The following is a 57,671-nucleotide window of genomic DNA, read 5'->3' as shown; positions in this document are numbered from 1 at the left end:
CACCGCCCGCTGAACGGCGCGGTACGAAGGCACTCACGCGCCGGGCCGGGCTCCGTACGGGAGCCCGGCCCGCGGCGTGTGCGCGGCGTGACCGGGACGGTCCGGCGCGGAGTTCGGAAGGTGCGCGGCGTGACCGGGACGGTCCGGCGCGGAGTTCGGAGGGTGCGCGGCGTGACCGGGACGGTCCGGCGCGGAGTTCAGAAGGTGTGCAGCGTGACCAGGACGGCCCGGCGGGCCTCGCCCTCGCCCTCCGTCTCGATCCGCACCCGCTGACCCGGCCGCAGCAGCCTGAGTCCGCCCGCGTCGAACGCCGGTGCGTCGAAGGGCACCGGGGTCCCGTCGTCGAGCAGCACCTGCCCGCTGCGGGTCGCGGGGTCGTACGTGTACGCGGTCGCCTGCATGGCGGCAGCCTACTGCCCCGGAATCAGCAGCCGCGCGGCCGCGGCGGCCGTCCGCGGCCCCACGCCGAGCGCCAGCGCGGCCCGCAGATCCTCGCCGGTGTCCACGTCCTGGCGCACCGAGTCCACCGCCGACAGGGGCAGCTCCACCGCGCCGCCCGCCCGGTGCGCCGCGCGTGAGCCGGCGCCGAACTCCGGCGCCAATTCCCGTCCCGCGGCCGCCGTGAGCAGAGTCGTGCCGATACCGGCGGCATCCGCGAGAAAAGCGCGCGGGAATTCCGCGGCGGCATCCAGCACCCGGGCCAATTCCCCGGGCCGCAGCGCCGGCAGATCGGCATTGAGGGCGGCCACCGGGCCATCGGGCCGCGTCGCGCGCACGACGCCCGCCGCATGCGCGAGGGCGGCGTTCAGGCCGCTCGCCGGGGTGTCCGGCACGATCCGCGCGCCGAGCGCCGCGAGTTCCCGCCCGGCCAGCACGTCGTCCGTGACGACCGCCACATCCCGCACCGCCGCGCAGGCCAGCACGGCCGCCACCGTGTCCTGCGCGAACGCCAGCGCGAGACCCGGCCGAAGCCCGTCGCCGGCGGTGTCCGCCAGCCTGCTCTTGGCCCGCGCCAGGGGCTTCAGGGGGATGACCAAGGTCCACTGCACCGGCGTACCGTCCCTTACTCGTCGCGGACATTGTCACCCGGCCGATCTGGCGCTTCGCGAGCCGGGGCGTACGGTGTTCTCGACAGACCGGCGGCCTGGGGCGACACTTGTGCGGCCCCCCGGCCCAGGTGACAGCCCTAGAGGAAGGTGTCCGCGTGCCCCGCCGCAGAATCGGCTTCTGGTACCGCTTCGCCGCGACGCTCTGCAAACCGCCGCTGGTGATTCTGATCAAGCGGGACTGGCGCGGAATGGAGAACATTCCGGCCCAGGGCGGATTTATCACCGCGGTGAACCACAATTCCCACGTGGACCCCTTCGCGTACGCGCACTATCAGTACAACACCGGAAGGGTTCCGCGATTCCTCGCGAAGAGCGGCCTTTTCAAGAAGGGATTCGTCGGCGCCGCGATGCGCGGCACCGGGCAGATCCCGGTCTATCGCGAGAGCACGGACGCGCTGAGCGCGTTCCGCGCCGCGATCGACGCGGTGGAGCGCGGGGAATGCGTCGCCTTCTATCCCGAGGGCACCCTCACCCGCGACCCGGACGGCTGGCCCATGACCGCCAAGACCGGCGCCGCGCGCGTGGCCCTCCAGACCAAGTGCCCGGTCGTGCCGATCGCGCAGTGGGGCTGCAACGAACTCCTGCCGCCCTACGCCAAGAAGCCCGACCTGTGGCCGCGCAAGACCCACCGCGTGCTCGCCGGACCTCCCGTGGACCTCTCGCGGTTCTACGACCAGGAGATGACCGCCGACCTCCTCAAGGAGGCCACCGAGGTCATCATGGCCGCCGTCACCGGGCTGCTGGAGGAGATCCGCGGCGAGAAGGCACCCGACACCGTCTACGACCCGCGCCGTGAGCGGATCGAGCAGCGGCGCCGTACCCAGGCACAGGCCGGACAGGCACAGACCGGACAGGCACAGGCCGGACAGGCCGAGGAAGGGGCGAGCGGCACGTGAGCAAGCCTGTCAAGGCGGCGGTCCTCACCGCCGGTTCGTGGGGCACCGCGTTCGGGATGGTGCTCGCCGACGCCGGCTGCGAGGTCGTCCTGTGGGGGCGCCGGGCCGAGGTCACCGACGCGATCAACTCCACCCGCACCAACCCCGACTACCTGCCCGGCGTCGAACTCCCGGAGAACCTGCGGGCCACCACCGACCCCGCCGAGGCCATGGCCGACGCGGACTTCACGGTCCTGTCGATGCCTTCCCAGACGCTGCGCGAGAACCTGGCCGCCTGGGTGCCGCTCCTCGCCCCGGACACCGTGCTGGTGTCGCTGATGAAGGGCGTCGAACTCGGCACCACCATGCGGATGAGCGAGGTGATCGAGGACGTCGCCAAGGTCGGCCAGGACCGCATCGCCGTGGTCACCGGCCCCAACCTGGCCCGCGAGGTCGCCGCGCGGATGCCCGCCGCGGCCGTCGTGGCGTGCACCGACGAGGCCGTCGCGCAGCGACTCCAGGCGAACTGCCACACCCCCTACTTCCGGCCGTACACCAACACCGACGTGGTGGGCTGCGAACTGGGCGGCGCGGTGAAGAACGTCATCGGGCTCGCCGTGGGCATCGCCGACGGCATGGGGCTCGGCGACAACGCCAAGGGCTCGCTCATCACGCGCGGGCTCGCCGAGACCACCCGGCTCGGGCTCGCGCTCGGCGCCGACCCGCTGACCTTCTCCGGGCTCGCCGGCCTCGGCGACCTGGTGGCGACCTGCTCCTCGCCGCTCTCGCGCAACCACACCTTCGGCACCAACCTCGGCCGGGGCATGACCCTCCAGGAGACCGTCGCGGTCACCAAGCAGACCGCGGAGGGCGTCAAGTCCTGCGAGTCCGTGCTGGATCTGGCGCGCAGCCACGGCGTCGACATGCCGCTCACCGAGACAGTCGTCGCCATCGTGCACGAGGGCAAGTCGCCCGTGGCCGCGGTCAAGGAACTCATGTCGCGCAGCGCGAAGCCCGAACGACGCTGAGCGACCCCCCGAGTCGACGCTGTCTCGGGGCTCTACCACCGGGTACGCTCATCGCGATATGAGCACCGAGAACCTCCCCCAGAGCCCTGAGCAGCCGTCCCGCAAGCCGCGCGTGGCCGTCGTGTTCGGCGGTCGCAGCTCCGAACACGGGATCTCCGTGGTCACCGCGGGCGCCGTCCTGAAGGCCATCGACCGGACCAAATACGACGTCCTGCCGATCGGCATCACCCAGGACGGGCGTTGGGCGCTCACGGCCGACGAGCCGGAGCGGATGGCGATCACCGAGCGCCGCACGCCGACCGTGGACCAGCTCGCCGAGTCGAGCGAGGGCGGTGTGGTGCTCCCCGTCGACCCGGCCAACCGCGAGGTCGTCTACACCGAGCCCGGTTCGGTCCCCAAGGCGCTCGGCGAGGTCGACGTCGTCTTCCCCGTCCTGCACGGCCCCTACGGCGAGGACGGCACCCTCCAGGGCCTGCTGGAGCTGTCCGGTGTGCCGTACGTGGGCGCGGGCGTGCTCGCCTCGGCCGTCGGCCAGGACAAGGAGTACATGAAGCGGGTGTTCACCTCGTTCGGCCTCAAGGTCGGCCCGTACGTGGTGATCCGGCCGCGCGAGTGGCAGCAGGACCAGGCCGCCGCCCGCAAGAAGATCATCGACTTCGCGGGCGAGCACGGCTGGCCGCTGTTCGTGAAGCCCGCGCGCGCGGGCTCCTCGATCGGCATCACCAAGGTCGACGGCCTGGAGGGGCTCGACGAGGCGATCGCCGAGGCGCAGCACCACGACCCGAAGATCCTCGTCGAGGCGGCCGTGCACGGCCGCGAGATCGAGTGCGGCGTGCTGGAGTTCGAGGACGGGCCGCGCGCGTCGGTCCCCGCGGAGATCCCGCCGCCCTCGGAGCACGCGTACTACGACTTCGAGGCGAAGTACATCGACTCGACCCCCGGCATCGTCCCCGCCCCGCTGACGCCCGAGGAGACGGCCGAGGTGCGGCGGCTCGCGGTGGACGCCTTCGACGCGGCCTCCTGCGAGGGCCTGGTCCGGGCGGACTTCTTCCTCACCGAGGACGGCGAGTTCGTCATCAACGAGATCAACACGATGCCCGGCTTCACGCCGATCTCGATGTACCCGCAGATGTGGCAGGCGACCGGCATCGGCTACGCGGAACTGGTCGACCGCCTCGTCCAGGCGGCGCTGCGCCGCTCCACCGGGCTGCGCTGAACCCCGGCGGCCCTCCGCACCCCTTCGCGCGACCGGTTCGCGCTCAGTCGGCGATCCCCTCGGGGATCGCCTTCTTGATGGAGGCGGCCAGGTCGACGAGGACCGAGGAACTCTCGTCGGCGCGCGCCTTCTCCAGCGTCACCTGTACGTAGGCCCGCCGGTTGGCCGTGGTGAACCGGTAGGAGCCGTCCTTCTGCTTCTCCATCAGCCAGTCCACCCCGTTCACCCCGCCCGCGATCGCGTCGGCGTCGCCGCCCTCGGCGACCTTCGGGTCGACCATCTTGGGCGGCCGCTCCACACCGCAGCGCAGTATGATCGCCGGGCCTCCCCAGCCCGCCGTGAGGGCGGACCGGGGCTCGGGGTCGTCACGGCCGAGGCCGTCCACCTTCCGCGGCAGGGCCTGGTCCAGGTCCTGGCACAGCGCGGTGGCCGCCTTGCCGGGACGCGGAACCGCCACCGACGCGGTGTCGTCCGTCGAGAAGGAGCAGCCCGCGGCGGCGACCGTCAGGGCGAGCACGGGCAGGCCGACAAGCCGGTGGCGGAAGAAGTTCACCGGCCAAGGGTAGACGGGGGCTACAGGTGCACGACCGGGCAGGTCAGGGTCCGCGTGATGCCGTCCACCTGCTGGACTCTCGCGACGACGAGACGACCCAGGTCGTCGACGGTGTCGGCCTGGGCGCGGACGATGACGTCGTAGGGTCCCGTGACGTCCTCGGCCTGGATCACGCCAGGGATCTTGCTGATCGTCTCGGCGACGGTCGACGCTTTGCCGACCTCCGTCTGGATCAGGATGTACGCCTGTACCACGGAACCTCCAGGGCGGCCACGAGGATCATGTGGGGAAAAGGAACGCCACGGTATCGCGTCGCCGCTCGCCGCGGGGAGACCTGCGGGGGCCGGGCCTTGCGCGCCGGGGTGCAGGCAGGACGGAAGTTGACGGTCACCATGACCGTACCGACGCGGCGGACGCGACGCGACCGGGCGGTAGGAGCAGTACGAGAAGAGGACGAACGATGAAGGGCACCGTCGGTGAACTGGGGGAGTTCGGGCTCATCAGGGAGCTCACATCCCGGCTCACCACCACGTCGGTGGTGCGCATCGGCCCCGGCGACGACGCCGCCGTGGTCGCCGCACCCGACCGCCGGGTCGTGGCCAGCACCGACATCCTGCTGGAGGGCCGGCACTTCAGGCGCGACTGGTCCACGGCGTACGACGTCGGCCGCAAGGCCGCCGCGCAGAACCTCGCGGACATCGCGGCCATGGGCGCCGTGCCGACCGCGCTGCTGCTCGGCCTGGTGGTGCCCGCCGAACTCCCGGTCACCTGGCCCACGGAGCTGATGGACGGCCTGCGCGACGAGTGCCAGGTCGCGGGCGCGGCGGTGGTCGGCGGGGACGTCGTACGCGGCGACACGATCACGGTGTCGATCACCGCGCTCGGCGATCTGCGCGGCCAGGAGCCGGTCACGCGGGGCGGCGCGCAGCCCGGCGACCTCGTCGCGGTCACCGGCTGGCTCGGCTGGTCCGCCGCCGGCTACGCGGTGCTCTCCCGCGGCTTCCGCTCGCCGCGCGCCTTCGTGGAGGCGCACCGGCGCCCCGAACCGCCGTACCACGCGGGCCCCGCGGCCGCCGCCCTCGGCGCGACCGCGATGTGCGACGTGAGCGACGGACTGATCGCCGACCTCGGGCACATCGCGGAGGCCAGCAAGGTCCGTATCGACGTCCGCTCCGGCGCGATCGACATCCCCTCGCAGATGAACGACATCGGACAGGCCGTGGGTGTCGACCCGCTCCAGTGGGTGCTGACCGGGGGAGAGGACCACGCGATCGTGGCGACGTTCCCGCCGGACGTGAAGCTGCCCGCCCGCTGGAAGGTCATCGGCGAGGTGCTCAACCCCTCGGCGCTGCCCCAGGTGACGGTCGACGGCGCGCCCTGGACCGTCAAGGGCGGCTGGGACCACTTCGGGGACATCGAGTCGTGATCCCGCCGCGCGTGCTGACCGTCGCGGGTTCCGACTCCGGCGGCGGGGCCGGGATCCAGGCCGACCTGAAGACGATGCTGGCGCTCGGGGTGCACGGGATGAGCGTGATCACCGCGGTGACCGCGCAGAACTCCCGTGGCGTGCAGGGCGCCTGGGAACTGCCGGTGGAGGCGGTACGGGCGCAGTACCGCAGTGTCGTCGACGACATCGGCGTGCAGGCGGTGAAGACCGGGATGCTGGCGTCGGCGGAACTGGTCGAGGCGGTCGCCGAATTGATCTCCGCCACGGACGCGCCGGCCGTGGTGGACCCGGTGGGCGTCTCCAAGCACGGCGACCCGCTGCTGGCGGCCGGCGCGCTCGCCTCGGTGCGCGCGAGGCTGCTGCCGGTGGCGACGGTGGCCACCCCGAACCTCGACGAGGTGGCGCAGCTCACGGGGGTCCGCGTCGCGTCCGAGGACGATCTGCGCCGGGCCGCGGCCGCGGTGCTGGCGTACGGCCCGCGCTGGGTGCTGATCAAGGGCGGCCATCTGCCCGGGGACGCGGTGGATCTGCTCACCGACGGCTCGGCCGAGCACTGGCTGCGGGCCCCGCGCCACGACAACCGGCACACCCACGGCACGGGCTGCACGCTGGCGTCCGCGATCGCGGCGGGCCTCGCGCGGGGGCTGGCCGTGCCGGAGGCGGTCACGGCGGCCAAGGATTACGTCACCGGGGCGATCGCGGCCGGGTTCGCGCTGGGCGCGGGGATCGGGCCGGTGGACCACGGGTGGCGGTTCAGGGAGTGAGGCCGGGCCGTGTGCCGGAGAGGCCCTCGGGGACAGCAAAAAGCCGGTCCACCCTCAGGTGAACCGGCTTAGTGCAGTGGACCGGACAGGTGCCACGCGCGGTGTCAGCGCGAGACCTTGCCGGCCTTGATGCACGAGGTGCAAGCGTTGACGCGCTTCGGCGTCCCGCCGACCACGGTACGAACGCGCTGGATGTTGGGGTTCCAGCGGCGAGACGTACGGCGGTGCGAGTGCGAGATGTTGTTGCCGAAGCCCGGCCCCTTGCCGCAGACGTCGCAGTTGGCAGCCACGGGTCACTCCAAAGACTTCAGATGCACTTACGGTTGGTCCCGGCATGCCGGGAATCGAGATCGTAAGGATCAGAGACCTGAATGGCGGTGCCAGGGGGAGAATGCCCGATCTGCATCGGGCAACCGGAGCAGCATACAACGACTGCGTCCGTAGAACGAAACTACCATGGCAGCTCAGGAGCCCGCGCACGGCCCTGTTCCGGGGAACGGCCGTCCGGGGTCTACGCTGCCTCCCACGTCCGGCCGGCTCAAGGAGGCGCAGGTGGTGGCGCAGGTGCCGCAGACATTCCTCGATGCTCTCGCGGTGCGCAGCTGGTGCGGCCTCGCGCTGCGGGCGCTGGGGCAGGTCCGCGGGGAGATCGACGCGATCAACGTGTACCCGGTCGCGGACGGGGATACCGGCACCAACCTCTATCTGACGCTGGAGTCCGCGGCGACCGCCGTCGAGGCGGTCTTCGCCGGCCACGAGGCCGGCCGGGACGCGGGCCGTGCGGCGGCCCCCGGCCGGACCGCGGGGCCCTCGCTCGCGGACGCGGTGCACGCGATGGCGCACGGCGCGCTGATCGGCGCGCGGGGCAACTCGGGCACGATCCTGGCGCAGCTGCTGCGCGGCATGGCCCAGGTGTTCGCCGACGGCGGTGAGACACCTCACACGGACGGCCCGGGGCTGCGGCTCGCGCTGCGGCACGCGGCCGACTCGGCACGGCAGGCCGTGGCCCACCCGGTGGAGGGCACCGTCCTGTCGGTCGCCTCGGCCGCCGCCGACGCCGCCGCCGGGACCGAGGGCGACTGCGGCACGGTCGCGCTGGCCGCCTACGAAGGAGCGCGCGCGGCGCTGGCCGCCACGCCGGGGCAGCTGGCGGTGCTCGCCCGCGCGGGCGTCGTGGACGCGGGCGGGCGGGGACTGGTCGCCGTGCTCGCGGCGCTGGTGGAGACCTTCACGGGGGAGCCGCCCGCGGTGGAACCGGTGGCCGTGTCCGCCGCGCCCGCGGCCGGGGCGGACACGGGCGGGGAGACCGCGCCTGAGGCGGTGCACGCCGTCGTCTGCGCCGACGGACCCGAGACCCCGGAGGACGGCGGTCCCGCCTTCGAGGTGACGTATCTGCTGGAGGCGGCGGACGCGCCGGTCGCGCGGCTGCGGGAACGGCTGGACACGCTCGGCGACTCGCTCGTCGTGGTCGGCGGCGACGGACTGTGGAACGTGCACGTCCACGTGGACGACGCGGGGGCCGCCGTCGAGGCGGGGGTCGAGGCGGGGCGGCCGTACCGGATCAGGATCACCCACTTCGGCGCGGGCGACGTGCACACCACCGGGGCCGAACGGCCGGCCCGCGAACGCGTCCAGCGCGCCGTCGTGGCGGCCGTGCCGGGGGCGGGGCTGGCCGGCCTGTACACCGAGGCGGGCGCGACGACGGTGCTCGCCCGCCCGGAGGAGCCGCTCGCGAGCGGGGAACTGGTGGAGGCCGTACGGCGGGCCCACGCGCGCGAGGTCGTCCTGCTGCCCAACGACGCCGATTTGCGGCTGACCGCGGCCGCGGCGGCCGACCAGGCCCGCGCCGAGGGCATCCGGGTGGCCCTCATCCCGACCCGGTCGCCGGTCCAGGGCATCGCCGCGCTCGCCGTCCACGAGCCGGAGCGGCGCTTCGACGAGGACGTCGTCCAGATGACGTCGGCGGCGGGCGCCACCCGCTACGCGGAGGTGGCCGTCGCCGAACGCCAGTCCTGGACGATGGCCGGCATCTGCCAGGCGGGCGACGTGCTCGGCCTGATAGACGGCGACGTCGCGGTCATCGGCGCGGACGTCACGGCGACGGCCGAAGCGGTCCTGGACCGCATGCTCGCGGCCGGGGGAGAACTGGTCACCCTGGTCCTGGGCGACGACGCGCCCACGGGGATCGCTGCCCATCTGGAATCGCGTGTCCGGGAGTCGTACCTGGCGGTCGACACGATCACCTACCACGGCGGCCAGGACGCGGTCCTCCTGATCGGCGTGGAGTAGCCCCCACCCCGACTCCACCCCGCCCCCGACTCCGCCCCGGACCCGTGCGGCACCGCCGTGGCCGCTCGCGCAGTTCCCCGCGCCCCTGTCGGCAACCGTGCGGGTTCGTCGTGGCTGGTCGCGCAGTTCCCCGCGCCCCTTCAGGGCGCCGGATCCGGACGCGCCCCGAAAGGGGCGCGGGGAACTGCGCGAGCGACCACGACGGCGCCGCACATGCCCCAACAGGGGCGCGGGGAACTGCGCAATCAGGGGACGGGGCCCGCGGCCGGGGAGCCCCTACTCCTCCGGTAGGTCCAGCAGTTGGTGGGCCTCCGTGCGGCGGGCCGCAACCGTCTCCTCGTCGGGAGCCCCCGTACCGCCGGACTCGTACGCCGCCAGAACGACCCGCGCCCGCGCCGCCGCCGCCGACGGCCGCCCCAGGTCCGCCTCCAGCCACCCCGCGGCCAGTTCCGCCCCGGTACGGCTGTGCAGCGCGTCCGGCCCCAGCGAGGCGAACACCGTGATCGCCTCCGCCAGATGGGACAACGCCTCCTCGAACGCCGCGCGGATCGACGCGTCCTCCGCCTCCTCCGCCACCGACCGGGCCAGCAGGTCCCCGAACTGCCGGTGGGTGTTGCCCAGTTCGGCACGGAGGTCGGCACGCCCGGCCTCGTCGTCGGGAGCGTCCGCCAACGCCGTACGGCACTCCTCCAGCGCCGCCGTCATCAGCGCCCGCGCCTCGTCGAGCCCCGCGTCCTCGTCCGCCCGCAGCGCCAGCCACGCGCGGGCGCGCAGGGCGCGCACCAGCCGGGGCACGTTGCCGAGCTCGCGCCACAGATCGCCCGCCCGCGCGTACGCCCGGTCCGCCTCCGCCGGCAGCTCCGCGCGGCTCAGCGACTCCCCGGCCAGATGCGCGAGCGTCGCGTGGTCCTGCTGCTCGGGCCAGAGCCGGGCGATCTCCGCGGCCTCGAGCCGCCGCTCCGCCGCCGCGCGATGCTCCCCGAGCGCGCTCAGGCAGTCGCCCAGCCACCACTGCGTCTGCACCACCGCACCGTCGCCGTGGATCTCCGCCGTCAGCTCCGGCAGCGCCGACTCCAGTACCTCCGCCGCCTCGGCGAAACGTCCCTGCCGAAGGAGGAAGCCGCCGAGCTGATGCCGCGCCCAGGCGCCCAGCGTCGGCCCCTGCCCGGCCTCGTCGGCCCAGTGCGCGGCCTGCAGCGCGTGCTCCGCGCCCTCCACCGCCTCCCCGCGGCCCCCCACCAGCTCCGCCAGCTGAAGGTGCAGCTGGGCCCGGCCCACCGGCTCCAGATACGGCCCCCCGTGCTCCAGCGCGGCCCGCACCGCCCGCTCCGCCTCCGCCATGTCGTCGAGCTGGTGGGCGAGCGCGGCCACCCGCACCTCGTACTCCACCGCGAACCACGGCAGCCCCCGCACCACGAAGTCGTGCGCGGCCCGCCGGAACAGATCCGCCGCCCGCTCGGTGTCCCCGGCGTGCTCCGCCAGCTCCGCGAGCATCGCCCGCGCCTCCGCCGCCCGCGCCGCCAGCCGCACGTCGTCCCCGATGTGCCCGCCGACGAACGCCAGCACCTCTCGCACCGCCCGCTCCGCGTCCGCCCCCGCCGCACTCGCCGCATCGCCCTCGTGCACCCGGCGCATCAGGACCCGCGCCCGGCTCATCAGCACCGACGCGGTCTGCGGCACCTCGGTGCCCTCCTCGGCGTACAGCGCGAGCACCTGGTCGTACGGCTCCGCGACCGCATCGACCGCCTCCGCCACCTCACCCGACAGGGCCCGCACGTACGCGCCACGCGCGCGTGCCGCCAGCGCCTCCCCGGGGTCGCCCGCCTCCGCGTACAGCTCCGCCGCCCGCTCGAACAGAGCGACCCCCTCCGGGCCGCGGCCCATCGCCTCGTGATCGGCGATCTCCGCGCGGGCCCGCGCGTCCAGCTCGGCGCCCTCCGCCGCCCGCGCGACCGCCTCCCACGCCTGGAGCGCGTGCGGCCGCAGCGTGTCCGACTGCCGCCGCGCCTCGGCGAGCAGCTCCGCCACGTCCGGCGCGCCGGCGCCGCTCTCCGCGGCGGCCGCCACCGGCCCCGCGGCCGCCGCGGCGGGCCGGGCCGCCGCCCGCACCCCGAGCGGCAGCCGCTCCACCAGCGGAACCTGAGCCATCCGCTCCCGCGTGCGCTCACCGACGTACGGCGTCCCGTTGCGCGCGTCGAACCGCGCGGCCAGCTCCAGCGCCTCCGCGCGCGCGTGCGCCGCCAGGTCGCCCGCCGTCCACGACCGCCCCGCGGGCCCCGGCACCCGCTGCCCGCCCAGCCCCGCCCCGGCCAGCCGGTCCATCAGCAGCGCCACCACCGCCAGGAAGTCCAGCCGGCTCCTCGGCTGCCCGCCGTCCGTGAAGTACGCCGGCCGCTCCGCGAGCAGTTCCAGCCCCCGCGCCTCGTTGCCGCTGAGCGCGCAGAACTCCACATGGTCGGCGTACGCGGCCCGCATGCTCTCCATCGGCCGCACCAGCCGCAGCCCGCGCAGATGGTGCGCGCGGGCCTCGTCCGCCCGGCCCAGCCGCAACAGCGGCACCAGCGAGGACGCGAGCACCGCGTGCGGCTCGTGCGCGCAGCTGAACTCCCCGTCGAGGACCGGCCGCCACAACTCGACCGCCTCCGCGTCCCGGCCCCGCCGCGCCTGCCACTCGCCCTGCCCGTGCAGCTCGCACGCGTGGCAGTCGGCCATGCTGTCCCGGTCCGCCGCGAGCCACGCCGCGTACGCCCGCTCCGCGCGCGGCAGATCGCCCAGATGCGCGGCCACACTGAACTCCGCGCTGCGCACGGCCCGTTCGGAGTGCCCGGCCAGCCGGTACCGGTGCTCCATCTCGCCGAGCCACTTCTCGATCGAGGCGAGCGGCACATGCGGCTGGTCCAGCATCCCCGCCGACATCCACTTGAAGACCCAGTGCAACGAGTGCGTCTCGTACGCGTCGAAGTCCTCGGGCCGCTCGTCCCACAGGCGCAGCAGCCGCGCGAACGGGACGAACATCTTGTCCTTCTCGGAGCTGTAGTTGTAGACCTTCAACTGGTGCCCGAGCGCCTCGATCACGGCGAGCGGGATGTTCAGCCGCTCCGCCTCCGTGAGCAGCCGCTCCGCCCGCGCGTTGCGGGCCGGACCCTCCGGCCGCTCGGAGTTCTCCGCCATCGCCCGGCGCAGCCCGTCGAAGTCGGTGATCTGGTCCATCAGTGACCGTCCTCCGCGTGTGTGGCCCACTCCAGGAGGCCGATGAACGCCCGGTTCAGCAGCGCCGAGTCGGCCGGCCGCAGCGGGCGCTGCGCCATCAGCAGCGCCTGCCCGTACAGGGACTCCGCGGCGGTGCCGATCAGTTCCGGGTCCTTGAGCGAGCTGATCCTGCGGATCAGCGGATTGAGATGGTTGAGCACCAGCCGCGCCCGCGGCGCGCTGCCGCGCATCGAACCGAGGATGCCCGCCCACAGGTCGTCCGCCTGCTCCTCGGCCTCCGCGCGGGCCTGCTCGTGCCGGGCCGACCGGTCGTCCAGGTGCAGCGCGGGCACCAGCAGCGGATGGAAGGCGCGCAGCACCACGTCACAGCCCAGCGGGTCCAGCTTCGCCCGCGCCGCCGCCAGGAAGTCCGCCAGCGCCAGCTCCTGGGCCGGGTCGACCGCGTCCAGATGCGCGGTCACCGTGTCCGCGTCCAGCTCCGCGACCACCGTCCCCGGCCGCACCGACGGCAGCGCCTCGACCAGCTCGCTGTCGTACGTGTAACCGCCGTTGATCACCCCGACGCCCTGCGCGGACGCGATCGGGGCGACCTGCCGGTACTCCTCCACCGTCCGCGAGAAGTGCACCACCGGGTGGCGCCGCGCGAACTCCTCCAGCGACAGCCGCCCGTCGGTCGTCTCGAACGGCAGCCACGGCAGCATCGTGCGCAGCATCTCCGCGTCGTGCCGGGCCAGCGACTTCACGCCCAGGTGGTGCACCGCGAGGAACGCCGCGAGCCGCTCCGGATCGCCCGCCGCGAGCCCCGTCAGCCACGACCGGATCCGCTCGCCCAGCGCCTCCCGCACGGCCGCCAGCGTCTCGTCCTCGTACAGCGACTCGCGCGACGCGGTCGGCCGCAGACTGTCCGTGTCCAGCACGCAGCGCACGAAGAACGCCCACTCGGGCAGCAGCTGTTCGGCCCGCTCGGTGAGCAGCATCCCCTTCAGATGCACCCGGTGGGTCGCCCGCTGCGCCGGACTGACCGCCGAGGGCAGCACGTACGCCACCCCGCGGATCCCGGCGAGCGGCACGTCCAGCGCGATGGAGTCGAGCGGCGCGAAGCCGAACAGCTCATGGCAGTGCCGGGCCAGCGCCACCCGCCGGTTCGCCGGGGAGGGGTACGAGCGGGCCCAGGGCGCCGGCAGATCGGTGACGGCCTCCTCGCCCACCCGCACGTCGTACGGCAGCAGCGAACCGAAGTCCCGCGCCAGCGCGAGCACCCGCTCCCCGGACAGCCACTCGGCCGCCCCGGCGCGGGCCGTCAGATGCACGGTCGTGCCCGGCTCGGGACGGGCCTCGTCGGGCAGCGTGCGCACGGTGTACGAGCCGTCGTCGCACGCCGTCCACTCCACCGGCGGCGCGCCGGGGGTACGGGCGCTGCGGCTGACCACCCGGATCCGTTCGGCGACCACGAAACAGGCCAGCAGCCCGATGCCGAACTGCCCGAGGAAGTCGGCACGGGCCTCCTGGAGCCCCTCCGCGCGCTTGGAGCTGCGCCCGATGGTCGCCAGCAGGCTGTGCACGTCGGACTCGGTGAGCCCGACGCCGGTGTCCTCCACGCGCAGCGCGCCGTTCTCGGCGTGCAGCCGCACCCGGGCCGGGGCATCGGGGTCCTCGGCCAGCCGCGCGGTGATCGCGTCCACCGCGTTCTGCAACAGCTCGCGCAGATAGACCCGGGGGCTGGAGTACAGGTGATGGGAGAGCAGGTCCACCAGACCGCGCAGGTCGACCTGGAACGTGTGAGGTGACGGGGGTACCTGGGATGACTGTGAGGTCTGGGAGTCCATCGTCGCAGCGCCGGTGGGGGGAGAGACGTCGGCGCGGGGTCGGGCGGTCCCGTGTGAGGCGGCGACCGCGGGGGGATGGCCGGAGCGCGTCATCCTAAAGCCGGAACGAGCCGCCTGACCAGGGGTTTCCCGGGATTGACCGGTGTTGTCGGTGGTGTGGTGTGCAATGGATCTCGTGCCTGCACTGCGAGAACCCCTGCGACAACCACTGAAGTCGGTGCTCGGCCCCGCCACCGCGAAGGTGATGGCCGAGCACCTCGGCCTGCACACGGTCGGCGACCTCCTGCACCACTACCCCCGCAGGTACGAGGAGCGCGGGCAGCTCACCCACCTCGCCGACCTCCCCCTGGACGAGCACGTCACGGTGGTCGCGATGGTCGCCGACGCGCGCCTGCACTCCTTCGCCTCCGCCAAGGCGCCCCGCGGCAAGGGTCAACGCCTGGAGGTCACGATCACCGACGGCAACGGCCGCCTCCAGCTGGTCTTCTTCGGCAGCGGGGTCCACAAGCCGCACAAGGAACTCCTGCCGGGCACCCGCGCGATGTTCTCCGGCAAGGTCTCCGTCTTCAACCGCCGCCTGCAACTGGCGCATCCGGCGTACGAGTTGCTGCGCGGCTCCGGCGACGAGGCCGAGGAGTCGGTGGAGAGCTGGGCCGGCGCCCTCATCCCGCTCTACCCCGCCACCGCCAAGCTGGAGTCCTGGAAGATCGCCAAGGCGGTGCAGACCGTGCTGCCCACCGCCCAGGAGGCGCTCGACCCGCTGCCCGAGGCCCTGCGCGAGGGCCGCGGCCTGGTCTCCCTGCCCGAGGCCCTGCTGAAGATCCACCGCCCGCACACCAAGGCCGACATCGCGGACGCCCGCGACCGCCTCAAGTGGGACGAGGCGTTCGTCCTCCAGGTCGCCCTCGCCCGCCGCCGCCACGCCGACGGCCAGCTCCCGGCCGTCCCCCGCAGCCCCCGCCCCGACGGCCTGCTCACCGCCTTCGACGACCGCCTCCCCTTCACCCTCACCGACGGCCAGCGGGGCGTCTCCGAGGAGATCTTCACCGACCTCGCCACCGAACACCCCATGCACCGCCTGCTCCAAGGGGAGGTGGGCAGCGGTAAGACCATGGTCGCCCTGCGCGCCATGCTCGCCGTGGTCGACGCGGGCGGGCAGGCCGCGATGCTCGCGCCCACCGAGGTGCTCGCCCAGCAGCACCACCGGTCGGTCACCGAGATGATGGGCGAGCTGGCCGAGGGCGGGATGCTGGGCGGGGCCGAGCACGCCACCAAGGTCGTGCTGCTCACCGGCTCCATGGGGGCGGCCGCCCGGCGGCAGGCGCTGCTCGACCTCGTCACCGGCGAGGCGGGTCTCGTGATCGGCACGCACGCGCTGATCGAGGACAAGGTCCAGTTCCACGACCTCGGCCTGGTCGTCGTGGACGAGCAGCACCGCTTCGGCGTCGAGCAGCGCGACGCCCTGCGCGGCAAGGGCAAGCAGCCGCCGCACCTGCTGGTCATGACGGCCACGCCGATCCCGCGCACGGTCGCGATGACCGTCTTCGGCGACCTGGAGACCTCCGTGCTCGACCAGCTCCCGGTCGGCCGCTCGCCGATCGCCAGCCATGTCGTCCCGGCCGCCGACAAGCCCCACTTCCTCGCCCGCGCGTGGGAGCGGGTGCGCGAGGAGGTCGCGGCCGGGCACCAGGCGTACGTCGTCTGCCCGCGCATCGGCGACGAGGAGGACGAGCCGAAGAAGAGCGCCGCGAAGCAGGCGGCCGCCGACGACGCCGAGAAGCGGCCGCCGCTCGCCGTCCTCGACATCGCCGCGCAGCTCGCCGCGGGCCCGCTGAAGGGCCTGCGCGTGGAGGTGCTGCACGGCAGGATGCACCCCGACGACAAGGACGCGGTCATGCGCCGGTTCGCCGCGGGCGACACCGACGTCCTGGTCGCCACCACCGTCATCGAGGTCGGCGTGAACGTGCCCAACGCCACCGCGATGGTGATCATGGACGCGGACCGCTTCGGCGTCTCCCAGCTGCACCAGCTGCGCGGCCGCGTGGGCCGCGGCTCCGCGCCCGGACTCTGCCTGCTGGTCAGCGAGATGCCCGAGGCCAGCCCGGCCCGCCAGCGGCTCACCGCGGTCGCCTCCACCCTGGACGGCTTCGAGCTCTCCCGCATCGACCTCGAACAGCGCCGCGAGGGCGACGTCCTCGGCCAGGCCCAGTCCGGCGCCCGCTCCAGCCTGCGGGTGCTGGCCGTCATCGAGGACGAGGAGGTCATCGCCGAGGCGCGCCAGGAGGCGACGGCCCTGGTGGCGGCCGACCCCGAACTCACCGGCCTGCCCGGCCTGCGCACCGCCCTGGACGCCCTGCTGGACGAGGAACGGGAGCAGTACCTGGAGAAGGGCTGAGCCGGATGGAGAAGGGCTGGGCCGGACGCCGGGCCGGGCCCGGGACGGCGGTCCCGCGCGGACCGCACCCCCGTGCTGCCACACTGAATCCGTAGGCCCCGAGACCAAGGACCCAAGATGACCCGCGTGATCGCCGGTACGGCCGGCGGACGTCGCCTCGCCGTGCCGCCGGGCAACGGCACCCGCCCCACCTCCGACCGCGCACGCGAGGGCCTGCTGTCCACCTGGCAGAGCCTGCTCGGCGGCCCGCTGGACGGCGAGCGCGTCCTTGACCTGTACGCCGGCTCCGGCGCGGTCGGCCTGGAGGCGCTCTCCCGCGGCGCGGGCCACACCCTGCTGGTCGAGGCCGACGCCCGCGCCGCCCGCGTGGTCCGGGAGAACGTCAAGGCCCTCGGCCTGCCCGGCGCCGAGGTGCGGGCCGGCCGCGCCGAGCAGATCACCGCCGTGCCGGCCTCGGCGGAGCCGTACGACATCGTGTTCCTGGACCCGCCCTACGCGGTCGGGGACGACGATCTTCGGGAGATCCTGCTCACACTCCGCACGGGGGGCTGGCTAGCGGAGGATGCGCTCGTCACCGTGGAGCGCAGCACCAGAGGCGGCGAATTCCGGTGGCCGGCGGGTTTCGAGCCGCTGAGGTCCCGGCGTTACGGCGAGGGAACGTTTTGGTACGGTCGCGCCGCCTCTACGTGCGAAGACGCACGATGACCGGACCGGAGAGCGAGGGATCTCAAGTGCGCCGCGCCGTCTGTCCCGGGTCGTTCGACCCCATCACCAACGGACATCTCGACATCATCGGCCGGGCCTCCCGGCTGTACGACGAGGTCTACGTCGCCGTGATGATCAACAAGTCCAAGAGCGGGCTCTTCGAGATCGAGGAGCGGCTCGACCTGATCCGCCAGGTGACCGCCGACTACGGCAACGTCCGCGTCGAGGCGTTCCACGGCCTCCTCGTCGACTTCTGCAAGCAGCGCGACATCCCCGCCATCGTCAAGGGCCTGCGCGCCGTCAGCGACTTCGACTACGAGCTCCAGATGGCCCAGATGAACATGGGCCTGTCCGGCGTCGAGACGCTGTTCGTGCCGACCAACCCGACCTACAGCTTCCTGTCCTCCTCGTTGGTCAAGGAGGTCGCGACCTGGGGCGGCGACGTCTCCCACCTGGTGCCGCCGCTGGTCCTCGAGGCCCTCAACCGGCGTCTGCGCCAGGACTGATGGGGCTACAGTCGTCCCGTCCGTCTCCAACACACCGGTAGAGAGTGGCGAGCAAGGTGGACGTGCAACAGAAACTGGACGAGATCGTCGCCTCGGTCTCCGGCGCCCGGTCGATGCCCATGTCGGCCTCCTGCGTGGTCAACCGCGCGGAACTGCTTGCCCTGCTGGAGGAGGTGCGCGCGGCGCTGCCCGGCTCCCTCGCCCAGGCCCAGGAGCTGATCGGCGACCGCGACCAGATGGTCGAGCAGGCCCGCCAGGAGGCCGACCGGATCATCCAGCACGCGCACTCCGAGCGCGGCTCGCTGATCTCCGACACCGAGATCGCCCGCCGCTCGCAGGCGGAGGCGGACCGCATCCTGAACGAGGCCCGCCAGGAGGCCGAGGGCGTCCGCGCGGACGCCGACGACTACGTCGACTCCAAGCTCGCCAACTTCGAGGTCGTCCTCACCAAGACCCTGGGCTCGGTCGGCCGCGGCCGCGAGAAGCTGCTCGGCACCGGCCCCGGCCTCGACGAGCAGGGCTACGAGGACGAGGACGCCCCCGAGCGCAGCCACGACCCGGAGACCCTGCGCCGCAACGCGGACGACTACGTGGACCTGAAGCTGGGCGCCTTCGAGGCGGTCCTCGCCAAGACCCTGGAGGCCGTCCACAAGGGCCGCCAGACGCTGCACGGCCGGATCGCCACCGACGACCTCGGCGCCCTCTCCGACGACCTGACCACGCTCCAGCACTCCAGCGACGAGGACTACCTCGCGGACCTGGCCGCGCTCGCGGACGCGGAGGCCGAGCCCGCGCCGCAGCAGCCCGCGCAGCCGTCCGTGCCGCAGCAGCCGCACTACGACCAGCAGCAGCCGCAGTACGACCAGCAGGAGGCGTACGCCTACCAGCAGCAGCCGGACCCGTACGCGGGCTACCAGCAGCAGCAGGGCTACGGCCAGCAGGACCCGTACGGCTACCAGCAGGCGGACCCCTACGCCTACCCGGCCTACGACGCCCAGCAGGCGGCGTACGACCCGCAGCAGCAGATGGCCCAGCAGCAGATGGCCCAGCAGCAGCCGCAGGGCTACGCGCTCGACGAGACCAGCCTCTTCGACACCAGCATGATCAGTGCCGAGCAGCTGCGCGCCTACGAGCAGGGCCGGGGCCTCTAGGGCGTGTCCCGCACCCGCGGGGGGCCGGCGCGGAGGCCGGATTGGGCCGTGAGCGAAAGGTCCAGTATCCTGGCTGTTCGGTCGCGAGTACGTCCGCGATCTGCGCTGCCCCGCGGACACCTCGGGCGGCGTCCCTCGGAGCCGGAAGATCGAAAGCAGGAATGGCAACCAACGCCCGCCTCGACCACCGCAACCCCCTCGTGTTCGACACGCACGAGCTGGGTCGGCGTCCTGGCGCCCTGCAGCGGCTCAGCCGCACGGTCGACGCCCCGAAGGACCTCGGCATCCAGGATGTCGTCGGAGTGCCGGAAGGCACCCCGCTGGAGCTCGAACTCCGTCTTGAGTCGGTCATGGAAGGGGTGCTTGTCACAGGCACCGCCCGTGCACGGGCCCAGGGGGAGTGCGTAAGGTGTCTGGAGCCGCTCGGGCTGGAGCTCGAAGCGGACTTCCAGGAACTGTTCTCGTACCCTGACGCCGACGACCGGGGCCGCGTGATCGCGGAACCGGGCGACGACGCCGAGGACGACGAGGACAGGTTCCATCTCGAGGACGGACTCTTCGACCTCGAGCCCGTGCTGCGTGATGCGGTGGTGCTCGCACTGCCGATGCAGCCGGTGTGCCAGGACGACTGCCCGGGCCTGTGCTCCGAATGCGGAGCGCGGCTCGCGGACGACCCGGACCACCACCATGAGGCCGTCGACATCCGTTGGGCGGCTTTGCAGGGACTCGCCGGAACCATGACGGACGGCGAGAAGGACGAGATGAGCGGCGCCGAACCGGGCGTCGACGAGAAGCAGGAGAAGTAGCCGTGGCTGTTCCGAAGCGGAAGATGTCGCGCAGCAACACGCGCCACCGCCGGTCGCAGTGGAAGGCTGCGGTCACCCCCCTGGTTGCGTGCGAGCGCTGCCACGAGCCCAAGCAGCAGCACATCGCGTGCCCGTCGTGCGGCACCTACAACAAGCGCCAGGTCCTCGAGGTCTGAGCGGCTGGTGAGAGGCACCGTGTCCACGGCGAAGAAGAATGCCCCCCGCGTCAGCGGGGGTGGCCCAGCGGACAACACGGCCTCGTCCCACACGCTTCTGGAAGGGCGGCTCGGCTACAAGCTCGAGTCCGCCCTTCTGGTGCGTGCGCTGACCCACCGTTCGTACGCGTACGAGAACGGCGGTCTGCCGACCAACGAGCGGCTGGAGTTCCTCGGGGACTCCGTGCTCGGCCTCGTGGTCACGGACACGCTGTACCGCACCCACCCCGACCTGCCCGAGGGCCAGCTGGCCAAGTTGCGGGCCGCGGTGGTCAACTCGCGTGCGCTGGCGGAGGTCGGCCGCGGCCTCGACCTGGGCTCCTTCATCCGGCTCGGCCGTGGTGAAGAGGGCACGGGCGGCCGGGACAAGGCGTCCATCCTCGCCGACACCCTCGAAGCGGTGATCGGCGCTGTCTATCTCGACCAGGGTCTCGACGCGGCCTCCGAACTGGTGCACCGCCTGTTCGACCCGCTGATCGAGAAGTCCTCCAACCTCGGTGCCGGCCTGGACTGGAAGACCAGTCTCCAGGAGCTCACCGCGACCGAGGGGCTCGGCGTGCCCGAGTACCTGGTCACGGAGACCGGCCCGGACCACGAGAAGACCTTCACTGCTGCCGCCCGCGTCGGAGGCGTCTCGTACGGCACCGGCACCGGCCGCAGCAAGAAGGAGGCGGAACAGCAGGCCGCGGAGTCCGCATGGCGGGCCATCCGCGCCGCCGCGGACGAACGTGCCAAGGAGGCCGAAGAGGCCACCGAGGACACGTCCGGCCCGGCGACCGCCTCCGCCTGAGACCTGGCCCGGACGGAAGCCCTCCGCCCGGTCCCGGCCCCAGGAACAGCGTGCCGAGCGCCCGCCCCCGAACCAGGGGGCGGGCGCTCGGGTCGTCCACCGCCCGTGACGGGAGTCGCCATGCCCGAGTTGCCCGAGGTCGAGGTCGTCCGGCGCGGACTCGCGCGCTGGGTCGCCCATCGCACCGTCGCCGACGCGGAGGTGCTGCACCCGCGCGCGGTACGCCGCCACCTGGCCGGCGCCGACGACTTCACCCACCGGCTGGAGGGCCACCGCATCGGCACGCCCAGCCGCCGCGGCAAGTACCTCTGGCTGCCGCTGGAGGACACCTCGCAGGCGGTCCTCGCCCACCTCGGGATGAGCGGCCAGCTGCTGGTGCAGCCGAGCTCCGCCGCCGACGAGAAGCATCTGCGCATCCGGGTCCGGTTCGCGGACACCCCGACACCGGCCGCCCCCGAGGCGGCCGGCACCGAGCTGCGCTTCGTCGACCAGCGCACCTTCGGCGGGCTCTCGCTGCACGACACCACGCCCGACGGGCTGCCCGACGTCATCGCGCACATCGCCCGCGACCCGCTCGACCCGCTCTTCGACGACGAGGCCTTCCACCAGGCGCTGCGCCGCAAGCGGACCACGATCAAGCGGGCCCTGCTGGACCAGTCGCTGATCAGTGGCGTCGGCAACATCTACGCGGACGAGGCGCTGTGGCGCGCCCGCGTGCACTACGAACGCCCGACGGCCGGCTTCACCAGGCCGCGCACCGCCGAGCTGCTCGGGCATGTGCGCGACGTCATGAACGCGGCCCTGTCCGTCGGCGGCACCAGCTTCGACAGCCTGTACGTCAACGTCAACGGCGAGTCGGGCTACTTCGACCGCTCGCTCGACGCCTACGGCCGTGAGGGGCTGCCCTGCCGCCGGTGCGGCACGCCGATCCGCCGACGCCCGTGGATGAACCGTTCCAGCTACTTCTGCCCGCGCTGTCAGAGGCCGCCGCGCGCGGTGTCGTAGCGCTCGCGCGAGGCCAGCACGTCGTCCATCCGGCCCTCCACGAAGTGGATGAGGGTCAGCAGCCGCGCGGCCACCTCGCGGCCCAGCGGGGTGAGTTCGTAGTCCACGCGGGGCGGGTTGGTCGGCTGGGCCTCGCGGTGCACCAGGCCGTCGCGCTCCAGCGCGTGCAGGGTCTGGGAGAGCATCTTCTCGCTCACGCCGTCGACCCGGCGGCGCAGCTCGTTGAAGCGGAGCGAGCCCTCGGACAGGGCGCCGAGCGTCAGCGCGCCCCAGCGCCCCGTGACGTGCTCCAGGGTGCCGCGCGAGGGACACGCCTTGGCGAACACGTTGTAGGGGAGGTCGCGGTCCTCCAGGGTGCCGGTCATGTCCAAAGCGTACGTGAGCGCAGCGCTGCGCGACAGGTTGCACTAACTAGAAGTTAGTGCAGGTCGGGACGCCACCGCGGCGGCCCGAGCCCCCGCGCGCGCCCGGAAGCGGCTTGCCCGGTACCCCCCGGGGCACATATGTTCCCCTCCGGCTCGCTCACCGGAGCGGTGGCCGTCGAACATCCCTGGGGGGGAAGTGCACTGGTACGTGGACGCGTTGACGAAGTACGCCGTGTTCGGCGGGCGGGCGCGCCGCGCCGAGTACTGGACGTTCAGTCTGGTCAACGCGCTGGTCATGCTGCTGCTGGTCGCCGCCGGCCGGGCCGCGCACTTCGGTTACCTGTACGACCTGTACGCGCTCGCGACGCTGCTGCCGTCCGTCGCGGTCGGCGTACGGCGCCTGCACGACACGGGCCGCTCCGGATGGTGGCTGCTCTTCGGCGCGATCCCGGTCGTCGGCTCCCTCGCGATGCTCCTCTTCACCACCACGGAGGGCGAGCCCCGCGACAACCGCTACGGCGCCAGCCCGAAGTACGTGGCACAGCACCTCTGACAACCTGAGGGCCCGCCCGCACCCGCCCTCGCCGGGCGGAGCGGACGGGCCCTCGGCCCATGTCCTACGGCCGCCTCGGCGACCGGAAGGCCTGCGGCCGGCTCAGTAGCCGAAGTCCTGCGTCCACCAGGGGCCGCCCGAACCGAAGTGGACGCCCACGCCGAGGGTCTTGAAGTCGCAGTTGAGGATGTTCGCGCGGTGACCCTCGCTGTTCATCCAGGCGTCCATCACCGCGGCCGCGTCGGCCTGGCCGCGGGCGATGTTCTCGCCGCCCAGGTTGGTGATGCCGAGCTTCGCCGCCCGGTCCCACGGGGTGGCCCCGCTCGGGTCGGTGTGGTCGAAGAAGTCCTCGTCGGCCATCTGCTTGCTGAAGTTCTCGGCCAGCTCGGTCAGCGAGCTGTTCGCGGACAGCGCGCTGCAACCGACCTTCGCCCGCTCCTCGTTGACCAGCTTGAGCACGGCGGCCTCGGCGGCGGCCTCCTCGGAGACGGTCACCGGGGCGGCGGTCTGCTTCGGCGGGGTCTTCGTGGACGCCGACGCCGTGGCCTTCGGCTTGGTCGTGGTCGGCGTCGACTCCGGCTCCTTCGACGGCGTCTTGCTCGGCTCGGCCGACTTCGACGCGGACGCGGAGGGGGTCGGGCTGGAGGGCTCGGGAGAGGCGTCGCGGCCGGCGTCACGGCTCGTCGCGGAGCCGTCGTCGCGGCCGTCGTCGGCGCTGCCGGACGTGCCGCCCTGCTCGGTCGTGGTGTTGCTGGGCGCCCCCTGGGCCTGCACCTTCTCGCCGGGGCCGACGCCGCCGCCGATCTTGTAGTTGTGCAGTCCGGGCACCTGGCCCGTGGCCACCGCGACCGTGCCGAGCGCGACGGCGGCGGAGACCCCGAGCAGACCCGACTTGACCGGCGTCACGGCCTTCTTCTTACGGCGCTTGCCACCGCGCCGCGGACCGTCGTCGGGCGTGAAGGCGTCCTCGGGGAACATCATCGTCCCCGTGTCCCGGGCGTAGTCGTCGTCCGTCGCGTACAGGTACTCCTGGCTGCGGTCGTACGCCTGGTGCGCGTCCGGGTTCAGATACGGCGCGATGCCCAGCACGGGGCGGTCGTCGTACGTGAAGTCGTGCGGGTCGTGGCTGCCGGTGCCGTACTCGTCCCCGGCCCCCATGGCGCGGCCCGTGGCGGCGCTTCCGGCGTCGGAGCGTCGGTGGCGTCCCATAGTCCTGGCCTTCCTCGTCCCTTGCTGTCCACCCCGGTACTCATACGATCTTGCGATGCAAGGCGACTCACACGATCGAGTGAGTTTCATATGAGATTCACTGGGTGGGGACGGTACCGCATGACGCAAGGGATGGAAGTGCCCCGAGAGACATTCGCCCGTTAGGTTGCTTTCATGAGCGACGATGTACGACTGGTCGCCTGGGTGCGCGGGCGCGTCCAAGGTGTGGGTTTCCGCTGGTTCACGCGCGCGAAGGCGCTGGAGATCGGCGGCCTGAGTGGCTTTGCTCTCAATTTGGCGGACGGCAGGGTCCAGGTCGTCGCCGAGGGCACGCGCAGTGACTGCGAGGGGCTGCTCGACTGGCTCCGGGACGGCGACACGCCCGGACGGGTGGTCGGTGTCACCGAGATCTGGGACACACCCCGCGGGGGGTACGACGGCTTCGCGATCCGCTGACGGGGTTGCGTTCCGTCGGCCGGCGGATGCGGAGGGAGATGCCACCGGCAGGTGCCCGAAGCAGAAACAAGCAGGTGGTTGCCAAGAACGGCCCGTCGTGGCAGGCTCCGCAGGTAACGTTGATCGCAACGCCCCGAAGGCCCCGCGTCCGTCGCAGCGCCGCCGCCGTCCGGCCGCGCTCCACCGGGTTGCCACGAATACGGGGTGTGATCGTGTTGACCGTCAAACTTTTTGGTGAGACGCTGAAAGCCCCGCGCACCTTAGCTGTTTGGCATGTAGGAACGGCAGAGCAACACTCGAGTGTGTCAAGCACCACGGGTGCGAATCCCTCACGACCCACACCGCTTCGGTCGGTCACTCAGTGTGGAGGACCATCCATCATGGCAAAGGCGCTTCTCGGTTACGTCGGCGGCTCCGACCCTCGACTCCTCGCCGAGATGCGACGGCTCCAGCAGCGCGTCCAGGACCTGGAATCCGAGCTCGGCCGGATCCAGGCGGAGAACGACGCACTGACGGCTGCCGCTTCTCACGACAGGATCATGGAGAGCATGGAGAGCATCGACGCACACCAGGCGGAGCCTGCGCTCACCTGATCGCTGCATCGCTCCACGACAGCATCCGCAGCGGTTGGGCTGCCCGTGTCAACCGCTCAGTTGTCAGAGTTGCAAGGGACGCTTCGGCGTCCCTTCTTTCTTTCCCCCGCAGTCCTTTCACCCTCTTCAACGTTTGGTGTGCCCTGCATGTTCAGCGGTGAAACCGCGGGTTCATGGAGTGGGACACGGGCGGAAGGTAGAGTCCAGCGGCGTGCACCTCAAGGCCCTGACCCTCCGCGGGTTCAAGTCGTTCGCCTCGGCGACCACACTCCGGTTCGAGCCGGGCATCACGTGTGTCGTCGGGCCCAACGGCTCGGGCAAGTCCAATGTCGTGGACGCGCTCAGCTGGGTCATGGGCGAACAGGGCGCCAAGTCGCTGCGCGGCGGCAAGATGGAGGACGTCATCTTCGCCGGCACCACCGGCCGCCCGCCGCTGGGCCGGGCCGAGGTGTCCCTGACCATCGACAACTCCGACGGGGCCCTGCCCATCGAGTACGCCGAGGTCACCATCACGCGGATCATGTTCCGCAACGGCGGCAGCGAGTACCAGATCAACGGCGACACCTGCCGCCTGCTCGACATCCAGGACCTCCTCTCCGACTCCGGCATCGGCCGTGAGATGCACGTCATCGTCGGCCAGGGCCAGCTCGACTCCGTCCTGCACGCCGACCCGATGGGCCGCCGCGCCTTCATCGAGGAGGCCGCCGGCGTCCTCAAGCACCGCAAGCGCAAGGAGAAGGCGCTGCGGAAGCTGGACGCGATGCAGGCCAACCTCGCCCGCGTGCAGGACCTCACCGACGAACTGCGCCGCCAGCTCAAGCCGCTGGGCCGGCAGGCCGCGGTGGCCCGGCGCGCCGCCGTCATCCAGGCCGACCTGCGCGATGCCCGGCTGCGCCTGCTCGCCGACGACCTGGTGCGGCTGCGCGAGGCGCTGAACGCCGAGGTCGCCGACGAGGCCGCGCTCAAGGAACGCAAGGAGAGCGCCGAGCAGGAGCTGCGCAAGGCGCTCCAGCGCGAGGCCCTCCTGGAGGACGAGGTCCGCCGGCTCAGCCCGCGCCTCCAGCGCGCCCAGCAGACCTGGTACGACCTCTCCCAGCTGGCCGAACGTGTCCGCGGCACCATCTCGCTGGCCGACGCCCGGGTGAAGAGCGCCACCTCCGCGCCCCCCGAGGAGCGGCGCGGCCGCGACCCGGAGGACATGGAGCGCGAGGCCGCCCGCATCCGCGAGCAGGAGGCGGAACTCGAGGCGGCCCTGGAGGCCGCGCAGCACGCCCTCGACGACACCGTCGCCCACCGCGCCGACCTGGAGCGTGAACTCACCGTCGAGGAACGGCGCCTGAAGGACGTCGCCCGTGCCATCGCCGACCGCCGCGAGGGCCTCGCCCGGCTGAACGGGCAGGTCGGCGCGGCCCGTTCGCGCGCGGCCGCCGCCCAGGCCGAGATCGACCGGCTGGCCCTCGCCCGCGACGAGGCGCAGGAACGTGCCGTCGCCGCCCAGGAGGAGTACGAGGCGCTCAAGGCCGAGGTCGACGGCCTCGACGCCGACGACGCGGAGCTCGCCGTACGGCACGAGGAGGGGAAGCGGCGGCTGGCGGAGGCCGAGTCCGCCCTCACCGCCGCCCGTGAGGCGGCCGGCGCGGCGGAACGCAGCCGCGCCGCGACCCGCGCGCGCCACGAGGCGCTGGCGCTCGGCCTGCGCCGCAAGGACGGCACCGGAGTGCTGCTCGCGGCCCGGGACCGGCTCGGCGGCGTCCTGGGTCCGGCGGCGGAACTGCTGACGGTGGCCCCCGGCCACGAGACCGCCCTGGCGGCGGCCTTCGGCGCGGCGGCGGACGCCGTCGCGGTCACCACCCCCGCCACGGCAGCGGAAGCCATCCGCCTCCTCCGCAAACAAGACGCGGGCCGAGCCTCCCTCCTCCTGACAACAGACCCCACGGAGCCCCCGCACGGGGACGCGGGGAACGGCGCGCCCCACCACGACGCACCCGCACACACCGACGGCGACCGGGCCCCTGAAAGGGGCGCGGGGAACTGCGCGAGCAACCACGACGCACCCGCAGGGATCAACGCGGCGGAGGCGCCCGACAGGGGCGCGGGGAACGGCGCGACAAGCCACGACGCACCCGCACCCCTCCACGTACCCGCCCCCCGGCCGGCCGCAGGCACCCCCGCAGGGGACTTGGTGCGCGGCCCCGCCGACCTCATGCCCGCCGTCCGAAGCCTCCTGCAGGGAATCGTCGTCGTCGACACCCTCGAGGACGCCGAGGACCTCGTCTACGCCCACCCCACCCTCACCGCGGTCACCGCCGAAGGCGACCTGCTCGGAGCGCACTTCGCGCACGGCGGCTCCGCCGGCGCGCCCAGCCTGCTGGAGGTGCAGGCCTCCGTCGACGAGGCCGCCGCCGAGCTGGAGGAGCTCGCCGTGCGCTGCGCCGAGCTCGCCGCCGCGCAGGAGCAGGCAGCCGAACGGCGTACCGCCTGCGCCGCACTCGTCGAGGAGGCCGGCGAACGCCGCCGCGCCGCCGACCGCGAGAAGTCGGCCGTGGCCCAGCAGCTGGGCCGTCTCGCCGGCCAGGCGCGCGGCGCCGCGGGCGAGGCCGAGCGCTCCACCGCCGCGGCGGCCCGCGCCCAGGACGCCCTCGACAAGGCCCTGGAGGACGCCGAGATCCTCGCCGAGCGGCTCGCCGTCGCCGAGGAGACGCCCGTCGAGGAGGAGCCCGACACCTCGGTCCGCGACCGCCTGGCGGCCGACGGCGCCAACGCGCGCCAGACCGAGATGGAGGCCCGGCTCCAGGTGCGTACGCACGAGGAGCGGGTCAAGGGCCTCGCCGGACGCGCCGACTCCCTCGACCGCGCCGCCCGCGCCGAACGCGAGGCCCGCGCCCGCGCCGAGCAGCGCAGGGCGCGGCTGCGCCACGAGGCCGCCGTCGCCCAGGCCGTCGCCTCGGGCACCCGCCAGCTGCTGGCGCACGTAGAGGTGTCCCTGACCCGGGCGGAGGCCGAGCGCGCCGCGGCCGAGACGGCGAAGGCGCGCCGGGAGCAGGAGCTGACCGCGGCCCGTACCGCGGGCCGCGACCTCAAGGCGGAGCTCGACAAGCTCACCGACTCCGTGCACCGCGGCGAGGTCCTCGGCGCCGAGAAGCGGATGCGGATCGAGCAGCTGGAGACCAAGGCGCTGGAGGAGCTGGGCGTCGAGCCGGCCGGCCTGGTCTCGGAGTACGGCCCCCACCAGCTCGTGCCGCCGTCGCCGCCCGCCGAGGGCGAGGAACTGCCCGAGGACCCGGAGCACCCGCGCAACCAGCCCCGGCGGTTCGTCCGGGGCGAGCAGGAGAAGCGGCTGCGGGCCGCCGAGCGGGCGTACCAGCAGCTGGGCAAGGTCAACCCGCTCGCGCTGGAGGAGTTCGCCGCCCTGGAGGAACGGCACAAGTTCCTCAGCGAGCAGCTGGAGGACCTGAAGAAGACCCGCGCCGACCTGCTCCAGGTGGTCAAGGAGGTCGACGAGCGGGTCGAGCAGGTCTTCACCGAGGCCTACCGGGACACCGCCCGGGAGTTCGAGGGCGTCTTCAGCCGCCTGTTCCCCGGGGGCGAGGGCCGGCTGATCCTGACCGACCCCGACAACATGCTCACCACCGGCGTGGACGTCGAGGCCCGGCCGCCGGGCAAGAAGGTCAAGCGGCTGAGCCTGCTCTCCGGCGGCGAGCGGTCGCTGACCGCCGTCGCGCTGCTCGTGTCGATCTTCAAGGCGCGGCCGAGCCCGTTCTACGTCATGGACGAGGTCGAGGCCGCCCTCGACGACACCAACCTCCAGCGCCTCATCCGCATCATGCAGGAGCTCCAGGAGGCCTCGCAGCTCATCGTGATCACGCACCAGAAGCGAACGATGGAAGTTGCGGATGCGCTCTACGGCGTCTCGATGCAGGGTGACGGTGTGTCGAAGGTCATCAGTCAGCGTCTGCGCTGACGGGGTACCCGACTCAGGAGCCAGACCTCTTGTGTTCAAGAGGTGAACAAGGGTGGCGTGTTCCTTCGTGGGAGGTTCACATCTGTCCATGTTTGTTTTTGAGACTTGAAGGCATACGCTCATCACCGTCGGTTTTGCCTTCAGGTAGCAACTATCTGGAGGCCACTCGCGTCGGCGACGTTGCCGGCGCCCCTAGGAGTTGAACGTGACCAGTGCAGCGCAGGCGGCCAAGCCGGGAGGCAGTCCGGCCCACCCCGAACATCTCGCGCATGTCATCTTCATCGCGGCAGCGGCCGCGATGGGAGGATTCCTGTTCGGCTACGACAGTGCCGTGATCAACGGCGCGGTCGAGGCCATCCGGGACCGCTACGACATCGGCTCCGCGGCTCTCGCCCAGGTCATCGCCATCGCCCTGATCGGCTGCGCGATCGGCGCCGCCACCGCGGGCCGCATCGCCGACCGGATCGGCCGTATCCGGTGCATGCAGATCGCCTCGGTCCTCTTCACCATCAGCGCCGTCGGCTCGGCCCTGCCGTTCGCCCTGTGGGACCTCGCCTTCTGGCGCATCATCGGCGGCTTCGCGATCGGCATGGCCTCCGTCATCGGCCCCGCCTACATCGCGGAGGTCTCCCCGCCCGCGTACCGCGGACGGCTCGGCTCGTTCCAGCAGGCCGCGATCGTCGTCGGCATCGCCATCTCGCAGCTGGTCAACTACGCCATCCTGAACGCCGCGGGCGGCGACCAGCGGGGCAAGCTGCTGGGCGTGGAGGCCTGGCAGGTCATGCTCGGCGTCATGGTCATCCCGGCCGTGCTGTACGGCCTGCTCTCCTTCGTCATCCCCGAGTCCCCGCGCTTCCTCCTCGAGGTGGGCCGCAGGGACCGCGCCCGTGAGGTGCTCAAGGAGGTCGAGGGCGACGAGGTCGACCTGGACGCCCGCGTCGCCGAGATCGAGCGCGCCATGAAGCGCGAGCACAAGTCGACCTTCAGGGACCTGCTCGGCGGGAAGGTCTACTTCCTGCGGATCGTCTGGATCGGCATCGGCCTGTCGGTGTTCCAGCAGTTCGTCGGCATCAACGTCGCGTTCTACTACTCCTCGACGCTGTGGCAGTCGGTCGGCGTCGACCCCACGGACTCGTTCTTCTACTCGTTCACCACGTCGATCATCAACATCATCGGCACCGTGATCGCGATGATCTTCGTGGACCGGATCGGCCGCAAGCCGCTCGCGCTCATCGGCTCCGTCGGCATGGTCATCGGCCTCGGCCTGGAGGCATGGGCCTTCTCCTACGACCTCGTCGACGGCAAGCTGCCGGCCACCCAGGGCTGGGTCGCCCTGATCGCCGCCCACGTCTTCGTCCTCTTCTTCGCCCTGTCCTGGGGCGTCGTGGTCTGGGTCTTCCTCGGCGAGATGTTCCCCAACCGGATCCGTGCCGCCGCCCTCGGCGTCGCCGCCTCCGCGCAGTGGATCGCCAACTGGGCCATCACCGCGAGCTTCCCGTCGCTGGCCGACTGGAACCTCTCCGGCACGTACATGATCTACACGTTCTTCGCCGCGCTCTCCATCCCGTTCGTCCTGAAGTTCGTGAAGGAGACGAAGGGCAAGGCGTTGGAGGAGATGGGCTGACCGCCTTCCGGCCGCGGCGGCGGGCGACCACGCCACCGCCGCGGCCGACGGCCGGTCCCCGAGCCGACGCGATCCCTGAGCCGGCTCGATCCCCGAGCCGGCGCGATCCCCGAGTCGGCTCAGTCGCCGAGCCGGGGCAGCACCTCCTCGGCGAACAGCCGCAGACTGCGCCATCCCTCCGCCACCGGCATCCCGCCCGCCAGCGGGTGCAGCACATAGCTGTCGTGGCCGAGCGCCACGCACTCGTCGGGGGTGAGCACCCGGTACACGCCCTCCTCGCGCAGCTCCGCCACGGTCGTCGCGGCCGACCGCACCGCCGAGTGGATGCCGCCGGACTGCCAGGCCGCGTACGTGCGCGCCTCGTGCAGCAGATGCCCGCCGTACCGCTCCCACACCAGATCGGGGTCCTCGGCCACGTTCAGCAGCGGGGTCTCCGCGGCCGGCATCATCGTCCAGCCCTCGGTGCCGTGCTCCAGGAGCTGCTCCTTGTAGTACGCCTCCAGCTCGGGCAGGTGGGCGCTCGGGAAGAACGGCAGACCGAGGCGGGCGGCCCGGCGGGCGGCGGCCTTCGAGGACCCGCCCACCAGCAGCAGCGGGTGCGGCTCGGTGAACGGGCGCGGGGTGATCAGCACCCTGCGGCCCCGGTACGTGAACTCTTCGCCCGTCCACGCCTTCAGCACCGTCTCCAGCAGCTCGTCCTGGAGCCGGCCGCGCCGCTTCCACTCCACGTCGAACAGCGCGTACTCCTCCGGCCGGTAGCCGATGCCCGCGACCGTCACCAGCCGGCCCCCGCTCAGCAGGTCGAGCACCGCGACCTCCTCCGCCAGCCGCAGCGGGTCGTGCAGCGGGCCGATCACCGCCGAGACCGTGACCGCGATCCGCCGGGTCGCGCCGAAGACCGCGCCCGCGAAGACGAACGGCGACGGCAGCCAGTTGTCGGCCACCCCGTGGTGCTCCTCGGTCTGGACCGTGGTGATCCCGTGCTCGTCGGCGTACGCCGCCATCTCCAGAGCGGCCCGGTAGCGGGCCGAGAGGGAGGCGCGGCCGGCGCCGGGTTCGACGAGGTTGAGCCGTACGACCGTGACGGGCATGGGCGCGTCCCCTTTCCGCTTCCCCGCGCGATCCCCGGGGGCACGCGCGGACGCCGGGTGGCTGTGCGGGAGGGACGTTAGCTGACGGTGTGTCAGACAGCCATAGCGGTGTCGCAAGGGCCCATGACCGATACTGGTCGGGTTATGGAAACCGTCATCCTTGCTGTAGTCATCGCCGTGGTCGTGATCGGCGTGCTCGGCGGGCTCGTGGTCGGCAGCCGCCGCAAGAAGGCGCTGCCCCCGCCACCCCCGCAGGCGCCCGACATCACGGCCCCACCGGCCGAGCCGCATGTCGGCGACGAGGCCGAGACGCCGCGCGACGAACCGCGCCGGACCATAGAGGAGGTCGACCTCCCCGGCCCCGCCGGCCCCGTGGCCGTCGAGGAGCCGCCCGCCCTCGAGGTCCCCGAGATCGAGGTCCCCGAGCCCACCGCGGGCCGGCTGGTGCGGCTGCGCACCCGGCTGTCCCGCTCGCAGAACGCGCTCGGCAAGGGCCTTTTGACCCTGCTGTCCCGCGAGCATCTCGACGACGACACCTGGGAGGAGATCGAGGACACCCTCCTCACCGCCGACGTGGGCGTCATGCCCACCCAGGAGCTGGTCGAGGGGCTGCGCGAGCGGGTCAAGGTGCTCGGCACCCGCACCCCCGACGAGCTGCGCGCCCTGCTGCGCGCGGAGCTGCTCAAGCTCGTCGGCACCGACTTCGACCGCTCCGTGAAGACCGAGCCCGACGACCGCAAGCCCGGCATCGTGATGGTCGTCGGGGTCAACGGCACCGGCAAGACCACCACCACCGGCAAGCTCGCCCGGGTGCTGGTCGCCGACGGCCGCTCCGTCGTCCTCGGCGCCGCGGACACCTTCCGTGCCGCCGCCGCCGACCAGCTCCAGACCTGGGGCGAGCGGGTCGGCGCCCACACCGTGCGCGGGCCCGAGGGCGGCGACCCCGCCTCCGTCGCCTTCGACGCGGTGAAGGAGGGCAAGGAGATGGGGGCCGACGTGGTCCTCATCGACACCGCGGGCCGGCTGCACACCAAGACCGGCCTCATGGACGAGCTGGGCAAGGTCAAGCGGGTCGTGGAGAAGCACGCGCCGCTGGACGAGATCCTGCTCGTGCTCGACGCCACCACCGGACAGAACGGGCTGGTGCAGGCCCGCGTCTTCGCCGAGGTCGTCGACATCACCGGCATCGTGCTGACCAAGCTCGACGGCACGGCCAAGGGCGGCATCGTGATCGCCGTCCAGCGCGAGCTGGGCGTGCCGGTCAAGCTGGTCGGCCTCGGCGAGGGGGCGGACGATCTGGCGCCGTTCGAGCCGGAGGCGTTCGTCGACGCGCTGGTCGGGGAGTGACGTTTCGCCATCCGGCTGGATACGACAGCGAGGAAGCGCCCGCCACCGAGAACCTCTCGGGGCGGGCGCTTCCCCCTTGCCGGGGGGCTCGGCTGCGCCCCGTCAGGGGCGCGGGGAACTGGGCGAAGGGCCCCCACCGGGCCGCGGTCGGGCGGTGAGCGTCATGGCCCCCGCGGGTCCGTCGTGGTTGCTCGCGCCGTTCCCCGCGCCCCTGAGGGTGCGGTCGCCGGAGTGTCCCGTCGGGGGCGCGCGGAACTGCGCGAAGGGGCCCCACCGGGCCGCGGTCGGGCGGTGAGCGTCATGGCCCCCGCGGGTCCGTCGTGGTTGCTCGCGCCGTTCCCCGCGCCCCTTTCGGGGTGTTCCGGTGTGGGGGTCCGAGCGGGGCGGCAAGCCGTCGTCGTACCCGCGCCACCGTCCCCCGAAGGAGCCGCGCCGCGACGCCGTACCAGCCGGCCTACGGCGAGCCACCCACCCTGCCGAACCCCCGGACGGGCCCCCGCTACGCCCGGGACCGGTGGGCCGCGTACGCCAGCGTGCCGAGCAGCAGCCGGGCCGCCGGCGGGCGGGTCGCGCAGTCCAGGGCGGGGGAGCGCAGCCAGCGCACCGGGCCGAGGCCGCCCCGGTCGGAGGGCGGCGCGGTGAGGAACGCGCCGGGGCCGAGGCCGCGCAGATCGAGCGCGGTCGGGTCGTCCCAGCCCATCCGGTAGAGCAGCGCGTGCAGGTCCGCGGCGGCGCCGGGCGCGACGAAGAACTGGGCGCGGCCGTCCGGCGTCGCGGCGACCGGGCCGAGGGGCAGCCCCATGCGCTCCAGGCGGATCAGCGCGCGGCGGCCGGCCGGGGCCGCGACCTCCAGCACGTCGAACGCCCGGCCCACCGGCAGCATCACCGCGGCGCCGGGGAACTCCGCCCACGCCTTGGTCACCTGGTCGAGCGTCGCGCCGGCCGGCACCACGGGCGCGAACTCCAGCGGATGCGCGCCCGGTGCGCGGCAACCGCGCAGGCCACAGGAGCAGGCGCCGCCCGCGGTCCGCGCGCCCGGCACCACGTCCCAGCCCCACAGGCCGGTGTACTCGGCGACGGCCGTGCAGTCCGACGAGCGGTCCGAGCGGCCGCGCCGACGCGTGGCCGTGCGCATCTCGCGGATGCCACCGATCGTGAAGCCCATGCCCCCTCCAACGGGTCCGACGCACCGATGGTTACGCGGCGCAGCCGAGGATTCACGCTCCGTATTCTCGGCTGTCCCGTGCCGCGCGGTCCAGGCGGCGCTCGGAAGTGCTTCGGGTGGTGCGCTCGGCAGCGTGCGCCCCCACGTGCACCGCTCCGCCCACTTCCGGCCGTCCAGTGTCAAGTGAATCGCGAAGCGGCAACCGTGAGTTCATTCGAAGGGGTGGCGAATGGTGGCGTTTCCAGGACCGACGTGGCTGAGCCCGTGATCGTAGGATTACTTTGAGTGCACGAGTCCTGGGGGCACATGCACTCGTGGGTATGCCGGAGGCAAGGCGGCTTCTCGTTCGAAGGGTGAGAAGTGCGGGACGGGCGGCCCGGTTCGACGGCATTCTGATAGGGCTTGGCGCACTCGGCGACAAGTGGTTCCAGGGATGGGGGCGTTCAGTGGGCGGCAACGGCGAAGGCGCGGTGAACGCTGACAAGCGCCCCAACGAGCTGCTCGGATCATGGTTCGTGCGCAGCGGCTGGTCCAAGGGCGAACTCGCCCGGCAGGTGAACCGCCGGGCCCGCCAGCTGGGCGCCAACCACATCTCGACCGACACCTCCCGGGTGCGCCGCTGGCTGGACGGCGAGAACCCGCGCGAACCGATCCCGCGCATCCTGTCCGAGCTGTTCTCCGAGCGCTTCGGCTGTGTCGTCTCCGTCGAGGACCTCGGACTGCGCACCGCCCGCCCCTCACCGTCCGTGTCCGGTGTCGACCTGCCCTGGACGGGCCCGGGGACCGTCGCCCTGCTCAGCGAGTTCTCGCGCAGCGACCTGATGCTGGCGCGGCGCGGCTTCCTCGGGAGCTCGCTGGCGCTGTCCGCGGGCCCGTCCCTCATCGAACCCATGCAGCGCTGGCTGGTCCCCGCGCCCGGCGCCCTGCGCGAGGAGCCCGACCAGAGCGCCGCCGCCCGCCGCGGCGGGCGCCTGTCCCGGCCGGAGCTGGACCTGCTGGAGTCGACCACACGGATGTTCCGCCAGTGGGACGCCCAGTGCGGCGGCGGCCTGCGCCGCAAGGCGGTCGTCGGCCAGCTGCACGAGGTCACCGACCTGCTCCAGGAGCCCCAGCCCGAGGCCACCGCCCGCATCCTGTTCAAGGTCGCCGCCGAACTCGCCGAACTCGCGGGCTGGATGAGCTACGACGTCGGACTCCAGCCCACCGCCCAGAAGTACTTCGTGCTCGCCCTGCACGCCGCCAAGGAGGCCGGCGACAAACCGCTCGGCTCCTACATCCTCTCCAGCATGAGCCGCCAGATGATCCACCTGGCCCGGCCCGACGACGCCCTGGAACTCATCCACCTCGCCCAGTACGGCAGCCGCGACTGCGCGAGCCCGCGCACCCAGGCGATGCTGTATGCGATGGAGGCCCGCGCCTACGCCAACATGGGCCAGCCCGGCAAGTGCAAACGAGCCGTGCGCATGGCCGAGGACACCTTCGCCGACGCCGTCGACTGGGACGAGCCCGACCCCGACTGGATCCGCTTCTTCTCCGAAGCCGAACTCCACGGCGAGAACAGCCACTCCTTCCGTGACCTGGCCTATGTCGCCGGCCGCAGCCCCGCCTACGCCTCCCTGGCCGAGCCCCTGATGGAGCGCGCCGTGGAGCTGTTCGCCAAGGACACCGAGCACCAGCGGTCGTACGCGCTCAACCTGATCGGCATGGCCACCGTGCACCTGCTGCGCCGCGAGCCCGAGCAGTCCACCGTGCTGGCCGGGCGGGCACTCCGGATCGCCAAGAAGGTGCGTTCCGAGCGGGTGAACACCCGTATCCGAAAGACCGTCGACACCGCCGTTCGCGACTTCGGCGACCTCGCCGAGGTCGTCGACCTCTCCGAACTGCTCGCCGTGGAACTCCCGGAGACCGCCGAAGCGGTCTGAGCCGTCCCGGCACCCGCATGACCCCGGCCGCGGCCGGCCCTCCCGAACTGCCCGACTCGGCTCCCCCATGCCAGGTCATCGGAAGGCCGCCCGCGGCCGGTTTCTTTCCCTCGATGAAGGTTGCGCCACGATAACGATCCCCCAGGGGGACATCTCGCGCTTCATCGATACGTAACACGCAAGCCGCCTTCGTCACCCCGGCGAAACAACGAGGGGCTTCGACGGAAACCGCGCTGCGTCAATCTCATGGCGCATAACCGGCCCACCCCTCACTGACCGGACCGCACTGGCTTCGCCCGCACGGGGCCGTACCAATCGACGAGGAGACGCCGATGGCACCAGCCATCACGCTTGCCGCGGAGGCACCCAAGCTGTCTGCCGCGAACACAGGCTTCATGCTCATTGCTTCCGCCCTGGTGCTGATCATGACGCCGGGCCTCGCCTTCTTCTACGGAGGCATGGTCCGCGTCAAAAGCACTCTGAACATGCTGATGATGAGCTTCATCAGCATGGGCATCGTCACCATCCTGTGGGTGCTCTACGGCTTCTCCATGAGCTTCGGCACGGACCACGGCTCGATCGTCGGCTGGACCGGCGACTATGTCGGCTGGGCCGGCATCGACAAGATGGATCTCTGGCCCGGCTACACCATCCCGGTGTTCGTCTTCGCCGTCTTCCAGATGATGTTCGCGATCATCACGCCCGCCCTGATCAGCGGCGCCATCGCGGACCGCGTGAAGTTCAGCGCCTGGGCGCTGTTCCTCGTGCTGTGGGCCACCGTCGTCTACTTCCCGGTCGCGCACTGGGTGTGGGGCACCGGCGGCTGGGCCTTCGAACTCGGCGTGATCGACTTCGCCGGTGGTACGGCGGTGCACATCAACGCCGGTGCCGCGGCGCTCGGCGTGATCCTCGTCATCGGCAAGCGCGTCGGCTTCAAGAAGGACCCGATGCGCCCGCACAGCCTGCCGCTGGTGATGCTCGGCGCCGGTCTGCTGTGGTTCGGCTGGTTCGGCTTCAACGCCGGCTCGTGGCTCGGCAACGACGACGGCGTCGGCCCGCTGATGTTCGTCAACACCCAGATCGCCACCGGCGCCGCCATGCTCGCCTGGCTCGCCTACGAGAAGATCCGCCACGGCGCGTTCACCACCCTGGGCGCCGCCTCCGGCGCCGTCGCCGGCCTGGTCGCCATCACCCCGTCCGGCGGCGCGGTCTCCCCGATGGGCGCCATCGCGGTCGGCGTCATCGCCGGTGTCGCCTGTGCCGCGGCGGTCGGCCTGAAGTTCAAGTTCGGCTTCGACGACTCCCTCGACGTGGTCGGCGTCCACATGGTCGGCGGTATCGCGGGCTCCCTCCTGATCGGCCTCTTCGCCAGCGGCAAGGGCCAGTCGGACGTCAAGGGCCTGTTCTACGGCGGCGGGATGCACCAGTTCTGGATCCAGTGCGCCGGTGTCTTCGGCGTCCTGTTCTACTCGCTGATCGCCTCCGCCATCCTCGCCTTCATCCTCGACAAGACCATCGGTATGCGGATCACCGAGGAGGAAGAGGTCTCCGGCATCGACCAGGCCGAGCACGCCGAGACCGCATACGACTACAGCGGAACGGGCGGCGGCGTCGTGGCCGGCTCCGCGGCGGCCGTGTCCGCGACGGAGACCAAGAAGGTGGACGCATGAAGCTCATCACCGCCGTCGTCAAGCCCCACCGGCTCGACGAGATCAAGGAAGCCCTCCAGGCATTCGGAGTCCACGGTCTGACGGTCACCGAGGCCAGCGGCTACGGTCGTCAGCGGGGACACACCGAGGTCTACCGCGGCGCCGAGTACACCGTCGACCTGGTGCCCAAGATCCGCATCGAGGTCCTGGTCGAGGACGACGACGCCGAGCAGCTGATAGACGTCGTGGTCAAGGCGGCCCGCACCGGCAAGATCGGTGACGGCAAGGTGTGGTCCCTGCCGGTCGAGACGGCCGTACGGGTCCGCACCGGCGAGCGCGGCCCGGACGCGCTCTGACGAGAAGACGAACAGGAGTCGCTGGGTGACGAGTACGGACATGCGCACGGAAGCAGAGGACTCGGGACCCAGCGGCTACGCGGCGGCCCGGCTGCGCCTCCTCCAGGAGGGGGCGCGGTCCGGGCCGCCGCGCCGTGCGGCCCTCTCCGACCTCACCGACGACTGGCTCACCGGCCTGTTCGCCGCCGCCGCCGACGGCGTCAAGGGCGTCTCCCTGATCGCCGTCGGCGGCTACGGCCGCGGCGAACTCTCCCCCCGCAGCGACCTCGACCTGCTCCTGCTGCACGACGGCGACGACGCCCGCGCCGTCGCCGCCCTCGCCGACCGCCTCTGGTACCCCGTCTGGGACCTAGGCCTCGCCCTCGACCACTCCGTGCGCACCCCCGCCGAGGCCCGCGCCGCCGCCGGCGACGACCTCAAGGTCCAGCTCGGACTGCTCGACGCCCGCCACATCACCGGCGACCTCGGCCTCACCGCCGGACTGCGCACCGCCGTCCTCGCCGACTGGCGCAACCAGGCACCCAAACGCCTGCCCGAACTCCAGGAACTCTGCGCCGACCGCGCCGCCCGCCAGGGCGAACTCCAGTACCTCCTCGAACCCGACCTCAAGGAGGCCCGCGGCGGCCTGCGCGACGCCACCGCCCTGCGCGCCGTCGCCGCCTCCTGGCTCGCCGACGCCCCCCGCGAGGGCCTCGCCGACGCCCGGCGCCGCCTCCTCGACGTGCGCGACGCCCTGCACCTGGCCACCGGCCGCGCCACCGACCGGCTCGCCCTCCAGGAACAGGACCAGGTCGCCGCCGAACTCGGCCTGCTCGACGCCGACACCCTGCTGCGCCAGGTCTACGAGGCCGCCCGCACCATCGCCTACGCCTCCGACGTCACCTGGCGCGAAGTCGCCCGCGTGCTGCGCTCCCGCGCCGTACGGCCCCGGCTGCGCGCCATGCTCGGCGGCGGGAAACCGGCCACCGAACGCTCCCCGCTCGCCGAGGGCGTCGTCGAACAGGACGGCGAGGTCGTCCTCGCCCGCGCCGCCCGCCCCGAACGCGACCCCGTGCTGCCGCTGCGCGCCGCGGCCGCCGCCGCCCAGGCCGGCCTGCCGCTCTCCCTGCACGCCGTGCGCCGGCTCGCCACCACCGTCCGGCCGCTGCCCACCCCCTGGCCCGCGGAGGCCCGCGAACAGCTCGTCACCCTGCTCGGCTCCGGCACCCCGACCATCGAGGTCTGGGAAGCCCTGGAGGCGGAGGGCCTGATCACCCGGCTGCTGCCGGACTGGGAGCGGGTCCGCTGCCGCCCGCAGCGCAACGCCGTCCACGTCTGGACGGTCGACCGCCACCTCATCGAGACCGCCGTACGCGCCTCCGAGTTCACCCGCCGCGTCGGCCGCCCCGACCTGCTGCTGGTCGCGGCCCTCCTGCACGACATCGGCAAGGGCTGGCCCGGCGACCACTCCGTGGCCGGCGAGATCATCGCCAAGGACGTCGCCGCGCGCATCGGCTTCGACCGCGCCGACGTGAGCGTCCTCGCCACCCTCGTACGCCACCATCTGCTGCTCATCGAGACCGCCACCCGGCGCGACCTGGAGGACCCGGCCACCGTCCGCTCCGTCGCCGACGCCGTCGGCTCGCCGAGCACCCTGGAACTGCTGCACGCCCTCACCGAGGCCGACGCCCTCGCCACCGGGCCCGCCGCCTGGTCGTCCTGGCGCGGCTCGCTCGTCGCCGACCTCGTCAAACGGGTCGCGGCCGTGCTCGCGGGCGAGGAACCCGCGGAACCCGAGCCGCTCGCGCCCACCGCCGAACAGGAACGGCTCGCCATCGAGGCCTTCCGCACCGGCGGCCCGGTGCTCGCGCTGCGCGCCCAGACCGAGCCGCCCGCCGACGAGGAGGAACCCTCCGGCGACCCCGAACCGCTCGGCGTCGAACTGCTCATCGCCGTCCCCGACCAGCCGGGCGTGCTGCCCGCCGCGGCCGGCGTGCTCGCCGCGCACCGGCTCACCGTCCGCACCGCGGAACTGCGCGCCCTGGAACTGCCCGACGGCTTCGACGGCACCTCGGTGCTGGTGCTGAACTGGCGCGTCGCCGCCGAGTACGGCTCGCTGCCGCAGGCCGCCCGGCTCCGGTCCGACCTGGTGCGCGCCCTCGACGGCTCCCTCGACATCGCCGGCCGGCTCGCCGAGCGGGAGGCGGCCTACCCGCGCCGCCGCGGCGTCGTCGCCCCGCCCGCCCGGGTCACCGTCGCCCCGGCCGCCTCCCGGCACGCCACGGTCATCGAGGTCCGCGCCCAGGACGCGCCGGGCCTGCTGTTCCGCATCGGACGCGCCCTGGAGGACGCGGGGGTACGGGTGCGCAGCGCCCACGTCTCCACCCTCGGCGCCAACGCCGTCGACGCCTTCTACGTCACCGCCCCCAAGGGCAACCCGCTCCCCACGGACGAGGCGGCGAACGTGGCCCGGAAGCTGGAGGAGACACTTCGCGGCTGAAGCGGGATCCCGGTGTCGTACGGAGCCGGGATACCCTGGAGGGCGATTCGTCAGCAGCCACCGACCCCGAGGACCGCGAGCGCCGTGTTCGATACTCTCTCCGATCGCCTCTCAGCGACTTTCAAGAACCTGCGCGGCAAGGGGCGCCTCAGCGAGGCGGACATCGACGCCACGGCGCGGGAGATCCGGATCGCGCTGCTCGAGGCCGATGTCGCGCTGCCTGTCGTCCGGACGTTCATCAAGAACGTCAAGGAACGTGCCCTCGGCGCCGACGTCTCCCGCGCGCTGAACCCCGCCCAGCAGGTCCTGAAGATCGTGAACGACGAGCTCGTCACGATCCTCGGCGGCGAGACCCGGCGGCTGCGGTTCGCCAAGCAGCCGCCCACCGTGATCATGCTGGCCGGTCTCCAGGGTGCCGGTAAGACCACCCTCGCGGGCAAGCTCGGCCACTGGCTCAAGGAGCAGGGCCACTCGCCGCTGCTGGTCGCCGCCGACCTCCAGCGCCCCAACGCCGTCAACCAGCTCAGCGTGGTCGCCGAGCGCGCCGGCGTCGCCGTGTACGCGCCGGAGCCGGGCAACGGCGTCGGCGACCCGGTCAAGGTCGCCAAGGACTCCATCGACTTCGCCAAGGCCAAGGTCCACGACATCGTGATCGTGGACACCGCCGGCCGCCTGGGCATCGACCAGGAGATGATGCAGCAGGCCGCGGACATCCGCGACGCCGTCTCCCCGGACGAGATCCTCTTCGTCGTCGACGCGATGATCGGCCAGGACGCGGTCAACACCGCCGAGGCCTTCCGCGACGGCGTCGGCTTCGACGGCGTGGTGCTCTCCAAGCTCGACGGCGACGCCCGCGGTGGTGCGGCCCTGTCGATCCGCCAGGTCACCGGCAAGCCGATCATGTTCGCGTCGAACGGCGAGAAGCTCGACGACTTCGACGCGTTCCACCCGGACCGGATGGCCTCCCGCATCCTCGACATGGGTGACCTGCTCACCCTGATCGAGCAGGCGGAGAAGACGTTCAGCCAGGAAGAGGCCCAGAAGATGGCCTCCAAGCTGGCGTCTAAGAAGGGCCAGGACTTCACCCTGGACGACTTCCTGGCCCAGATGGAGCAGGTCAGGAAGATGGGCAGCATCAGCAAGCTGCTCGGCATGCTCCCGGGCATGGGCCAGATCAAGGACCAGATCAACAACCTCGACGAGCGCGACGTCGACCGCACGGCGGCGATCATCAAGTCGATGACCCCGGCCGAGCGCCAGGAGCCGACGATCATCAACGGCTCGCGCCGCGCCCGTATCGCCAAGGGTTCCGGTGTCGAGGTCAGCGCCGTGAAGAACCTCGTCGAGCGGTTCTTCGAGGCCCGCAAGATGATGTCCCGCATGGCCCAGGGCGGCGGGATGCCCGGCATGCCCGGCATCCCGGGCATGGGCGGCGGCGCCGGCCGCGTCAAGAAGCAGCCCAAGCAGGCCAAGGGCAAGCAGCGCTCCGGCAACCCGATGAAGCGCAAGCAGCAGGAGCAGGAGGAGGCCGCCCGCCGCGCCGCGGCCGCGCAGGGCGGCGCCTTCGGCCTGCCGCAGCAGGGCGCCCAGGACTTCGAGCTGCCGGACGAGTTCAAGAAGTTCATGGGCTGAGCGGCCCCAAGGACCAGACGGAGGGCGTCCTCCCCGACCGGGGCGGACGCCCTCCGCGTGTTCCGGCCCCGGCCCCGGGCCGCCGCCCCCTGCAAGTGCCGAGGTCCGCTCGGTGCCGTAACGTCCATATATGAGCAACGCCGCGCCGCCGCGCAAGAACCCCGACCAGCCGTGGCGGACCGAAGGTACTCCGGACGACTCGCCCCGACGGCGCGACGGCCGGCGGATGCCCGGCAAGTGGTGGGGCCTGGTCGTCACCGCGGTCGTGGTCTTCTTCCTCGCCTACATAGGCCTGAACTACCTCGGCGCCGGCAACGAGCCGACCATCTCCTACACGGAGTTCAGCAAGCAGGTCTCCGACGGCAACGTCAAGAAGATCTACTCCAAGGGCGACGCCATCCAGGGCCAGCTCAAGTCCTCGGAGAAGAACCCCGACGGCGGCGGCACGTACACCAAGTTCCGCACCCAGCGCCCCGCGTTCGCCGACGACGACCTGTGGAAGAACCTCAGCAGCCACGACGTCACGGTGACCGCCCGCCCGGTCGTGCAGCAGCGCAGCGTCCTGTCCAACCTGCTGATCTCGCTGGTGCCGATCGTGCTGCTGGTGGGCGTGTGGGTGTTCTTCGTGCGCCGGTTCGGCGGCGGCATGGGCGGCGCGGGCGGGATGCTCGGCCGCAAGGCGCCGCCGAAACCCGTCGAGCTGCGGCCGGGCACCCAGCGCACGACGTTCGCGGACGTCGCCGGCATCGACGAGGTCAAGGGCGAGCTGGACGACGTCGTCGACTTCCTCGAACACCCCGACGCCTACCGCAGGATGGGCGCGAAGATGCCCCGCGGCGTGCTGCTCGCCGGCCCGCCCGGCACGGGCAAGACGCTGCTCGCGCGCGCGGTCGCGGGCGAGGCGGGCGTGCCGTTCTTCTCCGCCTCCGCCTCCGAGTTCATCGAGATGATCGTCGGCGTCGGCGCCTCCCGGGTGCGTGAACTGTTCGCGGAGGCCCGCAAGGTGGCGCCGTCGATCATCTTCATCGACGAGATCGACACCATCGGCCGGCAGCGCAGCGGCGGCGCCTCGGTCAGCGGCCACGACGAGCGCGAGCAGACGCTGAACCAGATCCTCACCGAGATGGACGGCTTCTCCGGATCGGAGGGTGTCGTCGTCATCGCCGCGACCAACCGCGCCGACATCCTCGACGCCGCGCTGACCCGGCCGGGCCGTTTCGACCGCGTCGTCACCGTCTCCCCGCCCGACCGCGGCGGCCGCGAGGCGATCCTGCGCATCCACACCCGCGAGATCCCGCTCGCCGACGACGTGGACCTGGCCCAGCTCGCCCGCACCACGCCGGGCATGACGGGCGCGGATCTCGCCAACCTCGCCAACGAGGCGGCGCTGCTGGCCGTGCGCCGCAAGCAGGACAAGGTCACCCAGCCGAATCTCTCCGAGGCGCTGGAGAAGGTCCAACTCGGCGCCGAACGCAGCTTGATCATGCCGGAGGAGGACCGCAGGCGCACCGCGTACCACGAGAGCGGCCACGCCCTCCTGGGCATGCTCCAGCCCGGTGCCGACCCGGTCCGCAAGGTCACCATCGTGCCCCGCGGCCGTGCCCTCGGCGTCACCATGTCGACGCCCGAGGTCGAGCGGTACGCGCTCTCCGAGGGCTATCTGCGCGGCCGCATCATCGGCGCCCTCGGCGGCATGGCCGCGGAGCAGGTGGTCTACGGCGTCGTCACCACCGGTGCGGAGAACGACCTCGAACAGGTCACGAACATCGCCCGCGGGATGGTCGCCCGCTGGGGCATGAGCGAGCGCGTCGGCCGGCTGTCCGCGCTGCCGGGCGACGCCCAGCAGGCGTACGGTCTCGCCGCCGCCCCGCAGACCCTCGACGTGATCGACGCGGAGATGCGCCGCATCGTCGACGGCTGCTACGAGGAGGCGTGCCGCAAGCTGGAGGAGCACCGCGGCCGGCTGGACGCGCTCGCCGAGGCCCTCCTGGAGCACGAGACGCTGGAGGAGGCCGACGCGTACCGCATCGCGGGCATCACCCGCCTGGCGAAGGACCCGAAGGCCTGACCCGGACGCGCACCGGCGGGGGAGCCCGGCGCGGACGCGCCCGCCACGGCACCGGGCGGTCACCGCAAGGGCAACCGGGCGATCACCGTCACGGCGCCCGCGCGGTCGCCGCTACGGCACCCGGGCGATCAGGTAGCGGAACACGTTCGGCATCCACACCGTGCCGTCCCGTCGGACGTACGGGTGCAGCGCCTCCGCCAGTTCCTTGTCGACCTGCGCCTGGTCGGTCGCGGCGACGGCCGCGTCGAACAGGCCGGTCGACAGCAGCCCGCGGACCGCGCTGTCGGCGTCGGCGTACCCGAACGGGCAGGCCACCCGGCCCGAGCCGTCCGGCCTGAGCCCCGCCCGGTGGGCCACCTCCTCCAGGTCGTCGCGCAGGGAGGGCCGCCAACTGCCCGTGCTGCGCAGCGGATCGGCCAGCCGGGTGGCCACCCGCAGCACCGTCGAGGTGGCGCACCGCTCCGGCGGGCCCCAGCCGGCCAGTACCACCGGCGCGCCGCGCGCGGCCAGCGGGGTCGCCTCGGCGAGGAGTTCACCGAGCCCTTCCGAGTCGCCCGCGAGGCAGCCGATCGGTTCGAAGGCGGTCACCAGGTTGTACGCGGGCGTCTCCGCGCCGGCCGCGTCCCGGGGCGACCCTTCGACGACGCGGGAGCCGGCCCGCGTCCGCGTGCCCCAGGAATCCGGTGCCAGGCGCGTCCGGGCGAGGGCGAGCCGTTCGGGGGAGTGGTCGACTCCGGTGACCGTGGCGCCTCTCGACGCGGCCATCAGCAGGGCGAGCCCCGAGCCGCAGCCGAGGCCCAGCAGGCGCGTGCCGCGGCCCACTTCAAGCCGTTCGTGGACGGTGTCGTAGAGCGGGACGAGCATCCGCTCCTGGATCTCTGACCAGTCACGCGCGCGTGCACTCAGGTCCACCCGGAGCCCTGGGCCCGGGTGGGGCAGGTCGTGCCGCACGAGCGTAGGTGTCATGGATAAGCGCCCCAATCCGCCGAGAGTTCGCTGCCGTGCTCGTTTCCGTGGCCCCCGTGACGTGCGCTCGCACTCCCCCGTGCTTCCCCCGTATGCCAGGTAACTCCCCCTTCGGGCGGTCGTCCAGTGCTCTGTGGCCCCCGCTTGTGGGATGACTGTGCGAGTGGCGAGATTTCACATGACGGCAACCTGGGACCGTACGATCACGCCATGGCGAAGGCACCGGTTCTCACCCCACGGGCGGACGACTTCCCCCGCTGGTACCAGGATCTGATCACCAAGGCGGAGCTGGCCGACAACGGTCCGGTGCGCGGCTCCATGGTCATCAGGCCGTACGGCTACGGGCTGTGGGAGCGGATGCAGGCGGAGATGGACGCCCGGATCAAGGAGACGGGCACCGAGAACGCGTACTTCCCGCTGCTGATCCCGCAGTCGTACCTCACCAGGGAGGCCGACCACGTCGAGGGGTTCGCGCCGGAGCTCGCCGTCGTCACGCACGGCGGCGGCAAGGAGCTGGAGGAGCCCGCGGTCGTCCGCCCCACCTCCGAGATGATCGTCAACGACTACTTCGCGAAGTGGGTGCAGAGCTACCGGGATCTGCCGCTGCTGATCAACCAGTGGGCGAACGTGGTGCGCTGGGAGCTGCGCCCCCGGCTGTTCCTGCGCACCTCGGAGTTCCTGTGGCAGGAGGGGCACACCGCGCACGCGACCGCCGCGGAGGCCCGCGACTTCGCCGCGCACATCCACCGGCGGGTCTACGAGGACTTCATGGTGAACGTCCTCGCCATGGACGTGGTCCCCGGCCGCAAGACCGCCAAGGAGCGGTTCGCGGGCGCCGTCAACACCCTCACCCTGGAGGGGATGATGGGCGACGGCAAGGCGCTGCAGATGGCGACCAGCCATGAGCTGGGGCAGAACTTCGCGCGCGCCTTCAACACCTCCTACCTCTCCAGGGAGGGCCGGCAGGAACTGGTCTGGCAGACCTCCTGGGGCTCGACCACCCGCATGATCGGCGCGCTGGTGATGATGCACGGCGACGACGACGGCCTGCGTGTCCCGCCGCGGCTCGCGCAGATCCAGGCCGTGGTGCTCGCCGTGAAGGACGACGAGAGGGTTCTGGCCAAGGTCCGCGAGATCGGCGCGCGGCTGCGCGAGGCCGGTGTCCGGGTCCGGGTCGACGACCGGGTGGACGTCCCGTTCGGGCGCCGCGCCGTCGACTGGGAGCTCAAGGGCGTGCCGGTCCGTGTCGAGGTCGGGCCGCGCGACCTGGAGAACGGCACGGCGACCTTGGTCCGGCGGATCGCCGGGGGCAAGGCGCCGGTGGCGCTCGACGCGGTGGCCGCCGTCGTCCCGGCCGTTCTGGAGGAGGACCAGGCGCTGCTCCTGGCGCAGTCCCGGGAGCGCAGGCTCGCGCGTACGGCGGAGGTGGCGACGGTCGCCGAGGCCGTCGAGGCGGCCACGACGGGGGCCGGCTGGGCGCGCATCCCCTGGGAGGTCCTGGGCGCGGAGGGGGAGGCGGCGCTGGCCGAGCACGCGGTGACCGTACGCTGTCTGGTCGCCGCGGACGGGTCGGTGCCGGACGACGAGGACGCCCCGGGTAACGTCGCGGTCGTCGCGCGCGCTTATTGAGACAGAGTGTTCGGCGCGAGCGCGGCCGAAACGTCTCTTGCGTGACGGAGCGCCTCATGTCCCACGGCGCGCGGCCCGGCCTACGCGCCCGGCGCCGGGGGCGTGAGACGGGGGAGCGTACGTCGGCTACGCACCACCTTGGTACGAGCTGTGAGGCTTCTCCGCAGATCAGCGCACCCGTGCTCGTCAGGACGCATCAGCGGCAACTGACGGGTACGTGCAAATTATTTGGGATGCCCCGGAATCGGAACACTGGGGCACTCAGGCTCGTTGTCATTACGTGAGCACGACACAGACACCACCTGTACTCGCCGCAGAGCTGGCGCAGGCGTGGGCCGACATCCAGCGGTACCACCCCGAGCTGCCTGACCTTGCCGCGCCAGAGTCCCTGATCGGGGAGTCGTCGTCCGCCTGCGGTCACGAGCTCTCCTTCGAGCGACTGCTCCATGAGGCAGTCCATGGCATCGCCGCGTCCCGTGGCGTACGCGACACCTCCCGCGCCGGCCGGTACCACAACCGCCGGTTCCTCGCGATCGCCGAGGAACTCGGTCTGGACCACCCCGACGAGCCCCACCCCAGCAGCGGTTTCTCGCTGGTCACCCTGAACCCGGAGGCCAAGCGGCGCTACCGGCCGACCATCGAGCGGCTCCAGCGCGCACTGAAGGCCCACACGGCCGCCACCTCCGCGGACACCTCGCGCACGTTCCGCGGACCGGCCGCCCGCCACGGCTCGTCCGGTGGCGGCGTGCGGGTCAAGGCGGTCTGCGACTGCGGGCGCAATGTGCGGGTGGTGCCGTCGGTCCTCGCGCAGGCGCCGATCGTGTGCGGGGGGTGCGGGAAGCCGTTCCGCATCCCCGACGTCGTGGGCGCGGCCTGACCTGACGCCATCGCCGGCATCTCGTGGGTGCCGGGCGGGAGCGGGCCGGGGGAGGCACCCGGGTGCCGGGTGCCTCACAGGCGTGCCCTCGGATGGATCCTCGGGAGGGCCCTCGGACGGGCCCTCGGGCGTGCCTCGGACGGGTCCTCGGAGGGGCCGGGGGCCCGCAGGTTCGGGCGGTCCGCCGGGTATGGCACAATGGTCAGCTGTACTCGACAGCCGCACAGGAACCCTCTCTCCTCCGGCTGACGCGTCCATCGGGCCACTCGGGTACCGCAACCCCACGCGGGCTCTCGCGGTGACCCACCCTCGTCAAACCAGGAGAATCCACTCCCGTGGCAGTCAAGATCAAGCTGAAGCGTCTGGGCAAGATCCGTTCGCCTCACTACCGCATCGTCGTCGCCGACTCCCGTACCCGCCGTGACGGCCGGGCCATCGAGGAGATCGGTCTGTACCACCCGGTGCAGAACCCCTCGCGCATCGAGGTCGACGCCGAGCGCGCCGCTTACTGGCTCGGCGTCGGCGCCCAGCCGACCGAGCCCGTGCTCGCCATCCTGAAGAAGACCGGCGACTGGCAGAAGTTCAAGGGCGAGCCCGCCCCTGCGCCGCTGCTCCAGCCGGCGGAGAAGGCCGCCCGCCCGTCGTTCGACGCCCTCGGTGGCGACGACGAGGGCAAGGGTGAGGCCATCACCCAGAAGAAGAAGGCTGAGAAGAAGGACGAGGCCGCGGCCGAGTCCGAGTCGACCGAGGCCTGAGCCACATGCTCGAAGAGGCGCTTGAGCACCTCGTGAAGGGCATCGTCGACAACCCCGACGATGTGCAGGTCGCCTCGCGCAACCTGCGCCGCGGGAGCGTGCTCGAGGTCCGGGTCCACCCGGACGACCTCGGCAAGGTGATCGGCCGCAACGGCCGCACCGCGCGCGCTCTGCGCACCGTCGTGGGCGCCATCGGCGGCCGCGGAGTCCGCGTCGACCTCGTCGACGTGGACCACGTCCGCTGACGCTTCACCGCACACCGGCCGGGGCCGGGGAGGGCCATTTCGGCCTTCCCCGGCCCTTGTCGTCGTAGTCCTCGTACGACAGGAGAATTGGACTCGTGCAGCTGGTAGTCGCACGGATCGGCCGTGCCCATGGGATCAAGGGCGAGGTCACCGTCGAGGTCCGCACCGACGAGCCGGAACTCAGGCTCGGGCCGGGCGCCGTACTCGCCACCGATCCCGCCGCCGCGGGACCGCTCACCATCGCGACCGGCCGCGTCCACAGCGGCCGCCTCCTCCTGCGGTTCGAGGGTGTCGCCGACCGCACCGGCGCCGAGGCGCTGCGCAACATCCTGCTCATCGCCGACGTCGACCCCGAGGAAATGCCCGAGGGCGAGGACGAGTACTACGACCATCAGCTCATGGACCTCGACGTGGTGACCGCGGACGGCGAGGAGGTCGGCCGGATCACCGAGATCTCCCACCTGCCCTCGCAGGACCTGTTCATCGTCGAGCGCCCCGACGGCAGCGAGGTGCTGATCCCGTTCGTCGAGGAGATCGTCGCCGAGATCGACCTGGAGCAGCAGCGGGCCGTCATCACGCCCCCGCCCGGCCTGATCGACGACCGGGCGGAGGTCGCCTCCAGCCGGGACGCGGAGGCCGAGGAGAGCGCGGAGACCGCGGAGACCGCGGAGGACGAGGACGAGGGCGAGGGCGAGGCGTGATGCGGCTCGACGTCGTCACGATCTTCCCCGAGTACCTCGAACCGCTGAACGTCTCCCTCGTCGGCAAGGCCCGCGCCCGCGGACAGCTCGGCGTGCACGTCCACGACCTGCGCGAGTGGACGTACGACCGGCACAACACCGTCGACGACACGCCCTACGGCGGCGGCCCCGGCATGGTCATGAAGACCGGCCCCTGGGGCGACGCCCTGGACACCGTGCTGGCCGACGGCTACGAGTCCGGCGCGCACGCGCCGACCCTCGTCGTGCCCACTCCCAGCGGGCGCCCCTTCACCCAGGAACTCGCCGTCGAGCTGTCCGAGCGCCCCTGGCTGATCTTCACCCCCGCCCGCTACGAGGGCATCGACCGCCGCGTCATGGACGAGTACGCCACCCGCGTCGACGTCCTGGAGGTCTCCATCGGCGACTACGTCCTCGCCGGCGGCGAGGCGGCCGTACTCGTCATCACCGAGGCCGTCGCCCGGCTGCTGCCCGGCGTCCTCGGCAACGCCGAGTCCCACCGCGACGACTCCTTCGCCCCCGGCGCCATGGCCGGCCTGCTGGAGGGCCCCGTCTACACCAAGCCCCCCGAGTGGCGCGGCCGGGACATCCCCGACGTCCTGCTCAGCGGCCACCACGGCAGGATCGCCCGCTGGCGCCGCGACGAGGCGCTGAAGCGGACCGCCGCGCACCGCCCCGACCTCATCGAACGCTGCGACCCCCGGGCCTTCGACAAGAAGGACCGCGAGACGCTGTTCATCCTCGGCTGGGCCCCGGATCCCGCGGGCGAGCCCTACGGCCGATTTTGGCGCAGGCCGGACGCCGTGGAACAATAGACCGCTGTTGTGCGCCGTCCGGCGTGCGCCCCTGCCGCAGGGGGACACGACGCCCGTCCCGACCCGCACACAGCTCCATCGACTCACCACCGAGAACCGTTGATGACCTGTGGCATCAGCGAAGAAAGCAGAAGAAATGGCTCACCTGCTCGACACCGTCGACTCCGCGTCGCTGCGCAGCGACATCCCGGCCTTCCGCCCGGGTGACACCGTCAACGTCCACGTGCGCGTCATCGAGGGCAACCGCTCCCGTGTGCAGCAGTTCAAGGGCGTGGTGATCCGCCGCCAGGGTTCCGGCGTCCGCGAGACCTTCACGGTCCGCAAGGTGTCCTTCTCCGTGGGCGTGGAGCGCACCTTCCCGGTGCACACCCCGATCGTCGAGAAGATCGAGCTCGTCACCCGCGGTGACGTCCGTCGCGCCAAGCTGTACTACCTCCGTGAGCTCCGCGGCAAGGCCGCGAAGATCAAGGAGAAGCGCGACAACTGAGCTCGCTGCGGAGTTCTCATCGGGGCCGGATAACATCTGGCCCCGATGGACACCGAAGCACAGCACACGGAGCGCGACCGCTCCTCCCGCCCTTCCGTCTCCGGGGACTCCCCGGACACGCCCAGGGGGGAGGAACGGTCGCGTTTCGCGTTGACGGCCCGGACCGTCGAGGCCCGGCTCGCCGCCTGGGTACCGGGCGGCCGCATCACCCTCACCCTCCTCGTCTGCCTGGTGTTTTTGCTGCTCCTCAACACTTTCGTGGTGCAACCGTTCCAGATTCCGAGCGGATCCATGGAACAGGGATTGAGGATCGGGGACCGCGTTCTCGTAGATAAGTTGGCGTACCGTTTCGGTGCCCAGCCGCGCCGCGGGGACGTCGTCGTGTTCGACGGCGACGAGTACTTCGGGCACGGTGACTACATCAAGCGCGTTGTCGGTGTGGGCGGCGATCACGTCGTCTGCTGCGACAAGAAGGGGAGGATCGAGGTGAACGGCCGGCCGGTCGACGAGACGGCGTTCCTGTATCCCGGGGACAGCCCGTCCACGGTGCCTTTCGACGTCGTCGTGCCCGACGGCACCCTCTTCCTCCTGGGCGACCACCGCGCCGACTCCGCCGACTCCCGGGACCACCTGGGCTCCGCGGGCGGCGGGATGGTCCCGGTCGGACGCGTGATCGGACGCGCCGACTGGATCGCCTGGCCCGCCGGTCACTGGACCCGCATCCGGCGCCCCGCGGCCTACGACCGCGTACCCGCCGCGGACGGTGCCCGTGGGTAGCCGCGGCAGAGACCGCCGTACGGCCGCTCCGGCGAGCCCCTTCGGCACCGAGAACCTGCTGCCCACCGGCGCCCGCCGGGCCTCGGGCACGGGCTCCGGTCCCGCGGGACCGAGCGGCCGCTCCCGCGCGGAGCGGCGCAAGCTCCAGCGCAAGGTCAAGCGCAAACGCAGGCGCGGCGCGGTCCGCGAGATACCGCTGCTGGTCGGCGTCGCCGTGCTGATAGCGCTCGTCCTCAAGACCTTCCTCGTGCAGGCGTTCGTGATCCCGTCCGGCTCCATGGAGCAGACGATCCGGATCGGCGACCGCGTCCTGGTCGACAAGTTCACGCCGTGGTTCGGCTCCGAGCCCAAGCGCGGCGACGTCGTGGTCTTCCACGACCCCGGCGGCTGGCTGGCCGACGAGCAGACCACCAAGAAGAACGACCCGGTCGGGGTCAAGCAGGTCAAGGAAGGGCTCCAGTTCATCGGCCTGCTGCCGTCCGACAACGAGAAGGACCTGATCAAGCGGGTCATCGGCGTCGGCGGCGACCACGTCAAGTGCTGCGACACCCAGGGCCGGGTCACCGTCAACGGCGTACCGCTGACCGAGGGCGACTACCTGTACCCGGGCAACGCGCCCTCCCAGCAGGCGTTCGACATCACCGTCCCCCAGGGGCGGCTGTGGGTGATGGGGGATCACCGCGCCAACTCCGCGGACTCCCGTTTCCACCAGGACACGTCCTACGGCGGCACGGTGGCGCTCAGCTCCGTCGTGGGCCGCGCCATGGTCATCGGATGGCCGCTCGGCCACTGGACCAGCCTCAAGGAACCTAAAACCTTCGCAAGCGTCTCCGACTCGGTGTCGGGGGCGACCGCCTCTCCCCGCGTGTCGCATAGTGTTGCTTCCAGCGTTCCGAACGGAACGGTCCAACTCCCGACCCCTGCGGAACTCCCGCTCGTTATGGGAGTGGTGGGCCTGCACCGCGTGTGGGGCAGGCGGCGGCACGGAGTAAGGAGTTGGCGTGGGGGATGTGGCGGTTGGCGCACGGTCCGGACACGACGGCGAGGAGCACCACGGGCGCCCCGTGGACGAGGCCGACCCCGCCGCGGGTGGCGCCGTGTCCTCCGGGAGTGACGCGCAGGAGATCGAGGACGGGCCCGTGACGGACGAACGAAACCGCGCCGGGGGCGGCTCCGGATCGGGCGGTGCGGCCGCACAGCCGAAGAAGCCGCGGTCGTTCTGGAAGGAACTGCCGATCCTCATCGGCATCGCGCTGGTCCTCGCACTGCTGATCAAGACGTTCCTGGTGCAGGCGTTCTCGATCCCGTCGGACTCGATGCAGAACACCCTCCAGCAGGGCGACCGCGTCCTGGTCGACAAGCTCACCCCGTGGTTCGGCTCCAAGCCGGAGCGCGGCGAGGTCGTCGTCTTCCACGACCCGGACGACTGGCTGGCCGGCGAGCCCACGGCCACGCCCAACGCGCTGCAGAAGGTGCTCAGCTGGATCGGCCTGATGCCGTCCGCCGAGGAGAAGGACCTCATCAAGCGCGTGATCGGCGTCGGCGGCGACACCGTGTCCTGCAAGGGCACCGGCCCGCTGATGGTCAACGGCAAGGCGCTCAACGAGACGGACTACGTCTACGCGGGCAACACCCCGTGCAGCCAGGACGACCAGGGCGGCCAGTTCACCGTGAAGGTCCCCAAGGGCTACATCTGGGTCATGGGCGACCACCGGCAGAACTCCCGCGACTCCCGGTACAACCAGAACGACAAGAACCACGGCATGGTCCCGGTCGACAAGGTCGTCGGACGCGCCATCGTCAAGGCGTGGCCGATCAACCGATGGGGCACCCTGCCGATCCCGGACGCCTTCGACACCCCCGGCATCGACAAGCAGTCCGCCGCCTCGGCCGCCCTGACCGTCGCTCCGGAGGGCATCGCGCTCGTCGGCGTCGTACCGCTCGCGCTGTGGCGCCGGCGGCGGAGCATCGTCGTCCGCACCGGGGCCGAGGAGCCCGCCAAGATCTCGTAAAGCCGTGTGGGGCTTGTGAGCAGGCTCCCTCGGGAGGGGCTGCCCCTGCCCGGTACCGCCGGGTAGGGTGCGGACCCATGGGTGGTCAGAGCACGACGCGTACGGCCCCGCGCAGCAGCAGCGGCGGCACGGGCAACGGCCCGGCGGGCAGCAGGACCGGAGACCGCGTCTCCGGTCTGGTGATCGCGCTGGGCCTGATCCTTTTCCTCGGCGGATTCGTCTGGGGAGCGGTCGTCTACCGGCCGTACACCGTGCCGACCAGTTCCATGTCCCCGACGATCGGCGTCGGCGACCGGGTGCTGGGGCAGCGCGTCGACGGCAGCGAGGTGCGCCGCGGCGACGTGGTGGTCTTCAACGACACCAGCTGGGTGAAGGGCTCCGCCGTGGTCAAGCGGGTCGTCGCGGTCGGCGGCGACACCGTCTCCTGCTGCACCAACGGCAAGCTCACCGTCAACGGCAAGCAGATCGACGAGCCCTACCTGCCCAAGGGCAGCCTGGCCGAGATCACCGACTTCGGCACCGTCACCGTGCCCAAGGGCCGCCTCTTCCTCCTCGGCGACGAGCGCCAGGGCTCCCTGGACTCCACCGCCCACCTCACGGACGCCGCCTCGGGCACCGTGGCGCGCAGCGCCGTGGTCGCACGGGTCGACGCGGTGATCTGGCCCATGAAGGGCCTGCTCCAGCGCCCCACCGGTTTCGAGGAACTCGGCCCGCTCTCCACGCCCGGCCCGCTGCGCACGATCGAGGGCATGATCGTCATCGGCGCGGCCCTGGTCCTGGGCGGTGCCGCCTACGGCCCTGTCGCCAAACTCTTCGGCCGCTCCCGCGGCCGCACCGCAACGGAGCCCGCGAGTGCCCGCTGAGGCGGCCTGCACGGGCGACGGAGGTGCCGGCGAGGCCGGTACCGGTGAGGGCGCTGTCGTGAAGGGGGCGGGCGGCGGCGTCGAGGACGGTGTCGTGGAGCGCGAGGACGGCATCGGCGAGGGCGGCGGGCTGCGCAAGGTGGCCCGGGTCGTGCTGCTCGACCCCGACGACCGCATCCTGCTGCTGCACGGCCACCAGCCGGACGACCCGTCCGACGACTGGTGGTTCACGCCCGGCGGAGGCCTCGAGGGAGACGAGACCCGAGAACAGGCCGCGATCCGGGAACTCGCCGAGGAGACCGGCATCACCCAGGTCGAACTCGGCCCGGTGCTGTGGCGGCGCAGGTGCTCCTTCCCGTTCGCCGGCCGCCGCTGGGACCAGGACGAGTGGTACTACCTGGGCCGTACGACCCAGACCGCGACGGCCCCCACGGCCCTGACCGAGCTGGAGCGGCGCAGTGTCGCCGGAGCACGCTGGTGGACGTGCCGGGAACTCACCCAGGCACATGAGACGGTGTATCCGACCAGACTCGCCGGGCTGCTGCGCAGGCTGCTCGACGAAGGTCCCCCCGCCGCTCCCCTGACCCTTGACGCGGAAATCGTCTGAGGGCCCCTGGGACTGGCGCACAATGGTGGGATCGCACGGCTGAAGGGGAACATGCCATGAGCGCCGAGGACCTCGAGAAGTACGAGACCGAGATGGAGCTGAAGCTCTACCGGGAGTACCGCGATGTCGTCGGACTGTTCAAATACGTGATCGAGACCGAGCGGCGCTTCTACCTCACCAACGACTACGAGATGCAGGTGCACTCCGTCCAGGGTGAGGTGTTCTTCGAGGTGTCGATGGCCGACGCGTGGGTGTGGGACATGTACCGGCCGGCCCGCTTCGTGAAGCAGGTCCGCGTCCTGACATTCAAGGACGTGAACATCGAGGAGCTCAACAAGAGCGACCTGGAGCTTCCGGGCGGGTGAGCCACCCCGAACGGGTGGCGGAGTTTTCCACAGTCGCCGGGTGATCCACCAAGATCCACTCGGCTCCGTGGAATGCGTGACCGTGGGCGCCGGAGGTGGTGCCGACATGAACGCACGACACGCGACCGGCAAATACGGCGAGGACCTGGCCGCCCGACGGCTGGCGGAGGCCGGACTCACGATCCTGGAGCGCAACTGGCGCTGCGGACGCGAGGGCGAGATCGACATCGTGGCCCGCGAGGGCGACGTACTGGTCGTCTGCGAGGTCAAGACCCGCCGGGCCGGCGGCTACGAACATCCCATGGCGGCCGTGACGCCACGCAAGGCACGCCGGCTCCTCGGACTCGCCGCCCGCTTCACCCACGCCCACGGCGGCGCACCACCGGGCGGTGTGCGCATCGACCTGGTCGGCGTCCTGCTCCGCGACCGCGGCGCGCCCCTGGTCGAACACGTCCGGGGGGTGGCCTGAGATGGCGTTCGCACGTACCTGCGCGGTCGCCCTGGTGGGCGTCGAGGGAGTCGTCGTCGAGGTCCAGGCCGACCTCGAACCCGGCGTCGCCGCCTTCACCCTGGTGGGGCTGCCCGACAAGAGCCTGACGGAGAGCCGCGACCGTGTCCGGGCCGCCGTGGTCAACTCCGGCGCCGAATGGCCCCAGCGCAAACTCACCGTCGGGCTGAGCCCGGCCTCGGTGCCCAAGGCCGGCAGCGGATTCGACCTGGCCGTCGCCTGCGCCGTCCTCGGCGCCGCCGAACGCATCGACCCGCGGGTCCTCGCCGACATCGTCATGATCGGCGAACTCGGCCTCGACGGCCGCGTCCGCCCGGTCCGGGGCATCCTGCCCGCCGTGCTCGCCGCCGCGGACGCCGGCTACGAACAGGTCGTCGTCCCCGAGTGCGCCGCCGCCGAGGCCGCGCTCGTCCCCGGCGTGTCCGTGCTCGGCGTCCGCAGCCTGCGCCAGCTGATCGCCGTCCTCGCCGACGAACCCGTACCCGAGGAGGACCCCGACGAGCAGGGGCGCCCCGACCCCCTCCTCGCGGGCCTGCGCCTGCCCGGCACCGGAGCCGCCGCCGGCATCCACACCCTCGGCGACACCGCGCACGAACCGGGCCACGACCTCGCCGACGTCGTCGGCCAGAACTCCGCCCGCACCGCCGTGGAAGTGGCCGCCGCCGGCCACCACCACCTCTTCCTGGAAGGACCGCCCGGCGCGGGCAAGACCATGCTCGCCGAACGGCTGCCCGCCGTGCTGCCCCCGCTCGGCCGGCAGGAGTCCCTGGAGGTCACGGCCGTCCACTCGGTCGCCGGACTGCTGCCACCCGGCAAACCTCTCATCGACGTCGCCCCCTACTGCGCCCCGCACCACTCGGCCACCATGCAGTCGCTCGTCGGCGGCGGCCAGGGGATCGCCCGCCCCGGCGCGGTCTCCCTCGCCCACCGCGGAATTCTCTTTCTGGACGAAGCGCCCGAATTCCACAGCCGCACCCTCGACGCCCTGCGCCAGCCCCTGGAGGCCGGGCACGTGGTCATCGCCCGCAGCGCCGGCGTGGTGCGCTTCCCCGCCCGCTTCCTCATGGTGCTCGCCGCCAACCCCTGCCCCTGCGGACGCTTCTCGCAGCGCGACACCCTGTGCGAGTGCCCGCCCTCGTCGATCCGCCGCTACCAGGCCCGGCTCTCCGGACCCCTGCTCGACCGGGTCGACCTGCGGGTCGAGGTCGACCCCGTCACCCGCGCCGAACTCACCCGCCCCGGGGCACGCGGCGAATCCTCCGCCACCGTCGCCGACCGCGTCCGGGCCGCCCGCGAACGTGCAGCCGTCCGCCTCACCGGCACCCCCTGGCGCACCAACGGCGAGGTCCCCGGCCGCGAGCTGCGCGGCCGCTGGCACGCGGCCCCCGGCGCCATGGACGAGGCCGAGCGAGGCCTCGAACGCGGCGTCCTCACCGCCCGCGGCCTCGACCGCGTCCTCCGGGTCGCGTGGACCGTCGCCGACCTCGCGGGCCACGACCGCCCCGACGCCGGCGACGTGGCCCTGGCACTGCAACTGCGCACCGGCATCCCGCGCGGGGTGCCGCTGGCGATCGGCGCGGCGAGGTGAACGCCGCCACCGACCGGGACCGGCCCGCCGCTCCGACGCCGCCCAACGGGGGGCGGGCCTTGGCCCCGGACCCGGCCATGGCCCCGGACCCGGACCTG

54 protein-coding genes (1 of these 54 running past the window's edge) are annotated in these 57,671 nt (G+C 72.3%); 42 read left to right on the top strand and 12 right to left on the bottom strand.

Translation table 11 applies throughout. The features are described from left to right. Positions 1-13, top strand: the 3' end of a protein-coding gene (locus WN71_RS21010; RefSeq protein WP_046590272.1) for an HU family DNA-binding protein. It extends 632 nt beyond the left edge of the window; only the last 13 of its 645 coding nucleotides appear in the window; its start codon lies beyond the left edge, outside the window; it ends in the stop codon at positions 11-13. 184 nt (positions 14-197) lie between these two features. Here the strand turns inward: WN71_RS21010 and WN71_RS21005 are convergent, their stop codons facing one another. Continuing rightward, positions 198-401, bottom strand: a complete 204-nt coding sequence (locus WN71_RS21005; protein WP_046590271.1) for a hypothetical protein — start codon at positions 399-401, stop codon at positions 198-200. 9 nt (positions 402-410) lie between these two features. Continuing rightward, positions 411-1,049 (bottom strand): 2-phospho-L-lactate guanylyltransferase, encoded by a 639-nt coding sequence (gene cofC / locus WN71_RS21000; protein WP_046590269.1) that lies wholly within the window; start codon positions 1,047-1,049, stop codon positions 411-413. 155 nt (positions 1,050-1,204) lie between these two features. Between cofC and WN71_RS20995 the strand changes: the two genes are divergently transcribed. Genes WN71_RS20995 through WN71_RS20985 form a run of 3 tightly spaced genes read left to right on the top strand, consistent with a single transcriptional unit; the run spans position 1,205 to position 4,228 of the window. Continuing rightward, a complete protein-coding gene (locus tag WN71_RS20995) occupies positions 1,205-2,005 on the top strand; it encodes a lysophospholipid acyltransferase family protein (RefSeq protein ID WP_046590267.1) in 801 nt (266 codons plus the stop codon). Continuing rightward, positions 2,002-3,012: an NAD(P)H-dependent glycerol-3-phosphate dehydrogenase gene (locus WN71_RS20990; protein ID WP_046590266.1), complete on the top strand. Its 1,011-nt coding sequence runs from the start codon at positions 2,002-2,004 to the stop codon at positions 3,010-3,012. Before WN71_RS20995 ends, WN71_RS20990 begins: the two co-directional genes overlap by 4 nt. Before the next feature lie 58 nt (positions 3,013-3,070). Beyond that, on the top strand, positions 3,071-4,228 hold the full coding sequence (locus WN71_RS20985) for a D-alanine--D-alanine ligase family protein (protein WP_046590264.1): 1,158 nt from the start codon (positions 3,071-3,073) through the stop codon (positions 4,226-4,228). A 43-nt stretch (positions 4,229-4,271) separates the two neighbouring features. Here the strand turns inward: WN71_RS20985 and WN71_RS20980 are convergent, their stop codons facing one another. Together WN71_RS20980 and WN71_RS20975 are read right to left on the bottom strand one after the other, a co-directional pair. Then, on the bottom strand, positions 4,272-4,781 hold the full coding sequence (locus WN71_RS20980; protein WP_046590263.1) for a DUF3515 domain-containing protein: 510 nt from the start codon (positions 4,779-4,781) through the stop codon (positions 4,272-4,274). Positions 4,782-4,801: 20 nt separating this feature from the next. Continuing rightward, entirely contained in the window at positions 4,802-5,035 is a 234-nt protein-coding gene (locus WN71_RS20975) for an Lrp/AsnC family transcriptional regulator (RefSeq protein ID WP_046590261.1), read from the bottom strand. A gap of 206 nt (positions 5,036-5,241) precedes the next feature. On the opposite strand from WN71_RS20975, the gene WN71_RS20970 reads away from it, so the two are divergent. Further along, entirely contained in the window at positions 5,242-6,207 is a 966-nt protein-coding gene (locus WN71_RS20970) for a thiamine-phosphate kinase (protein WP_046590259.1), read from the top strand. Beyond that, a complete protein-coding gene (thiD, locus tag WN71_RS20965; RefSeq protein ID WP_046590309.1) occupies positions 6,207-6,992 on the top strand; it encodes a bifunctional hydroxymethylpyrimidine kinase/phosphomethylpyrimidine kinase in 786 nt (261 codons plus the stop codon). Before WN71_RS20970 ends, thiD begins: the two co-directional genes overlap by 1 nt. Before the next feature lie 104 nt (positions 6,993-7,096). On the opposite strand, the gene rpmB is transcribed toward thiD, so the two are convergent. Beyond that, the gene (gene rpmB, locus WN71_RS39990; RefSeq protein WP_003993230.1) at positions 7,097-7,282 is read right to left on the bottom strand and encodes a 50S ribosomal protein L28; all 186 of its coding nucleotides are present in this window, start codon (positions 7,280-7,282) and stop codon (positions 7,097-7,099) included. A gap of 265 nt (positions 7,283-7,547) precedes the next feature. Between rpmB and WN71_RS20960 the strand changes: the two genes are divergently transcribed. Further along, on the top strand, positions 7,548-9,281 hold the full coding sequence (locus WN71_RS20960; RefSeq protein ID WP_046590307.1) for a DAK2 domain-containing protein: 1,734 nt from the start codon (positions 7,548-7,550) through the stop codon (positions 9,279-9,281). 276 nt (positions 9,282-9,557) lie between these two features. Here WN71_RS20960 and WN71_RS20955 read toward each other — a convergent pair whose 3' ends face one another. Together WN71_RS20955 and WN71_RS20950 are read right to left on the bottom strand one after the other, a co-directional pair. Further along, complete coding sequence (locus tag WN71_RS20955; RefSeq protein ID WP_046590257.1) at positions 9,558-12,491, bottom strand: hypothetical protein; 2,934 nt, start codon at positions 12,489-12,491, stop codon at positions 9,558-9,560. Further along, positions 12,491-14,317 carry an HSP90 family protein gene (locus tag WN71_RS20950; RefSeq protein ID WP_079177998.1) on the bottom strand — a complete coding sequence of 609 codons (1,827 nt, stop codon included), beginning with the start codon at positions 14,315-14,317 and terminating at the stop codon, positions 12,491-12,493. The genes WN71_RS20955 and WN71_RS20950 overlap by 1 nt, the downstream gene beginning before the upstream one ends. A gap of 166 nt (positions 14,318-14,483) precedes the next feature. On the opposite strand from WN71_RS20950, the gene recG reads away from it, so the two are divergent. The 8 genes from recG to mutM all read left to right on the top strand — a co-directional run bounded on the left by recG (position 14,484) and on the right by mutM (position 21,890). Further along, entirely contained in the window at positions 14,484-16,712 is a 2,229-nt protein-coding gene (recG, locus tag WN71_RS20945) for an ATP-dependent DNA helicase RecG (RefSeq protein ID WP_046590253.1), read from the top strand. Positions 16,713-16,799: 87 nt separating this feature from the next. Beyond that, positions 16,800-17,417: a 16S rRNA (guanine(966)-N(2))-methyltransferase RsmD gene (gene rsmD, locus WN71_RS20940; protein WP_276208123.1), complete on the top strand. Its 618-nt coding sequence runs from the start codon at positions 16,800-16,802 to the stop codon at positions 17,415-17,417. Positions 17,418-17,443: 26 nt separating this feature from the next. Further along, complete coding sequence (gene coaD, locus WN71_RS20935; RefSeq protein ID WP_046590245.1) at positions 17,444-17,923, top strand: pantetheine-phosphate adenylyltransferase; 480 nt, start codon at positions 17,444-17,446, stop codon at positions 17,921-17,923. Positions 17,924-17,979: 56 nt separating this feature from the next. Beyond that, complete coding sequence (locus WN71_RS20930; protein ID WP_046590305.1) at positions 17,980-19,074, top strand: ATP synthase F0 subunit B; 1,095 nt, start codon at positions 17,980-17,982, stop codon at positions 19,072-19,074. A 161-nt stretch (positions 19,075-19,235) separates the two neighbouring features. Then, positions 19,236-19,880 (top strand): YceD family protein, encoded by a 645-nt coding sequence (locus WN71_RS20925; RefSeq protein ID WP_046590243.1) that lies wholly within the window; start codon positions 19,236-19,238, stop codon positions 19,878-19,880. Between the two features lie 2 nt (positions 19,881-19,882). Continuing rightward, a complete protein-coding gene (gene rpmF, locus WN71_RS20920; protein ID WP_015657589.1) occupies positions 19,883-20,056 on the top strand; it encodes a 50S ribosomal protein L32 in 174 nt (57 codons plus the stop codon). Positions 20,057-20,063: 7 nt separating this feature from the next. Next, positions 20,064-20,885, top strand: coding sequence for a ribonuclease III (gene rnc, locus WN71_RS20915; RefSeq protein ID WP_420856514.1), 822 nt, complete (start codon positions 20,064-20,066; stop codon positions 20,883-20,885). Positions 20,886-21,005: 120 nt separating this feature from the next. Continuing rightward, positions 21,006-21,890, top strand: a complete 885-nt coding sequence (mutM, locus tag WN71_RS20910) for a bifunctional DNA-formamidopyrimidine glycosylase/DNA-(apurinic or apyrimidinic site) lyase (protein WP_046590239.1) — start codon at positions 21,006-21,008, stop codon at positions 21,888-21,890. Here the strand turns inward: mutM and WN71_RS20905 are convergent. Next, entirely contained in the window at positions 21,863-22,255 is a 393-nt protein-coding gene (locus WN71_RS20905) for a winged helix-turn-helix transcriptional regulator (protein WP_046590236.1), read from the bottom strand. The genes mutM and WN71_RS20905 overlap by 28 nt on opposite strands. 208 nt (positions 22,256-22,463) lie before the next feature. Between WN71_RS20905 and WN71_RS20900 the strand changes: the two genes are divergently transcribed. Beyond that, complete coding sequence (locus WN71_RS20900) at positions 22,464-22,808, top strand: DUF805 domain-containing protein (protein ID WP_240529710.1); 345 nt, start codon at positions 22,464-22,466, stop codon at positions 22,806-22,808. 102 nt (positions 22,809-22,910) lie between these two features. On the opposite strand, the gene WN71_RS20895 is transcribed toward WN71_RS20900, so the two are convergent. Further along, entirely contained in the window at positions 22,911-24,017 is a 1,107-nt protein-coding gene (locus tag WN71_RS20895; protein WP_046590232.1) for a CAP domain-containing protein, read from the bottom strand. 174 nt (positions 24,018-24,191) lie between these two features. On the opposite strand from WN71_RS20895, the gene WN71_RS20890 reads away from it, so the two are divergent. From WN71_RS20890 to WN71_RS20875, 4 genes are all read left to right on the top strand, one after another. Further along, positions 24,192-24,473 (top strand): acylphosphatase, encoded by a 282-nt coding sequence (locus WN71_RS20890; RefSeq protein ID WP_046590229.1) that lies wholly within the window; start codon positions 24,192-24,194, stop codon positions 24,471-24,473. Positions 24,474-24,853: 380 nt separating this feature from the next. Then, complete coding sequence (locus WN71_RS20885) at positions 24,854-25,066, top strand: hypothetical protein (protein ID WP_046590227.1); 213 nt, start codon at positions 24,854-24,856, stop codon at positions 25,064-25,066. A 211-nt stretch (positions 25,067-25,277) separates the two neighbouring features. Then, a complete protein-coding gene (locus tag WN71_RS20880; RefSeq protein ID WP_046590225.1) occupies positions 25,278-29,027 on the top strand; it encodes an AAA family ATPase in 3,750 nt (1,249 codons plus the stop codon). A 205-nt stretch (positions 29,028-29,232) separates the two neighbouring features. Beyond that, positions 29,233-30,651: a sugar porter family MFS transporter gene (locus WN71_RS20875; RefSeq protein WP_046590223.1), complete on the top strand. Its 1,419-nt coding sequence runs from the start codon at positions 29,233-29,235 to the stop codon at positions 30,649-30,651. Positions 30,652-30,770: 119 nt separating this feature from the next. Here the strand turns inward: WN71_RS20875 and WN71_RS20870 are convergent, their stop codons facing one another. Next, positions 30,771-31,742 (bottom strand): LLM class flavin-dependent oxidoreductase, encoded by a 972-nt coding sequence (locus tag WN71_RS20870; protein WP_046590221.1) that lies wholly within the window; start codon positions 31,740-31,742, stop codon positions 30,771-30,773. Between the two features lie 144 nt (positions 31,743-31,886). Between WN71_RS20870 and ftsY the strand changes: the two genes are divergently transcribed. Then, positions 31,887-33,089 carry a signal recognition particle-docking protein FtsY gene (ftsY, locus tag WN71_RS20865; RefSeq protein WP_046590218.1) on the top strand — a complete coding sequence of 401 codons (1,203 nt, stop codon included), beginning with the start codon at positions 31,887-31,889 and terminating at the stop codon, positions 33,087-33,089. 499 nt (positions 33,090-33,588) lie between these two features. On the opposite strand, the gene WN71_RS20860 is transcribed toward ftsY, so the two are convergent. Then, positions 33,589-34,254, bottom strand: a complete 666-nt coding sequence (locus WN71_RS20860) for a bifunctional DNA primase/polymerase (RefSeq protein WP_046590216.1) — start codon at positions 34,252-34,254, stop codon at positions 33,589-33,591. Positions 34,255-34,700: 446 nt separating this feature from the next. On the opposite strand from WN71_RS20860, the gene nsdA reads away from it, so the two are divergent. From nsdA to ftsH, 6 genes are all read left to right on the top strand, one after another. Further along, positions 34,701-36,176 (top strand): transcriptional repressor NsdA, encoded by a 1,476-nt coding sequence (gene nsdA, locus WN71_RS20855; protein WP_046590214.1) that lies wholly within the window; start codon positions 34,701-34,703, stop codon positions 36,174-36,176. A gap of 332 nt (positions 36,177-36,508) precedes the next feature. Then, a complete protein-coding gene (locus tag WN71_RS20850) occupies positions 36,509-37,846 on the top strand; it encodes an ammonium transporter (protein WP_046590212.1) in 1,338 nt (445 codons plus the stop codon). Further along, positions 37,843-38,181 (top strand): P-II family nitrogen regulator, encoded by a 339-nt coding sequence (locus tag WN71_RS20845; protein WP_007493361.1) that lies wholly within the window; start codon positions 37,843-37,845, stop codon positions 38,179-38,181. The genes WN71_RS20850 and WN71_RS20845 overlap by 4 nt, the downstream gene beginning before the upstream one ends. A 25-nt stretch (positions 38,182-38,206) precedes the next feature. Then, positions 38,207-40,660: a [protein-PII] uridylyltransferase gene (locus WN71_RS20840; RefSeq protein WP_046590208.1), complete on the top strand. Its 2,454-nt coding sequence runs from the start codon at positions 38,207-38,209 to the stop codon at positions 40,658-40,660. Between the two features lie 84 nt (positions 40,661-40,744). Further along, on the top strand, positions 40,745-42,292 hold the full coding sequence (gene ffh, locus WN71_RS20835) for a signal recognition particle protein (protein WP_046590205.1): 1,548 nt from the start codon (positions 40,745-40,747) through the stop codon (positions 42,290-42,292). A 130-nt stretch (positions 42,293-42,422) separates the two neighbouring features. After that, entirely contained in the window at positions 42,423-44,360 is a 1,938-nt protein-coding gene (gene ftsH / locus WN71_RS20830; RefSeq protein WP_046590203.1) for an ATP-dependent zinc metalloprotease FtsH, read from the top strand. Between the two features lie 111 nt (positions 44,361-44,471). Here ftsH and WN71_RS20825 read toward each other — a convergent pair whose 3' ends face one another. Continuing rightward, entirely contained in the window at positions 44,472-45,326 is an 855-nt protein-coding gene (locus tag WN71_RS20825) for a methyltransferase domain-containing protein (protein WP_079177995.1), read from the bottom strand. 210 nt (positions 45,327-45,536) lie between these two features. Between WN71_RS20825 and proS the strand changes: the two genes are divergently transcribed. From proS to WN71_RS20750, 15 genes are all read left to right on the top strand, one after another. Continuing rightward, the gene (gene proS / locus WN71_RS20820) at positions 45,537-46,955 is read left to right on the top strand and encodes a proline--tRNA ligase (RefSeq protein WP_046590197.1); all 1,419 of its coding nucleotides are present in this window, start codon (positions 45,537-45,539) and stop codon (positions 46,953-46,955) included. Between the two features lie 280 nt (positions 46,956-47,235). Beyond that, the gene (locus WN71_RS20815) at positions 47,236-47,832 is read left to right on the top strand and encodes a hypothetical protein (RefSeq protein WP_046590195.1); all 597 of its coding nucleotides are present in this window, start codon (positions 47,236-47,238) and stop codon (positions 47,830-47,832) included. Between the two features lie 335 nt (positions 47,833-48,167). Beyond that, on the top strand, positions 48,168-48,587 hold the full coding sequence (gene rpsP, locus WN71_RS20810; RefSeq protein ID WP_046590192.1) for a 30S ribosomal protein S16: 420 nt from the start codon (positions 48,168-48,170) through the stop codon (positions 48,585-48,587). 5 nt (positions 48,588-48,592) lie between these two features. Beyond that, positions 48,593-48,832, top strand: coding sequence for an RNA-binding protein (locus tag WN71_RS20805; RefSeq protein WP_039656474.1), 240 nt, complete (start codon positions 48,593-48,595; stop codon positions 48,830-48,832). A 95-nt stretch (positions 48,833-48,927) separates the two neighbouring features. Further along, a complete protein-coding gene (gene rimM, locus WN71_RS20800; RefSeq protein ID WP_046590189.1) occupies positions 48,928-49,533 on the top strand; it encodes a ribosome maturation factor RimM in 606 nt (201 codons plus the stop codon). Continuing rightward, positions 49,533-50,366, top strand: a complete 834-nt coding sequence (gene trmD / locus WN71_RS20795; protein WP_046590187.1) for a tRNA (guanosine(37)-N1)-methyltransferase TrmD — start codon at positions 49,533-49,535, stop codon at positions 50,364-50,366. The genes rimM and trmD overlap by 1 nt, the downstream gene beginning before the upstream one ends. Before the next feature lie 136 nt (positions 50,367-50,502). Continuing rightward, positions 50,503-50,853 carry a 50S ribosomal protein L19 gene (gene rplS, locus WN71_RS20790; RefSeq protein WP_046590185.1) on the top strand — a complete coding sequence of 117 codons (351 nt, stop codon included), beginning with the start codon at positions 50,503-50,505 and terminating at the stop codon, positions 50,851-50,853. A gap of 45 nt (positions 50,854-50,898) precedes the next feature. Then, positions 50,899-51,630, top strand: coding sequence for a signal peptidase I (gene lepB / locus WN71_RS20785; RefSeq protein WP_046590182.1), 732 nt, complete (start codon positions 50,899-50,901; stop codon positions 51,628-51,630). Further along, entirely contained in the window at positions 51,623-52,744 is a 1,122-nt protein-coding gene (lepB, locus tag WN71_RS20780; protein ID WP_046590180.1) for a signal peptidase I, read from the top strand. Before lepB (WN71_RS20785) ends, lepB (WN71_RS20780) begins: the two co-directional genes overlap by 8 nt. After that, positions 52,632-53,642: a signal peptidase I gene (gene lepB, locus WN71_RS20775; RefSeq protein WP_079177993.1), complete on the top strand. Its 1,011-nt coding sequence runs from the start codon at positions 52,632-52,634 to the stop codon at positions 53,640-53,642. Before lepB (WN71_RS20780) ends, lepB (WN71_RS20775) begins: the two co-directional genes overlap by 113 nt. A gap of 77 nt (positions 53,643-53,719) precedes the next feature. Then, positions 53,720-54,505 (top strand): signal peptidase I, encoded by a 786-nt coding sequence (gene lepB / locus WN71_RS20770; protein ID WP_046590176.1) that lies wholly within the window; start codon positions 53,720-53,722, stop codon positions 54,503-54,505. A gap of 94 nt (positions 54,506-54,599) precedes the next feature. Continuing rightward, positions 54,600-55,112: an NUDIX hydrolase gene (locus tag WN71_RS20765; RefSeq protein ID WP_046590304.1), complete on the top strand. Its 513-nt coding sequence runs from the start codon at positions 54,600-54,602 to the stop codon at positions 55,110-55,112. A 56-nt stretch (positions 55,113-55,168) separates the two neighbouring features. Next, positions 55,169-55,477, top strand: a complete 309-nt coding sequence (locus WN71_RS20760; RefSeq protein ID WP_003965949.1) for a DUF2469 domain-containing protein — start codon at positions 55,169-55,171, stop codon at positions 55,475-55,477. A gap of 106 nt (positions 55,478-55,583) precedes the next feature. Then, on the top strand, positions 55,584-55,946 hold the full coding sequence (locus WN71_RS20755; protein ID WP_046590170.1) for a YraN family protein: 363 nt from the start codon (positions 55,584-55,586) through the stop codon (positions 55,944-55,946). 1 nt (position 55,947) lies between these two features. Continuing rightward, positions 55,948-57,573 (top strand): YifB family Mg chelatase-like AAA ATPase, encoded by a 1,626-nt coding sequence (locus WN71_RS20750; protein WP_046590168.1) that lies wholly within the window; start codon positions 55,948-55,950, stop codon positions 57,571-57,573. Positions 57,574-57,671: the final 98 nt, after the last annotated feature.

The sequence above is a fragment of the Streptomyces mangrovisoli genome, from assembly GCF_000974985.2.
GTDB lineage: Bacteria > Actinomycetota > Actinomycetes > Streptomycetales > Streptomycetaceae > Streptomyces > Streptomyces mangrovisoli.
This window is presented reverse-complemented; position numbering and strand designations above follow the sequence as displayed.

What these genes read in the sequence shown, in the direction of transcription:
- WN71_RS21005 (WP_046590271.1), bottom strand. Translation starts at nt 401, where the DNA reads ATGCAGGCGACCGCGTACACGTACGACCCCGCGACCCGCAGCGGGCAG.
- WN71_RS20985 (WP_046590264.1), top strand. Translation starts at nt 3,071, where the DNA reads ATGAGCACCGAGAACCTCCCCCAGAGCCCTGAGCAGCCGTCCCGCAAG.
- WN71_RS20970 (WP_046590259.1), top strand. Translation starts at nt 5,242, where the DNA reads ATGAAGGGCACCGTCGGTGAACTGGGGGAGTTCGGGCTCATCAGGGAG.
- WN71_RS20955 (WP_046590257.1), bottom strand. Translation starts at nt 12,491, where the DNA reads ATGGACCAGATCACCGACTTCGACGGGCTGCGCCGGGCGATGGCGGAG.
- WN71_RS20950 (WP_079177998.1), bottom strand. Translation starts at nt 14,317, where the DNA reads ATGGACTCCCAGACCTCACAGTCATCCCAGGTACCCCCGTCACCTCAC.
- recG (WP_046590253.1), top strand. Translation starts at nt 14,484, where the DNA reads ATGGATCTCGTGCCTGCACTGCGAGAACCCCTGCGACAACCACTGAAG.
- WN71_RS20925 (WP_046590243.1), top strand. Translation starts at nt 19,236, where the DNA reads ATGGCAACCAACGCCCGCCTCGACCACCGCAACCCCCTCGTGTTCGAC.
- mutM (WP_046590239.1), top strand. Translation starts at nt 21,006, where the DNA reads ATGCCCGAGTTGCCCGAGGTCGAGGTCGTCCGGCGCGGACTCGCGCGC.
- WN71_RS20905 (WP_046590236.1), bottom strand. Translation starts at nt 22,255, where the DNA reads ATGACCGGCACCCTGGAGGACCGCGACCTCCCCTACAACGTGTTCGCC.
- WN71_RS20895 (WP_046590232.1), bottom strand. Translation starts at nt 24,017, where the DNA reads ATGGGACGCCACCGACGCTCCGACGCCGGAAGCGCCGCCACGGGCCGC.
- WN71_RS20890 (WP_046590229.1), top strand. Translation starts at nt 24,192, where the DNA reads ATGAGCGACGATGTACGACTGGTCGCCTGGGTGCGCGGGCGCGTCCAA.
- WN71_RS20885 (WP_046590227.1), top strand. Translation starts at nt 24,854, where the DNA reads ATGGCAAAGGCGCTTCTCGGTTACGTCGGCGGCTCCGACCCTCGACTC.
- WN71_RS20870 (WP_046590221.1), bottom strand. Translation starts at nt 31,742, where the DNA reads ATGCCCGTCACGGTCGTACGGCTCAACCTCGTCGAACCCGGCGCCGGC.
- ftsY (WP_046590218.1), top strand. Translation starts at nt 31,887, where the DNA reads ATGGAAACCGTCATCCTTGCTGTAGTCATCGCCGTGGTCGTGATCGGC.
- WN71_RS20860 (WP_046590216.1), bottom strand. Translation starts at nt 34,254, where the DNA reads ATGGGCTTCACGATCGGTGGCATCCGCGAGATGCGCACGGCCACGCGT.
- WN71_RS20850 (WP_046590212.1), top strand. Translation starts at nt 36,509, where the DNA reads ATGGCACCAGCCATCACGCTTGCCGCGGAGGCACCCAAGCTGTCTGCC.
- WN71_RS20845 (WP_007493361.1), top strand. Translation starts at nt 37,843, where the DNA reads ATGAAGCTCATCACCGCCGTCGTCAAGCCCCACCGGCTCGACGAGATC.
- ftsH (WP_046590203.1), top strand. Translation starts at nt 42,423, where the DNA reads ATGAGCAACGCCGCGCCGCCGCGCAAGAACCCCGACCAGCCGTGGCGG.
- WN71_RS20825 (WP_079177995.1), bottom strand. Translation starts at nt 45,326, where the DNA reads ATGACACCTACGCTCGTGCGGCACGACCTGCCCCACCCGGGCCCAGGG.
- proS (WP_046590197.1), top strand. Translation starts at nt 45,537, where the DNA reads ATGGCGAAGGCACCGGTTCTCACCCCACGGGCGGACGACTTCCCCCGC.
- WN71_RS20805 (WP_039656474.1), top strand. Translation starts at nt 48,593, where the DNA reads ATGCTCGAAGAGGCGCTTGAGCACCTCGTGAAGGGCATCGTCGACAAC.
- trmD (WP_046590187.1), top strand. Translation starts at nt 49,533, where the DNA reads ATGCGGCTCGACGTCGTCACGATCTTCCCCGAGTACCTCGAACCGCTG.
- rplS (WP_046590185.1), top strand. Translation starts at nt 50,503, where the DNA reads ATGGCTCACCTGCTCGACACCGTCGACTCCGCGTCGCTGCGCAGCGAC.
- lepB (WP_046590182.1), top strand. Translation starts at nt 50,899, where the DNA reads ATGGACACCGAAGCACAGCACACGGAGCGCGACCGCTCCTCCCGCCCT.
- lepB (WP_046590176.1), top strand. Translation starts at nt 53,720, where the DNA reads ATGGGTGGTCAGAGCACGACGCGTACGGCCCCGCGCAGCAGCAGCGGC.
- WN71_RS20760 (WP_003965949.1), top strand. Translation starts at nt 55,169, where the DNA reads ATGAGCGCCGAGGACCTCGAGAAGTACGAGACCGAGATGGAGCTGAAG.
- WN71_RS20755 (WP_046590170.1), top strand. Translation starts at nt 55,584, where the DNA reads ATGAACGCACGACACGCGACCGGCAAATACGGCGAGGACCTGGCCGCC.
- WN71_RS20750 (WP_046590168.1), top strand. Translation starts at nt 55,948, where the DNA reads ATGGCGTTCGCACGTACCTGCGCGGTCGCCCTGGTGGGCGTCGAGGGA.